Annotated in this window: 49 protein-coding genes and 1 pseudogene (2 of these 50 only partly in view); 20 read left to right on the top strand and 30 right to left on the bottom strand. The window is 72.8% G+C overall.

What is annotated here, in order from left to right; all coding sequences use genetic code 11:
- The 3 genes in view from ACZ6TV_RS34440 to ACZ6TV_RS34430 are tightly spaced (each overlapping or abutting the next) and all read left to right on the top strand, a layout consistent with a single transcriptional unit that may run on beyond the window.
- Positions 1-1,014 carry the 3' portion of an alpha-hydroxy acid oxidase gene (locus ACZ6TV_RS34440; protein WP_465301869.1) on the top strand. Its footprint begins 114 nt before the window's first position, so the window shows 1,014 of its 1,128 coding nt (coding positions 115-1,128); its start codon lies off the left edge, out of view; the stop codon is at positions 1,012-1,014.
- Positions 1,014-2,288 carry an aminotransferase-like domain-containing protein gene (locus ACZ6TV_RS34435; protein WP_465301867.1) on the top strand — a complete coding sequence of 425 codons (1,275 nt, stop codon included), beginning with the start codon at positions 1,014-1,016 and terminating at the stop codon, positions 2,286-2,288. Before ACZ6TV_RS34440 ends, ACZ6TV_RS34435 begins: the two co-directional genes overlap by 1 nt.
- A complete protein-coding gene (locus tag ACZ6TV_RS34430) occupies positions 2,285-2,941 on the top strand; it encodes a 4'-phosphopantetheinyl transferase family protein (RefSeq protein ID WP_465301865.1) in 657 nt (218 codons plus the stop codon). Before ACZ6TV_RS34435 ends, ACZ6TV_RS34430 begins: the two co-directional genes overlap by 4 nt.
- Positions 2,942-2,948: 7 nt before the next feature.
- Here ACZ6TV_RS34430 and ACZ6TV_RS34425 read toward each other — a convergent pair whose 3' ends face one another.
- The 16 genes and pseudogenes from ACZ6TV_RS34425 to ACZ6TV_RS34350 all read right to left on the bottom strand — a co-directional run bounded on the left by ACZ6TV_RS34425 (position 2,949) and on the right by ACZ6TV_RS34350 (position 18,019).
- Entirely contained in the window at positions 2,949-3,731 is a 783-nt protein-coding gene (locus ACZ6TV_RS34425; RefSeq protein ID WP_465301863.1) for a 2-hydroxy-acid oxidase, read from the bottom strand.
- 2 nt (positions 3,732-3,733) lie between these two features.
- The gene (locus ACZ6TV_RS34420) at positions 3,734-4,018 is read right to left on the bottom strand and encodes an acyl carrier protein (protein ID WP_344502406.1); all 285 of its coding nucleotides are present in this window, start codon (positions 4,016-4,018) and stop codon (positions 3,734-3,736) included.
- A gap of 26 nt (positions 4,019-4,044) precedes the next feature.
- On the bottom strand, positions 4,045-4,971 hold the full coding sequence (locus ACZ6TV_RS34415) for a 3-oxoacyl-[acyl-carrier-protein] synthase III C-terminal domain-containing protein (protein ID WP_465301861.1): 927 nt from the start codon (positions 4,969-4,971) through the stop codon (positions 4,045-4,047).
- Positions 4,968-6,359 carry a condensation domain-containing protein gene (locus ACZ6TV_RS34410; protein ID WP_465301859.1) on the bottom strand — a complete coding sequence of 464 codons (1,392 nt, stop codon included), beginning with the start codon at positions 6,357-6,359 and terminating at the stop codon, positions 4,968-4,970. Before ACZ6TV_RS34410 ends, ACZ6TV_RS34415 begins: the two co-directional genes overlap by 4 nt.
- Positions 6,352-7,992 carry a class I adenylate-forming enzyme family protein gene (locus ACZ6TV_RS34405; RefSeq protein ID WP_465301857.1) on the bottom strand — a complete coding sequence of 547 codons (1,641 nt, stop codon included), beginning with the start codon at positions 7,990-7,992 and terminating at the stop codon, positions 6,352-6,354. Before ACZ6TV_RS34405 ends, ACZ6TV_RS34410 begins: the two co-directional genes overlap by 8 nt.
- A 76-nt stretch (positions 7,993-8,068) precedes the next feature.
- Positions 8,069-9,031: pseudogene (locus ACZ6TV_RS34400) on the bottom strand (alpha-ketoacid dehydrogenase subunit beta); the annotation flags it as partial.
- Positions 9,031-9,996 (bottom strand): thiamine pyrophosphate-dependent dehydrogenase E1 component subunit alpha, encoded by a 966-nt coding sequence (locus ACZ6TV_RS34395; RefSeq protein ID WP_465301855.1) that lies wholly within the window; start codon positions 9,994-9,996, stop codon positions 9,031-9,033. The pseudogene ACZ6TV_RS34400 and the gene ACZ6TV_RS34395, both read right to left, overlap by 1 nt.
- Positions 9,997-10,025: 29 nt before the next feature.
- Positions 10,026-10,826: a DUF3050 domain-containing protein gene (locus tag ACZ6TV_RS34390; RefSeq protein WP_465301853.1), complete on the bottom strand. Its 801-nt coding sequence runs from the start codon at positions 10,824-10,826 to the stop codon at positions 10,026-10,028.
- Positions 10,827-10,848: 22 nt separating this feature from the next.
- Entirely contained in the window at positions 10,849-11,760 is a 912-nt protein-coding gene (locus ACZ6TV_RS34385; protein WP_465302049.1) for a phytanoyl-CoA dioxygenase family protein, read from the bottom strand.
- Between the two features lie 40 nt (positions 11,761-11,800).
- Entirely contained in the window at positions 11,801-12,895 is a 1,095-nt protein-coding gene (gene hppD, locus ACZ6TV_RS34380) for a 4-hydroxyphenylpyruvate dioxygenase (RefSeq protein ID WP_465301851.1), read from the bottom strand.
- 59 nt (positions 12,896-12,954) lie between these two features.
- Complete coding sequence (locus ACZ6TV_RS34375) at positions 12,955-14,205, bottom strand: beta-ketoacyl-[acyl-carrier-protein] synthase family protein (protein ID WP_465301849.1); 1,251 nt, start codon at positions 14,203-14,205, stop codon at positions 12,955-12,957.
- On the bottom strand, positions 14,202-14,816 hold the full coding sequence (locus ACZ6TV_RS34370; RefSeq protein ID WP_465301847.1) for a beta-ketoacyl synthase chain length factor: 615 nt from the start codon (positions 14,814-14,816) through the stop codon (positions 14,202-14,204). Before ACZ6TV_RS34370 ends, ACZ6TV_RS34375 begins: the two co-directional genes overlap by 4 nt.
- Positions 14,813-15,985 (bottom strand): beta-ketoacyl-[acyl-carrier-protein] synthase family protein, encoded by a 1,173-nt coding sequence (locus ACZ6TV_RS34365; protein ID WP_465301845.1) that lies wholly within the window; start codon positions 15,983-15,985, stop codon positions 14,813-14,815. Before ACZ6TV_RS34365 ends, ACZ6TV_RS34370 begins: the two co-directional genes overlap by 4 nt.
- A complete protein-coding gene (locus tag ACZ6TV_RS34360; RefSeq protein WP_465302047.1) occupies positions 15,982-16,185 on the bottom strand; it encodes a phosphopantetheine-binding protein in 204 nt (67 codons plus the stop codon). The genes ACZ6TV_RS34365 and ACZ6TV_RS34360 overlap by 4 nt, the downstream gene beginning before the upstream one ends.
- Positions 16,186-16,223: 38 nt before the next feature.
- Positions 16,224-16,502, bottom strand: coding sequence for an acyl carrier protein (locus tag ACZ6TV_RS34355; RefSeq protein WP_465301843.1), 279 nt, complete (start codon positions 16,500-16,502; stop codon positions 16,224-16,226).
- On the bottom strand, positions 16,499-18,019 hold the full coding sequence (locus tag ACZ6TV_RS34350; RefSeq protein WP_465301841.1) for a class I adenylate-forming enzyme family protein: 1,521 nt from the start codon (positions 18,017-18,019) through the stop codon (positions 16,499-16,501). Before ACZ6TV_RS34350 ends, ACZ6TV_RS34355 begins: the two co-directional genes overlap by 4 nt.
- A 701-nt stretch (positions 18,020-18,720) precedes the next feature.
- Between ACZ6TV_RS34350 and ACZ6TV_RS34345 the strand changes: the two genes are divergently transcribed.
- From ACZ6TV_RS34345 to ACZ6TV_RS34325, 5 genes are all read left to right on the top strand, one after another.
- Complete coding sequence (locus ACZ6TV_RS34345) at positions 18,721-19,629, top strand: methyltransferase domain-containing protein (RefSeq protein ID WP_465301839.1); 909 nt, start codon at positions 18,721-18,723, stop codon at positions 19,627-19,629.
- Between the two features lie 5 nt (positions 19,630-19,634).
- On the top strand, positions 19,635-19,883 hold the full coding sequence (locus tag ACZ6TV_RS34340) for an acyl carrier protein (RefSeq protein WP_465301837.1): 249 nt from the start codon (positions 19,635-19,637) through the stop codon (positions 19,881-19,883).
- A gap of 82 nt (positions 19,884-19,965) precedes the next feature.
- Positions 19,966-21,162, top strand: a complete 1,197-nt coding sequence (locus ACZ6TV_RS34335) for a glycosyltransferase (RefSeq protein WP_465301835.1) — start codon at positions 19,966-19,968, stop codon at positions 21,160-21,162.
- Complete coding sequence (locus ACZ6TV_RS34330) at positions 21,146-21,910, top strand: ABC transporter permease (RefSeq protein ID WP_465301833.1); 765 nt, start codon at positions 21,146-21,148, stop codon at positions 21,908-21,910. The genes ACZ6TV_RS34335 and ACZ6TV_RS34330 overlap by 17 nt, the downstream gene beginning before the upstream one ends.
- Before the next feature lie 12 nt (positions 21,911-21,922).
- Positions 21,923-22,876, top strand: a complete 954-nt coding sequence (locus ACZ6TV_RS34325; RefSeq protein ID WP_465301831.1) for an ATP-binding cassette domain-containing protein — start codon at positions 21,923-21,925, stop codon at positions 22,874-22,876.
- Positions 22,877-22,933: 57 nt separating this feature from the next.
- On the opposite strand, the gene ACZ6TV_RS34320 is transcribed toward ACZ6TV_RS34325, so the two are convergent.
- Both ACZ6TV_RS34320 and ACZ6TV_RS34315 read right to left on the bottom strand, forming a co-directional pair.
- Positions 22,934-24,190: a condensation domain-containing protein gene (locus ACZ6TV_RS34320; RefSeq protein WP_465301829.1), complete on the bottom strand. Its 1,257-nt coding sequence runs from the start codon at positions 24,188-24,190 to the stop codon at positions 22,934-22,936.
- Between the two features lie 156 nt (positions 24,191-24,346).
- Positions 24,347-24,493 carry a hypothetical protein gene (locus tag ACZ6TV_RS34315; protein WP_203844346.1) on the bottom strand — a complete coding sequence of 49 codons (147 nt, stop codon included), beginning with the start codon at positions 24,491-24,493 and terminating at the stop codon, positions 24,347-24,349.
- 654 nt (positions 24,494-25,147) lie between these two features.
- On the opposite strand from ACZ6TV_RS34315, the gene ACZ6TV_RS34310 reads away from it, so the two are divergent.
- Both ACZ6TV_RS34310 and ACZ6TV_RS34305 read left to right on the top strand, forming a co-directional pair.
- Positions 25,148-26,494 carry a condensation domain-containing protein gene (locus tag ACZ6TV_RS34310; protein ID WP_465301827.1) on the top strand — a complete coding sequence of 449 codons (1,347 nt, stop codon included), beginning with the start codon at positions 25,148-25,150 and terminating at the stop codon, positions 26,492-26,494.
- A gap of 18 nt (positions 26,495-26,512) precedes the next feature.
- Positions 26,513-27,832: a condensation domain-containing protein gene (locus ACZ6TV_RS34305; RefSeq protein WP_465301825.1), complete on the top strand. Its 1,320-nt coding sequence runs from the start codon at positions 26,513-26,515 to the stop codon at positions 27,830-27,832.
- A gap of 13 nt (positions 27,833-27,845) precedes the next feature.
- On the opposite strand, the gene ACZ6TV_RS34300 is transcribed toward ACZ6TV_RS34305, so the two are convergent.
- The 3 genes from ACZ6TV_RS34300 to ACZ6TV_RS34290 all read right to left on the bottom strand — a co-directional run bounded on the left by ACZ6TV_RS34300 (position 27,846) and on the right by ACZ6TV_RS34290 (position 31,920).
- Positions 27,846-29,246: an FAD-binding oxidoreductase gene (locus ACZ6TV_RS34300; RefSeq protein ID WP_465301823.1), complete on the bottom strand. Its 1,401-nt coding sequence runs from the start codon at positions 29,244-29,246 to the stop codon at positions 27,846-27,848.
- 12 nt (positions 29,247-29,258) lie between these two features.
- Positions 29,259-30,236 carry a DNA topoisomerase IB gene (locus ACZ6TV_RS34295; RefSeq protein WP_465301821.1) on the bottom strand — a complete coding sequence of 326 codons (978 nt, stop codon included), beginning with the start codon at positions 30,234-30,236 and terminating at the stop codon, positions 29,259-29,261.
- Between the two features lie 175 nt (positions 30,237-30,411).
- Positions 30,412-31,920, bottom strand: coding sequence for a CYTH and CHAD domain-containing protein (locus ACZ6TV_RS34290; protein WP_465301819.1), 1,509 nt, complete (start codon positions 31,918-31,920; stop codon positions 30,412-30,414).
- Positions 31,921-32,303: 383 nt separating this feature from the next.
- Between ACZ6TV_RS34290 and ACZ6TV_RS34285 the strand changes: the two genes are divergently transcribed.
- Positions 32,304-34,418, top strand: coding sequence for an alkaline phosphatase family protein (locus ACZ6TV_RS34285; RefSeq protein WP_465301817.1), 2,115 nt, complete (start codon positions 32,304-32,306; stop codon positions 34,416-34,418).
- 47 nt (positions 34,419-34,465) lie between these two features.
- On the opposite strand, the gene ACZ6TV_RS34280 is transcribed toward ACZ6TV_RS34285, so the two are convergent.
- Positions 34,466-35,059: a DedA family protein gene (locus ACZ6TV_RS34280; RefSeq protein ID WP_465301815.1), complete on the bottom strand. Its 594-nt coding sequence runs from the start codon at positions 35,057-35,059 to the stop codon at positions 34,466-34,468.
- Positions 35,056-35,808, bottom strand: a complete 753-nt coding sequence (locus tag ACZ6TV_RS34275) for an MBL fold metallo-hydrolase (RefSeq protein ID WP_465301813.1) — start codon at positions 35,806-35,808, stop codon at positions 35,056-35,058. The genes ACZ6TV_RS34280 and ACZ6TV_RS34275 overlap by 4 nt, the downstream gene beginning before the upstream one ends.
- Before the next feature lie 101 nt (positions 35,809-35,909).
- On the opposite strand from ACZ6TV_RS34275, the gene ACZ6TV_RS34270 reads away from it, so the two are divergent.
- Positions 35,910-36,689, top strand: coding sequence for a methyltransferase domain-containing protein (locus ACZ6TV_RS34270; RefSeq protein WP_465301811.1), 780 nt, complete (start codon positions 35,910-35,912; stop codon positions 36,687-36,689).
- Here the strand turns inward: ACZ6TV_RS34270 and ACZ6TV_RS34265 are convergent.
- Together ACZ6TV_RS34265 and ACZ6TV_RS34260 are read right to left on the bottom strand one after the other, a co-directional pair.
- Positions 36,668-38,011, bottom strand: coding sequence for a condensation domain-containing protein (locus ACZ6TV_RS34265; RefSeq protein ID WP_465301809.1), 1,344 nt, complete (start codon positions 38,009-38,011; stop codon positions 36,668-36,670). The genes ACZ6TV_RS34270 and ACZ6TV_RS34265 overlap by 22 nt on opposite strands.
- 32 nt (positions 38,012-38,043) lie before the next feature.
- Complete coding sequence (locus ACZ6TV_RS34260; protein ID WP_465301807.1) at positions 38,044-40,341, bottom strand: putative bifunctional diguanylate cyclase/phosphodiesterase; 2,298 nt, start codon at positions 40,339-40,341, stop codon at positions 38,044-38,046.
- 87 nt (positions 40,342-40,428) lie between these two features.
- Here ACZ6TV_RS34260 and ileS point away from each other — a divergent pair, with 87 nt between their 5' ends.
- From ileS to ACZ6TV_RS34225, 7 genes are all read left to right on the top strand, one after another.
- Positions 40,429-43,557 carry an isoleucine--tRNA ligase gene (gene ileS, locus ACZ6TV_RS34255; RefSeq protein WP_465301805.1) on the top strand — a complete coding sequence of 1,043 codons (3,129 nt, stop codon included), beginning with the start codon at positions 40,429-40,431 and terminating at the stop codon, positions 43,555-43,557.
- Positions 43,558-43,596: 39 nt separating this feature from the next.
- Positions 43,597-44,253: a response regulator transcription factor gene (locus ACZ6TV_RS34250; protein WP_465301803.1), complete on the top strand. Its 657-nt coding sequence runs from the start codon at positions 43,597-43,599 to the stop codon at positions 44,251-44,253.
- A complete protein-coding gene (locus tag ACZ6TV_RS34245; RefSeq protein WP_465301801.1) occupies positions 44,253-45,587 on the top strand; it encodes a sensor histidine kinase in 1,335 nt (444 codons plus the stop codon). The genes ACZ6TV_RS34250 and ACZ6TV_RS34245 overlap by 1 nt, the downstream gene beginning before the upstream one ends.
- A 45-nt stretch (positions 45,588-45,632) precedes the next feature.
- Complete coding sequence (locus tag ACZ6TV_RS34240) at positions 45,633-45,977, top strand: hypothetical protein (protein ID WP_465301799.1); 345 nt, start codon at positions 45,633-45,635, stop codon at positions 45,975-45,977.
- A gap of 23 nt (positions 45,978-46,000) precedes the next feature.
- Positions 46,001-47,011: a hypothetical protein gene (locus ACZ6TV_RS34235; RefSeq protein ID WP_465301797.1), complete on the top strand. Its 1,011-nt coding sequence runs from the start codon at positions 46,001-46,003 to the stop codon at positions 47,009-47,011.
- A gap of 32 nt (positions 47,012-47,043) precedes the next feature.
- Positions 47,044-47,382, top strand: a complete 339-nt coding sequence (locus ACZ6TV_RS34230) for a hypothetical protein (RefSeq protein ID WP_465301795.1) — start codon at positions 47,044-47,046, stop codon at positions 47,380-47,382.
- 416 nt (positions 47,383-47,798) lie between these two features.
- The gene (locus tag ACZ6TV_RS34225; RefSeq protein ID WP_465301793.1) at positions 47,799-47,921 is read left to right on the top strand and encodes a hypothetical protein; all 123 of its coding nucleotides are present in this window, start codon (positions 47,799-47,801) and stop codon (positions 47,919-47,921) included.
- 442 nt (positions 47,922-48,363) lie between these two features.
- Here ACZ6TV_RS34225 and ACZ6TV_RS34220 read toward each other — a convergent pair whose 3' ends face one another.
- On the bottom strand, positions 48,364-49,773 hold the full coding sequence (locus ACZ6TV_RS34220; RefSeq protein ID WP_465301791.1) for an MFS transporter: 1,410 nt from the start codon (positions 49,771-49,773) through the stop codon (positions 48,364-48,366).
- A 113-nt stretch (positions 49,774-49,886) separates the two neighbouring features.
- Between ACZ6TV_RS34220 and ACZ6TV_RS34215 the strand changes: the two genes are divergently transcribed.
- Positions 49,887-50,834 carry an Lrp/AsnC family transcriptional regulator gene (locus ACZ6TV_RS34215; RefSeq protein WP_465301789.1) on the top strand — a complete coding sequence of 316 codons (948 nt, stop codon included), beginning with the start codon at positions 49,887-49,889 and terminating at the stop codon, positions 50,832-50,834.
- On the opposite strand, the gene ACZ6TV_RS34210 is transcribed toward ACZ6TV_RS34215, so the two are convergent.
- The 4 genes from ACZ6TV_RS34210 to ACZ6TV_RS34195 all read right to left on the bottom strand — a co-directional run.
- Positions 50,835-53,264, bottom strand: a complete 2,430-nt coding sequence (locus ACZ6TV_RS34210; RefSeq protein WP_465301787.1) for an Hsp70 family protein — start codon at positions 53,262-53,264, stop codon at positions 50,835-50,837. It abuts the gene before it with no gap.
- Entirely contained in the window at positions 53,261-54,373 is a 1,113-nt protein-coding gene (locus tag ACZ6TV_RS34205; RefSeq protein ID WP_465301785.1) for a glycoside hydrolase family 26 protein, read from the bottom strand. Before ACZ6TV_RS34205 ends, ACZ6TV_RS34210 begins: the two co-directional genes overlap by 4 nt.
- A complete protein-coding gene (locus ACZ6TV_RS34200; RefSeq protein ID WP_465301783.1) occupies positions 54,370-56,322 on the bottom strand; it encodes a glycosyltransferase family 2 protein in 1,953 nt (650 codons plus the stop codon). Before ACZ6TV_RS34200 ends, ACZ6TV_RS34205 begins: the two co-directional genes overlap by 4 nt.
- Positions 56,323-56,539: 217 nt before the next feature.
- Positions 56,540-57,506: the 3' portion of an MFS transporter gene (locus tag ACZ6TV_RS34195; protein WP_465301781.1), read on the bottom strand. 260 nt of this gene lie beyond the right edge of the window; the window shows 967 of its 1,227 coding nt (coding positions 261-1,227); the start codon falls outside the window, past its right edge; it ends in the stop codon at positions 56,540-56,542.

The following is a 57,506-nucleotide window of genomic DNA, read 5'->3' as shown; positions in this document are numbered from 1 at the left end:
CGCACCCTGCGGGCCAATGTCGAGGCGTTCGACCGGTTCTGGTTCCGGCCGCGCGTGCTGACCGGGGTGTCCACAGTCGACACCGCGGTGTCCGTGTTCGGCACGACGTTCGCCACGCCGGTCGGGGTCGGGCCCACGGCGTACCATCGCCTCGTCGACGACCAGGGTGAGGTCGCGACCGCGCGTGGTGCGGCGTCCGCGGGCGCGTTGTTCGTGGTGAGCGTGTTCGCCAGCCGGACCCTCGAGGACATCGCCGCCGCCGCGCCGGGCAGCCGTCCCTGGCTGCACCTCTACTGGTTCCGCCACCGCGAGGTGATGACCAGCCTGATCCGGCGGGCCGAGGACGCCGGCTACGGCGCGCTCGTGCTGACCGTCGACGCGCCGCGGATCGGCCGGCGCTGGCGCGACATGCGCAACGGGTTCGCGATCGGCGGTGACGTCGCCGCCGTCAACATCGACGCGGCCGTCATGGCGCTGACGCACCACAGCGACGTCGGCCACTCCGCGATCGCCGAGCACGCCGCCCAGTCCTTCGACGCCGGCATCACCTGGGCCGACCTGGCCTGGCTGCGGTCGCGCACGCGCCTGCCGATCGTGCTCAAGGGCATCCTGACCGGCGAGGACGCGACCCTCGCGGTCGAGCACGGCGCCGACGCGATCGTGGTGTCCAACCACGGCGGCCGCCAGCTCGACGGCGCCGTCGCCAGCCTCGACGCGCTGCCCGAGGTCGCCGCCGCGACCGCCGGCGCGGTGCCGGTGCTGTTCGACGGCGGGGTCCGCCGCGGCACCGACGCGCTCATCGCCCTCGCCCTCGGCGCCCGCATGGTGCTCCTGGGCCGGCCGGCGCTGTGGGGGCTCGCGGCCGGCGGCGCCGACGGGGTCGAAGGGGTGCTGCGCACGACGACCGACGAGCTGGCGCACGCGATGGCGCTCGCCGGCCGCCCGGGCGTCGCGAGCCTCGACGGGTCGGTGCTGCGAGCCAGGCCATGGGCGCGAGCAGAAGGCGAGCTGTGATGGTGGAGCTGTCCCGCGAGGCGTTGCACGTGTCGGTCTCCGACCCGGTGTCCGCCTCGATGAACTTCCTCAACGAGGTCGCCAGCCGCTTCCCGGACGCGATCGCGCTGGCCGCGGGCCGTCCGTTCGACGAGTTCCACTCCGCCGCCGACGTCGACAAGCACCTGCAGGCGTATCTCGCGCACCTGCAGGAGCGGGGCGTCACGGCTGCGCAGAGCCGGGTGATGCTGACCCAGTACGGGCGGACCAACGGCCACATCGGCGGGCTCATCGCCCGGATGCTCGACGTCGACGAGGACATCCGGGTCCCGGACGAGGCGGTCATGGTGACCGCCGGCTGCCAGGAGGCGATGATCATCGCCCTGCGCGGCCTGTGCGCCGGTCCCGGCGACGTCGTCCTGGCCGCCGAGCCCTGCTACGTCGGGTTCACCGGTGCCGCCCGGATCCTGGGCATCGACGTCGTGCCGGTGCCCGAGTCGCCGGACGGGCTGCGCCCCTCGACGGTGCGGGAGGTCGCCGCGGCGGTCCGGGCCGGCGGGCGTACCCCGAAAGCCCTCTACCTGGTGCCGAACTTCGCGAACCCGTCGGGCGTGTCGCTGCCGGTGGCGACCCGCCGCGAGCTGCTGGACGTCGCCGACGAGGCGGACCTGCTGATCCTGGAGGACGACCCGTACGGGCTGTTCGGCCTCGACGACGAGCCCCGCCCGACGCTGAAGTCCCTGGACACCCGGCACCGGGTCATCTACCTGGGTTCGTTCGCCAAGTCGTACTTCCCGGGGGTGCGGGTCGGGTTCCTCGTCGCGGACCAGCCGGTCGTCGACGCCGCCGGCCGGCGCACGCTGCTGGCCGAGGAGCTGTCGACGGTGAAGAGCATGCTCACCGTCAACACGTCCGCGCTGTCCCAGGCCGTGGTCGGCGGGATGCTGCTGGACAGCGGCTTCAGCCTGCGCACCGCGAACGCCTCGAAGATCAGCTTCTACCGGCGCAACCTGCGCACGCTGCTCGGCGCGCTCGAGACGCATCTCGGCGGTGGGCAGGTGCGGTGGAACAGCCCCAGCGGCGGGTTCTTCGTCGTGGTGGACGTGCCGGTCGACGCGTCCGAGGAGCTGCTCGAGGTCTCCGCGCGGGAGCACGGTGTCCTGTGGACGCCGATGCGGTTCTTCTACTTCGGTGGCGGCGGCAGCCACCAGATCCGCCTGTCGTGCAGTGCCCTGGAGCCGGCGCAGATCGAGGAGGGCGTCCGCCGGTTCGCCGGTCTTCTGGCCGCGGCATGAGCCTCGACGCCGTCGACGTGTGGCTGGCCGACGCCCGGGTGCCGGACCCGGCGCTGCCCGACATGCTGGCGCTGCTGGACGACGACGAGCGGCACCGGCACGCGTCGATCGTGCACGCCATCGACCGGCGCCGGTTCGTCGTGGCGCACGCGGTCACCCGGCGGATCGTCGGTGCGGTCCTCGACGCGCCGCCGAGCGGGCTGCGCTGGGCGCACAACCCCAACGGCAAGCCGGCGCTGTGTGGGCGGTACACCGGCGTCGAGGTCAACCTGTCGCACTCCGGCGACCTGGTGATGGTGGCCGTGTCGGCGCGCCGGCCCGTCGGGGTCGATCTGCAGCGGGTCGTGCCGACGCTGGACTGCGCCGCGATGGCCCGCCGCTTCTACCCGCCCGCCGAGGCCGCGGACGTCGCCGGCGGCGGCGGGCACGAGCTGTTCGCCGAGCTGTGGGCGCGCAAGGAGTCCCTGGTGAAGGCCGCCGGGGCGCGGCTCACGCGGGGGCTGGCCACGCCGGTCGCCGGCCCGGCGCCGGTGGTGGCCGAGCACGACGGACCGTTCCGGATCGAGGACCTCGAGGCCCCGGAGGGCTTCCGGGCCGCGGTCGCCCTCGCGGGCGAGAGACCCTTCACCGTCAACCAGCACGCCTACGCGTAGCGGCGGTTCAGCCGAACGCGGCCACGCACAGGTAGCCCAGGCCGGGGTCGTGGTCGGCGACCGCGACCCGCCCCGACGCGGCCAGGTCGAGGCCGGCGAGGGACTCCCACACGCCGGTCATCGGCTGGGCCGGGTCGGCGAGGACGACCCGGTCGGCCTTCACGTCCTCGGCGTACTGCGCCAGCCCGCCGCCCAGGATCACGGTCGTGGCGTCCAGCCCGTCGAGCGCGTCCAGCGACGCGGACGCGCCGGGCAGCACGGTCACCGACGTCAGGGCAGCGGCGGCGGCCGCGTCGAGGTGCAGCGCGACCGCCGCGTGCTCGGCGGGCAGGGCGACCGGCACGCCCGGGTCGTAGGGCAGGTCGGCCTGTTCGACGGTGATGAGCAGCGCCCGCGGATGGGTCGCGGCGTACGTGCGGATCAGCGACAGCGCCGTGAACGCCGCGGCGCGGCCCTGGTCGGACACCGCGAACGACATCGGCAGGCCGGGGCAGACGTGCGTCAGGTACGTGCTGACCGCCCGCCCCGGTGAGATGTCCGGCACGTCGTAGGCGAGCACCAGCAGGTCGACCGGCGAGGACGGCAGGAGCTCCGCGGCCATCTCGCCGTAGGACTGGCCGCGGACCGGGTCGAGCGCGCCGGGGGTCAGCGTGAGGTCGTGCGGGGACAGCAGGTCCGTCAGGTACGCCGACAGGCGCGCGGCGTGCCCGGTGTCCGCGGCGAGCGCGGCCGGGGACGGGAACCGGCGCGACTCGGCGCGCCGGAGGCCCCAGCGGTCATCGTCGGGCATGCTCACTCTTCCGGGAGCAGGTTTCCGGCGACGTAGTCGGCGAGGCTGCCGACCGTCTCGAAGTTGTCGCGGCCCATGTCCTCGACGCTGATCTCCCGCTCCAGCTTGTCCTCCAGCTCCAGGACGAGCTCGAGACCGGTGGTGGAGCTCATGCCGAGGTCGTCCATGAGCGTGGTGGTCTCCGACGCGCCGGTGACCTCCCGCTTCAGCACCCGGGGCAGCAGCTCGCAGATCGTGTCGACGACCTGCTGGCGCAGGTCCGGGTCGATGGTGGTGGTGTCGCTCATCGGAAATCCCTTTCGGACGGAGAATGTCAGTGTTCGAAGACCATGGCGGAGAAGGTCGCGCCGCGGCCCGCGCCGGCGGCGGCGATGACGTAGCGGTCGCCGGGCCGCAGCAGCCCGCGTTGCACGGCGGTGCGGTGGTTGAGGAACGCGTCGGCGCAGAAGACGTGACCGTAGTCGGCGACGTGATCGAGCAGGACCTGGTCGAGGGGGTAGCCGATCCGCTTGCAGACGCGCTGCCAGGCGACCACGTTCACGTTGTGCGGCAGGATCAGCGCGATGTCGCCCAGGGTGAGCCCGGCGCGTGCGACGGCGCCGGTGACGGCCGCGCCGAGCGCGTCGTGGTAGATGCGCTGGAACTCCCCGGCGACCTCCTCCAGCTCGCCGTCGAACTCGCCGCGCAGGTCCGCGACGTAGGACAGCTGACGGTCCCGCGGGCCGTCGGTGGCCACCAGACACGCGGCGGCGCCCTCGCCGAACATCGAGGTCTCCGGCACGAAACGGGCCTCGCCGGTGAACGCCTTCTCCCCGGTGAGGATCAGGGCGAGCGAACCCTCCGGCGCGGTGGCGAGGAGCCGTCCGGCGAGGTCGACGGCGAGCAGCCCGGACGCGCACGCGTGGTGCCCCACGGCGAAGACCGAGGCGTGCGACAGCCCGAACGACCGGCACACCTCGTGCGCCGGGTTCAGCGGGTAGGGGACCACGCCGGGGAACGTCCGGGCGTAGAGCACGAACCGGACCCGGGCGGTCTGCTCCGTGGTGAGCCGCAGGTCGGCGACCGCCAGGCGCAGCAGGTCGGTGAGGGACGTGTCCGGCGCCTGCGCGGCGGAGCCGAGCTTGTGGTAGCGCCGGAACACCCGCAGCTGCATCGGCGTCAGCTCGAACTCCTCGGCGAGCGACTCGATCGGGACACGGCCCGCCGGCACGTGGGTGCCGACGGCGACGAGAGCGGTCACGCGGTCTCCTTTTCCAGTGCCGTCAGCGCCTGCTGTACCGCGAGCGCCTCGATCGACCGGGCGAGGGCCTCGACCCGGGCCGGTGGTGTGCGCCACGTGTCGGTGAACCAGGTCAGCCGGAAGATGCCGGGTTCGTCGTCGACGTCGATGTTCAGCGGGTCGTAGGGGTCGTCCTGCGCGACGGTCCAGCGGAACTCGCCGGGCGCGGCCGCGCGGACCTGCCCGGCGGTCGGCTTGTCGCCGGGGAACATCTGCCGGCTGACGGTCCGCCGGTCGTTGAACCAGATCCCCGCGTCCAGGTCGAGGCCCAGGTCGGCCTCGAGCGTCCCGGCCAGCGCGGCCACCGCGGCGGGGTCGTGGTAGGCCCACTTGTAGGCGAGCATCGCCGCGATCCCGGTCCGGCGCATCGCCTCGTCGAAGTCCAGGCCGGCGACGTCGGCGACGCAGATGCCGTGCTGGGCCACCATCGCGACGACGTCGCCGAGGCCGCGGCGGAAGCGGTTGTCCACCATCGGCCGGATGATCGCCGGCCGGTCCCGCTCGGCGACGGCCAGCGCCAGGCACGTCATCAGCACCTGCGACGTGTCGATGTCGGCGACCACGGAGACGGCGTGGGTCGCGGTGTACAGCGCCGCCGACGTGAACTCGCCCCGGTGCCACCGCGGCCCCTCGCGCGGGACCGGCGGCGCGGCGGGCGGCAGCTGCCGCAGCATCCTGTCCCAGTGCCGCAGCGCCTTGTCCGCCTGTTTGCGCCCGTCCGGCGACGCCTGCCAGCGCGCCTGCTCCAGCGGCTGCATCCCGGTGGTCGGACCGGGTTCGGCCGAGTCGGATCCGGCTCTGCCGGCGGCGCCGCGGGCGGCCACCTCGCGGAGCATGAGCAGCCCGCCGAAGCCGTCCGTGACCAGGTGGCAGGTGACGGTGGACAGGTAGGCGGGTGAGCCGCCGACCCGCACGACCCCCATCCGCACCGGCCACTCCTCGGCGAAGTCGTACGGCACGGCCCGGTAGTGCGCGTCGACCGCCGCGGTGAAGCCGGCCGGGTCGGCGCCGTCGGGCACGTCGAACACGTCGAGCCCGATCGTGCCCCACGCGGCCACCGACTGCACCGGCGTCCCGCCGGCGTCGAAGCGGAGCCTGGTGCGGAACGTGGGGTACCGCCGCATCGCCCAGCGCAAATCGTCGGCGACGTCGTCGAGGGTGGTGCCGGGCTCCAGGGGCGCCCAGCCGCCGATGGGCAGCCAGGAGCGCTGGCGGACGATGTCCTGCCAGATCGACAGCTGTCCCCAGGACAGCGGCCCGAGCCCGGCCCCGTCGCCGTCGAACCGCACCGGAATCCGTTCCGTGGCGGCGATCGCGGCGGCGGGGGCCGGAAGGTACGTGTCAGGCATTCGCCATCTCGGCCAGGTGCCGCTGCCGCATCAGGAACTTGCGGACCTTGCCGGTGGGGCCGGTCACGATGTTCTCGTCGGGGAACACGACGACCTTGCGCAGGGTCGCCGCGACGGCCGGGCTGAGCGCGGCGGTGACCGCGTCGGTGTGGTCGGCGGCCGGGTCGGCGCTCTCGTGCAGCGACAGCAGCACGTCGGACACGACGCCGGCGTCGGTCTGGAACGACACGATCGTGCAGTCCCGTACGTCCGGCACGGCCCGCAGGATCTGCTCCTCCGACATCGCGGTGTAGAGCCAGTTGCCGTCGCCGAGGTCGACCGAGTCGACGGCCCGGTCGACGTGGTAGTAGTAGCCCTCCTCGTCGCGGAACATCAGGTCGCCGGTGAGGTAGTAGCCGCCCAGGCGGTTCCGGTACGTGTTGACGTGGTCGTTCCAGTAGCCGGGCGCCAGCGTGGGGGACTTGAGGCCGAAGTGCCCGACCCGCCCGACGGGGACCTCCTCGCCGGTGGCGGTGTCCAGCAGCGCCACGTCGGCGAAGATGTGCGGCACGCCGACGCACCGGCCGTAGCGCTCGGTGTCGGGGCCGTGCGTGATGTGGAAGGCGGAGTGCCCCATCTCGGTCGAGCCGAGCCCGTCGACGAAGCTCGACCCCTTGACCCGCTGCACGACGGCGCGGCCCTCGGCGGAGCGCACGACCGTGTTGCGGCTGCCGACGTTGACGAGGTTGCGGATGTGCGGCTCGTGCGCGCAGTCGCCGGTGTTGAACCACAGCGCGACCGAGTCCATGTCGTGCTGCTCCAGGTCGAAGCGGGCCAGCTCCGACCAGGTGACCGCGAAGCCGAAGACGCCGGTCGGCTTCCACTGCTCGATCGCGTCCAGGACCGCGCCGCCGTCGCTCTGCTGCGACAGGAACAGCAGCTCGGAGCGGTTGCTCAGGGCGTGGTTGATGGTCATGATGCCCGCCGCGTGCGGGGCCGGCAGGGCACTGAGGATCCGCTCGGTGCCCTGGGCCCTGGGTCCGCTCAGCCGGATCTTGCGGGTGGCGTGGAACAGGCTGGCGTGCGAGTGCACGACGGCGGTCGGCATGCGGGTGGTGCCGGACGAGTGGGTGATGGCGATCGGGTCGTCGGCGTGCAGCTTGAACGGCGCGGGCGCCGCCGCCGGGTCGCCGGTGCCGGTGTCGGCCGCGTCGATGACGGGGATGCCGACGTCGTGGCCGGTGAGCCGCTCGATGTGGGCGGCGTCGGTGATGAGCGCGGTCGCCCGCAGCTTGGCGATGTATGCCGCGGCGATGTCCCCGGCGATGTTCGGGTTCATCAGCGCGGGGATCGCGCCGAGCCAGACCAGGCCCATCCAGTTGAGGAAGCAGTCGGCGCTGCTGGTCACGTAGATCGCGACCGGGTCGCGGCGGCCGATGCCGTTGGCCTTGAGCCACGCGGCCCGGGCCGCGGCGCGGTCGCGCAGCTCGCCGAGGGTGAGTCCCTTCCAGGCGGGGAAGCCGTCGACCTCGACGTCGAACGCGATGCCGGGCCCGGACAGGTCGGCGCCGTGCTCGATGAGCTTGTGCAGCACGTTGCCGGCACCGACGTCGGGGTCGGCGGCGAGCGCCGCCCGGATGCTCGTGGACGCCATGGGTCTACTCCTCGGTATCGGTGACGGTCGAATGCCCGGTCGCGGTCGAAAACTCGGTCGCGGGCGGAAAGGACAGCTTGAAGACCTGCTCGACCGCGGTGCGGATCTGCGCGCGGGTGGGCTGCAGCGCCAGGTCCAGCTCGCGGGCGAAGGGCAGCACGGCCCCGTCGGGGCGGGTGATGCGCTTCGGCGGTGCGATGAGACGCATCTGCTCCGCGGCGGTCGCCAGGATCTCCCCGCCGATGCCGCAGGAGCGGTTGGAGTCGTCGACGACGACGAGCCGGCCGGTGCGTTCCAGCGACGCGGCGAGCCCGTTCCAGTCGAAGGGGTGCAGGGTCCGCGGGTCGAACACCTCCACCGAGATCGTGCCGGCGAGCTCCTCGGCGACGGCGAGGGCGTCGTGGACGAGGTGGCCGACCGCGACGACCGTCACGTCGTCGCCGGGCCGGTGGACGCGCCCGACACCCAGCGGCACCGGCGCGAGGGTGGCGAAGTCGACGTCGTCGCGGACGCCGATGGCGCCGGCCGGGGCGAAGACGATGACCGGGTCGTCGTCGCGGATCGCGGTCAGCAGCAGCCCGTAGGCGTCGGCGGGGGTCGCCGGGACGACCGTCTTCACGCCGACGTGGGCGAAGAGGCTGTAGGGGTGGTCGGAGTGCTGCCCGGCCCAGCCGCCGCGGGAGCCGGAGCTCGGCAGCAGGTAGGTGACGGGGACGTTGACCTGCCCGCCGGTCATGAGCGAGAACTTGTGGGCCTGGTTGGCGATCTGCTCGAACGCGAGGAACAGCAGCGCCGGGATCTGGAACTCGATCACGGGGCGCTGGCCGGCCATCGCGGCGCCGGTCGCGAAGCTGGTGAACGCCTGCTCCGAGATCGGCATGTCGACGACCCGTTCGGGACCGAACTTCTTGAGCAGGCCGGTGGTGACGTTGCTGACCGCGACGCCGACGTCCTCGCCGAACACGCACACGCTCGGGTCGGCGGCCATCTCGGTCGTCAGGGCCCGGTTGAGTGCCTTGAGGTATGACAGGTTCGGCATCAGGAGACCCCCGCCCTGGCCCGCAGGCCGTCCGCGTACAAGTGGTCCAGCGCGCCCGCCGGATCCGGCGCCGGGCTGTCGACGGCGAACCGGACGGCCTCGTCGAGCAACGCCTCGATCTCCGCGTCGATGCGCTCCCGCTCGGCGTCCGGGATGCGGGACCCCTGCAGGGCCACCGGGTCCGCGCGCATGCCGAGGGCGACCTCGTCGTCGGTGCGGTACCGCGGCCGCGCCGCGTGCTCCCACGTGTGGTGGGCGTCGAAGCGGTAGGCGACGCACTCGATGAGCGACGGCCCGCCGCCGGAGCGGGCCCGCTCGACGGCCTCCCGGGCGGCGGCGAGCACCGCCTCGGGGTCGCTGCCGTCCACTGTGGACGCCGGGATGCCGAACGCCTCGGCCCGTCCGGTGATCGTGCCGGCCACCGCCTGCTCGACGCGGGTGGTGGTGGCGAAGCCGTTGTTCTCGCAGACGAGGACGACGGGGACCTTCCACAGCGACGCGAGGTTCATGGTCTCCAGCACGACGCCCTGGCTGACGGCGCCGTCGCCGAAGTAGGTGACGGCGACGAGGTCCTTGCCGGCCCGCCGGGCCGCCCACGCGGCGCCGGTGGCGATCGGCACGGCGGCGCCGACGATCGCGTTCGCGCCGAGGATGCCGAGGCTGAAGTCGGCGGCGTGCATCGAGCCGCCACGGCCGCGGTTGAGACCGGTGGCCCGGCCCGTCAGCTCGGCGAGCATCCGGGCCGGGTCGGCGCCTTTGGCCAGGACGTGCCCGTGGCCGCGGTGGGTGCTGGTGATGACGTCGCCGGGGCGCAGCGCGGCGCAGGTGCCCGCCGCGATCGCCTCCTGCCCCAGGTACGGGTGGATCCCGCCGACGATCGTGCCGTCCCTGACGAGTTCGATGGCACGCTCTTCGAACCGTCTGATCAGGCGGACCGTCCGGTACAGCCCGGCGGCGTCAGTCACGTGGTGCTCCCTATTCGTGAAACGGCGGATCAGGCCGCGAGGACCTTCTCGTCGATCTTGGCGAGGATCCCGCTCCAGAGCTTGGCGCGGGCGGCGAGCGCGAGGTTGATGGTCTCCACGCACTCGTTCCACTTGTTCTCGTCGTCGCCGCACAGGTCGGTGACCATCTGCATGGCCATCGGCGTGTGGAACTCGCCGTCGACCTCGATGTGCCGCTCCAGGTAGTCGACGAACGTGCCGAGCTGCCCGCCCTGCTCGTTGACCTTCACGACCTGCTGGAACATGTCCGGGATCAGGTCCTCGCGGCCGAAGGCGAACGCGGCGGCCTGGCAGTGGATCGGCGCCGTGTCGATGAGGTGCCAGGTGAGCCCGACGAACTCCGCCGACGCCTCCGGCACGCCCGCGGCGGCCATCGCGGCCGGCACCGGCGTCTTGTCCCGCAGCAGCGAGATGAAGGTGTCGATGACGGTCGTGTCGGCGCCTGCCTCGCGCATGCCCATCAGGTACAGCTCGAAGTGGCTGATGAAGCCGCCGCGCAGCTCGTCGCTCTCCTCGACCAGCACGATGTCGTTGATGAGCCGCCGGCTGCCGGTCGGCCCCGTCGGGATCCACGGCACCTCGACGCAGGTGAGGTTGCGCTGCAACGACTTCAGCAGCGACATGAAGTCCCACACGGCGAAGACGTGGTGCTCCAGGAACGTCTGGATCGCCGGCAGGCCGTCCAGGCGGGCGTACATGGGGTGCGAGACGACCTCGGTGCGGGCGTCGGCGATCAGCGCCTCCAGCCGGTCGATGCCGGGGTGTCGCTGGCCCCAGTCGTAACGGGACATGTGATTCCTCCTGAAGGGTCGGTCAGGGCGTACGCCACAACACGGGGCAGTACTCGGGGTCTGAGTAGTCGGGTCGGCCGTCCTCGGTGCGCCGCACCAGCACGTCGTGGTTGTAGGCGACGACGTCTCCCGTGCTGAGCTCGAACCGGCGGTACTCGTTGGCACCGTCCTGGAGATGGAACGAGACCGCGCGGCGGGGCCGGTCGCTGCGGTTCGGGCCGCTGCCGTGGTAGGTGCGGCAGTGGTGGAAGCTCATGTGCCCCTTGGGGATGATCATCGGGACCTTGACGACCTCGACGTTGTTGTACGCCGCGTTCTCGGCGAGCATCACCTCGAGGTCCGCGCGGTCGCGCTCGGCGAAGTGCCGCGTGGTCGTGTCGTCGGCGAGGATCTCCTCCCACCGGTGCGAGCCGTCGACCATCGTGATCGTGCCCATCTCCTCGTCACAGTCGTGGAAGGGGATGAACGCGGTCAGCATGCTCTCCGACGTGCACGTCGACCAGTAGTGCCGGTCGAAGTGCCACGGCACGACGTTGCTGGGCTCGCCGGCGATCGGCGGCTTGTAGATGAGCGTCGACTGGAAGACCCGGATCTCGTCGGCCTTCGCCAGCCGCGCCGCGACCGCGCCGATGAGCGGCTTGCGCAGGATCCGCGCGATCTCGTCGCTCTCGTAGTGCACGTAGTCGTTGTGCCGCTGCACGTCGCCCTTGGACGGCTCCCAGTAGGCCAGCTTCGGCGGGCGTAACGGCAGCGTGCGGGAGCGCTCGCCGGCGTAGAACCGTTCGCTCGCCTCGACGAGCTGGTCCACCTCGTCATCGGTGAACAGCTTCGGCGTCAGGTACCAGCCGTGCTGCGCGAAGTGCTCGACGTCGTCGTCCGACGGCAGCAGCGCCAGCTCGTCGTCCGACAGCGAAGACGCCTCGGTCACTGAAATGGTCAAGGCTCCAGGTCCTTTCCGAATATGCGTAACGGGGTCAGCTGCGCAGGCCGTCTGTGGTGTCGCGCACCGCGGCGAGCTCGCGTTCCTTCGCCGCGTACAGCGCGGGAATGTTGCTCGTGCCGAAGGTCCGGGCACCGTGCCGGTCGATGAGCTCGGCGAAATACGTCCGGCGGATGTGCGTCGACTTGGCGAAGATCTGGTACATCTGGCCCCAGTGGTCCCGGTCGACGAGGATGCCGAGCGGCCGCAGCTGGTCCACCGGCACGTCGACCGCGCCGAGCCGCGACTCCAGCACGTCGTAGTAGCTCGCCGGCGTCTGCGCGAACTCGACGCCCTTGGCGCTGAAGGCACGCACGGCGGTCACGATGTCGTGGGTGCTGTAGGCGATGTGCTGCACGCCGGCGCCCTCGTGCCAGGACAGGAAGTCGTCGATCTGCCCGGCGCGGCGGCTCAGGTCCGGCTGGATGAGGGTGAACGTGACGCCGCCCGTCGGGCTCTGCACCACCTTCGACTGCATGCCCTGCTCGCCGACCTCGATGTACTCCTGGAAGATCATGACGAAGCCGAAGACCTTCTCGTAGTACTGCACGGTCGGGTCGAGCTCGCCGGCCTGCAGGCAGATCGCGGCGTGGTCGATGATGTGCAGCAGGTCGTCGTCGGTCGGCGCGGGCAGGTCGGCGGGCATGTCGATGAGCCCGGGCAGGAAGTTGCCGTCGCCCTCGGTGCGCTGCACCAGCCGGTGGGTGACGTCGCCGAAGCCGGAGACCTCCGCGGTGACGACGATCGAGCCGTCCTGCTCCAGCCGCTGCGGGGGCTGGATCGCGGTGGCGCCGTTCGCGACCGCCTCGGCGAACGCGGCGGCGACGTCGGTGCAGCTGAAGGAGATGACCGCCACGCCGTCGCCGTGCTTGGCGACGTACTGGCTGGCGCGGTGGTCGCCGCTGAGGCCCGAGGTGAGCAGGATCCGGATGTCGCGCTGCCCCAGCAGCACGCTGCGCTGACCCGTGAGGCCGGTCTCCGGCCCGCCGTGGCCGTAGACGTGGAAGCCGTACGTGGCGCACAGCTGGTGCGCCGCCTGGCGCGCGTCGCCGACGAACATTTCGATGTGGTCGGTGTCGAGGATCTGCATTGCCTGCTTCCCTTTCGGGTTCTGATCGGTCGTTCCCAGGGGGCTGTGACGAGCGGGCGTCACGCCGTGCGCGTCCACGCTGACTCCGGCCGGCCGAAGATCAGGCTCACGTTGTGGCCACCGAAGCCGAAGGAGTTGGACAGGACGTGGGTCACCTCGGCAGGACGGGGTTTGATGAGGTGGTCCACGTCGCAGGCGGGATCGGGTTCGTCCAGGTTGTGCGTCGGCGGGAGCAGCCCGCGGAGCATGGCGTGGACCGACACCGCGGCCTCCACCACCCCGGAGGCGCCGAGCATGTGGCCGGTCACGCCCTTCGTCGAGCTGACCGGCGGGGTCTGGGCACCGAACACCGCGCGGATCGCGGTCGACTCGGCCACGTCGCCGAGCTTGGTGCTGGTGCCGTGCGCGTTGACGTACCCGACGTCCCCGGGCTCGATCCCGGCGTCGGTGATGGCCCGGCTCATGCAGGCGGCGGCGGCCGACCCGTCGGGGCGCGGGGTGGTGGGGTGGTGGGCGTCGTTGGTGGCGCCCCAGCCGACGATGTCGGCGTACCGGCGGGCCCGGCGCGCCTCGGCGTGCTCGGCGCGCTCGACCACGAACACCCCGGCGCCCTCACCGAGGACGAGGCCGTTGCGCCGGCGGTCGAACGGGCGGCTCGCGGCGGTCGGGTCGGCCCAGCCGCGGGCGAGCGCCCGGGCGTTGCCGAACGTGTCGGCGAGGGTGGGGAAGAGCGGCGCCTCGCTGCACCCGGCGACGACGATGTCGGCCTCGCCGGCGCGCAGCAGCCGCACGGCCTCGCCGATCGACTGGGCGCCGGCCGCGCAGGCCGTGCCGATGGACGAGCTGTAGCCCTGGATCCCGTGCCGCATCGCGACCCGGGCGGCGCCCATGTTGGGCAGCATGCCGGGCAGCAGGTAGGGGCTGACGCCGAGGCGGCCCTTCTGCGAGCGCAGCACCGCCTGCGCGTCGAGGGTCGCGAGGCCGCCGGTGCCGGAGAGGATGATGGCGATCCGGAACGGGTCGACGTCACGGCCGACCTCGATGCCGGCGTCGGCGAGGGCCCGCTCGGCGGCGGCCATCGCCATGATGATGTACCGGTCGACGACCCGCGTCTCCGGCGCCGGCAGCACCGACGTCGGGTCGATCGGCGGCGAGAACGCGGCCACGTCGGCGGACCCGGCGAGGGGGTGGTCGGCGGGCGGCTTGACGAGCCCGGACCGGCCGTCGCACATGGCGTCGAAGACCTCGGCCCCGGTGCTGCCGACCGGCGTGACGAGCCCGATCCCGGTCACCGCAACAGATCTGGTCATGATGGGCCTCTTTCGACGTTTCCTTCGCCGACGAGCACCGCGGAGGCGGTGTCGTGGCTGGTTCCGGTGATTGCCTCGGGCGCGGCGGCCTGCTCGAGGAGGACGACGAGGACCTCGCCGGCGTCGCCGTCGGCGAGCAGCAGCCGGGCCACGGTCAGCCCGGCGTCGGTGCTGTCGACGCAGACGACCGGGCCGGTGAGGCCCCACTTCGCGGCGACGTGCCCGGCGACGGCGTTGGGCACCGACTGGAAGAAGAACAGCGGCCCGACCCGCCCGCCGCTGTCGACGGCCTCGGCGACGTGCGCGGCGCTGGCCGCGTCGCCCGTCGACGTGACGAGCACGATCGCGGTCACGGCCGGTGGAGCGCTCTCCGGGCGGCGCTGGAGGCAGCGGCCGGCGGTGGCGGCGACCAGCGGGTTGAACGACGAGTGCACGAAACCGGCGAGTTTCGGCAGCCCCTCATCGCCCGGCTCCGGCCAGTCGGCGGCGGCGAGCACGCCGAGCCCGGCCCGCACGGCGAGCGCGGTCAGCGGCGGGATCTCCTCGACGAACAGCTCTGCCGTGCCGAGGCCCTGCTCCTGCCCCTGCGGGTCGACGATTAATCCGCTCATGCTGATCCCACCAGCAGGGCGGTGTTGGCGCCGCCGAACGCGGCGTTGAGGCTCAGGGCGTACGACGGGGTGGCCGCGGCGAACCCGTCCAGGACGAGGTTCAGGGCGCAGTGCTCGTCGGCGGCGAGGAAACCCGCGTTGACCGGCAGCCGGCCGGTGCGCAGCGCGTGCAGCGTGACGATGAGCTCCAGCACGCCCGAGGCCTCCAGGGCCTGGCCGTGCAACGACTTCGTGGAGGAGACCGGCACCGTCGCGGCGTGCTCGCCGAGCGCGGTGCGCAGCGCGGCGGCCTCCGCGACATCGCTCTGCGCGGTGCCGGAGCCGTGCGCGTTGACGTAGCCGACGTCCGAGGGACCGATCCCGCCCCGCTGCAGGGCGGCGGTCATCGCCCGGGCCAGGCCGTGCCCTTCCGGGTGCGGCTGGCAGGGGTGGTACGCGTCGCCGGAGCGACCCCAGCCGGCCAGCCGGGCGAGGGCCGGGACGCCCCGGTCGGCGGCCGCGGCGGCGGACTCGAGCACGACCGCGCCGATCCCGTCGCCGAGCAGCAGCCCGCGCCGCCCGTCGCTGAACGGCCGGACCTGTCCGTCAGTGGACAGCGCCCGGCCCGCGTCGAAGAGGGAGAACTGATCGGCGTCCACGAGATACCCACCGGCCACGACGACCCGGTCGAGCTCGCCCCGGGCGATCGCGGCCGCCGCGTCGGCCACCGCGGTGCTCGCCGCGACGCACGCCGAGGTGTACGCCCGGATCCCCGCACCCAGCGGCAGGTCCCCGGCGAGGGCGGTGGCCCCGGCGACCGCGGCGGTGAAGGCGGTGCTGCTGTGCCGGCGGCGGTCGGCCTCGGGCACCCGGGCGATCGCCGGATCGCCGTGCAGGGCGAGGAAGAGCGGCGCGCCGGCCCGTTCGGCGGTGCTGAGCTTGGCCTCGTCACAGGCCTCGTCCACCGCGCGCACGAGCTCTTCGGCGAGGGCGGGGGAGCCGGGCATGGCCGCGGCCACCCCGACCCGCCGCCCCGTCACGTCGAAGCGGTCCACCGGCCGGAAGGCCGCGACGCCGGCGTCCAGGCCGTCGGCCAGGGCGGTCATGCCCCGGCCGAACGCGCTCAGCACCGCCGCGCCGGTCAGCACCACTGCACCCGGACCGCGCCGAACGGTCGTGGTGGTGGTCATCGCGAACCCGTCTCGACCTTCAGTTCCTGGAGGACCTCGAGGGTCCCGCTCACCGTCGCCATGCGCGCGAGGGCGTCGTCGTCGAGGTCGAGCGGCACACCGTAGTGCTGTTCGAGCTGATGGACGAGCCAGGCGAGCTCAAGGGAGTCGATCCCCTCGGCGACGTCGGCGGGCGCGCGGTCGCCGTAGGTGGCGAGCATGGCCACGACGTCGTCGCGGGTTGGTGCAGTTGCCACGCTCAGCTGCCCGCCGTGGCCGCGGCGGACCGGCGCTCGGCGACGGCGGCGATGAACTCGCCGACGGTCATCCCGGCCAGCTTCTCCGCCTCGTCGTCGTCGAAGCGGACGCCGAAGCGGTCCTCGACACGGACGGCGAGCTCGGCGAGCGACAGCGACTCGAGGTCGGCGCCGGCCGGGCCGAGCGCGGTGTCGTCGTCGATGTCGTCGGTGCTGTAGTTCATCTCGGTCAACGAGTCCAGCAGGAACTGGCGAATTTCCTGATCAGTCGTCTCGCTCATCGTGCGTGGTTCCCTTCCTTGACAGGTGCCGGTGCGACCGGGTCGGTCGCGCCATCGGTCACGTCTGTTCCCACCCGCTGCGCCGGGATGGCGCCCGCGGTCGAGCCCGGGGCGGCGGCCGCCGCCGGGGCCGGTGCGGCCAGCAGCGCGGCGCGGTCGCGGACGAGCTTGCCGGTGGCGGTCCTCGGCAGCTGCTCCACGACCTTCAGCACGCGCGGCCGTTTGAAGCCGGCGAGGCGCTCCGCGAGCCGCTCCTGGACCTGCGCCGCGGTGGTGCCGTCGTGCAGCATCACGTAGGCCTCGATGGCCTTGTCGTGGGTCACGACGGCGCTGGCGACGCCGGGCAGCGCGGCGAGTGTGTGCTCGACCTCGGTCAGGTCGACCTTGAGGCCGCCGACGGAGACCTGCGAGTCGCGCCGGCCGTGGATGCGCACGCGGCCGGTGGCGTCGTCGACGCTGCCGGCGTCCTTGGTGTGCAGCCAGCCGCCGGCCCAGCGGGCGGGGTCGACGAGGCCGAGGTACGGCGACGCGGGCAGCGACACGAGCAGCTCGCCGGCTTCCTCGCGGACGGTGAGGCCGGGTGCGGGGGTGAGGGAAGGGCGGTGTTCGCCGAACAGGTCGGTGGCGATGACCCCGACCTCGGTCATCCCGTACATGTTGCCGAGGCGGATGCCGTACCGGTCGACGAAGCCGCCGTAGACCTCGGCACGGACGAGCTCGCCACCGGTGGTCATTCCGGTGAGCTGGGGCAGGCGGGGCGGCGTCTGCACCGACGAGAGCAGTTCGATGTGGAAGGGGACGCCGAGCAGCGTGGTCGGCTCGGGCCCGGCGGCGACGGCGGACAGGATGCCGTCGGCGGTCATCCGCGCCGGCACCACGAGCTGGACGCCGGCGTGCAGGCCGTACAGCAGGCCGCCGACCAGACCGAGCACGTGCACCATGGACGCGAGCGACACGATCCGCTCGCCGCCCTGCGGCACCCCGGCGCCGATCTTCACGTAGCGCTCGATCTCCTCGACGAGGTTCGCCGCGGTGCGGGCGATGACCTTCGACGGGCCGGTCGAGCCGGAGCTGAGCTGGATGAGCGCGTGCGCGGTGTCGGCGGGCCGCCCCGGGTAGGTGGCGACGCGCTCCTCGATGTCGACGAAGCCGCGCAGCGGACCGCCGGTGACGTGCTTGGCGGAGACGACGACCTGCGGCGCCAGCCGCTGCAGGGCGTTGTCGGTCTCGAACGCGGTGAGGCGGTGGTCCAGCAGCGCGGCACGGGCGCCGAGCCGCCAGGCGGCGAGCAGGTTCGTGACGAACGTGAGCGACGGGGCGAGGCACAGCGCGACGGAACCGCCGCGGCCGAGCCCGGCGGCGGCGAGGACGGACTGCTTGGCGGCGACCAGCGCACGCAGCTCGGCGCGGGTGACGGGGGCGTCGAAGACCAGGGCGACCTGGTCGTCCGGGCCGGACAGCAGCACCTCGTCGACCCACGACGGGTCGATCGCCTGGGTCACCTGGGCGTCGGTCACCCGGAACCCCTTTCTGCGCGCGGCCGCCCGCCGACCGGTCGGCCCACGATGGCCGGCGATCAGCGTGTGCAGCCCCCGATTGAACACACTGGCGAACGTCGGGCACGGTCCTGCGACCACCGGTGCGAATCACGCCCGGACACAATGCGCAGGAAATAGTCACCTCGACTAGCCATAGACCTTACGCAATCGACCCCGTTTTACAAGAGTGCGCAACCCGACGGTGCTGCCGTTTGTCCGTTCTGCCATGCCTACGTCCGCTAAAAATCGTTTGCATCGATACGGACTGCATTCGCTGAGGCCTACGTCGCGTTTTACAGAACTCCCTGCTCAGTACCGGTTCGGGGGACACCTCAGTACCGCCAAATCGGGCAATATTGGCTGCTAACCGGCGCACCGGATACAACTGGTATCTTCCCAGAGAACACTCGCCACCCGCCCATTGAGGGGTCCTAGGGTGCGCAACCGTCACGATTGACCCCGGTCGACGTCGGATCGGGCTGATATACCGTTTCCCCATGTATGGCGGCATGATGAGCGTCCGGCCGGTCGATCTGAGACACCGCAGGCCACGGCCTGTCCCGGACGATGTGACGCGCATTGACAAGCGTTGGCGCGCCGCCCATACAATGGCCGGGCTCCGTGCGTCCCTATCCGGGAACGCGCCCAAAGCTGGTGATCCCATTCGGAGATTTGCGACTGTGAAAGCAAATGCCAGTTCCGCATACCCGTCCGCACCGGCCGGGCCCGGGCTGAACGCCGCCGTCGAGCGGTATTACGACACCACCCTGGACCTCTACGAGGACCTCTGGGGCCAGCACGTGCACCACGGCTTCTGGGACATCGGCGAGCGCCCCGGCAACGACGACGAGCGGCACGTGGCGACCGACCGGCTGGTGCGCGAGCTGGTCGACTTCGCCGGCGTCCCGGCCGGCGCCCGGGTCCTCGACGTCGGCTGCGGCATCGGCGGTCCGGCGATGCACCTGGCGGGGCCGCTCGGCTGCACCGTCGAGGGGGTCACCCTCAGCGCCGCCCAGGCCGCCCGTGCCAACGAGAAGGCCGCGGAGCTGGGTCTCGGCGAGCGCACCAATTTCCGGCAGTGCGACTTCATGGCCAACGACTACCCGGACGCCTCGTTCGACGTGGTCTGGGCCGTCGAGAGCCTCATGCACATCGCGGACCGGGAGGCGTTCTTCGCCGAGGTCCGGCGGGTGCTCAAGCCGGGCGGCATCGTCGCGATCGCCACCTGGTCGGTCCGCGACGGTGAGCTGAACGCCGACGAGACCCGGGTCGTCGACCAGATCCTGCGCCACCAGGTGATGCCCAGCTTCTCCTCGCTGGAGGAGCACGAGCGGCTCGCCGCCGCGGCCGGCTTCGCCGACATCGCGATCGTCGACTGGAGCGCCAACGTCGCGAACTCCTGGGAGCCCGGGTTCGCCCAGGTCAAGGAGCTGGACAACGGCCGGTCGATGATGCGTGACCTGGCCCGTGACCGCGGCGTGGACGTGCTCGGCTTCTTCTACGCGGGCCCGCTGATGCTCAAGGGCTTCGAGACCGGCGCGGTGACCTACGGCGCCGTGCGTGCCACGAAGCCGGCGGCAGGGGACTGATCGCCATGGCCGCCCACGCCGACGTCGTGGAGCTGCTGCGCCAGGTCACCGGCGAGGACGAGGACTGGGCGGCCACCGTCACGCCGTCCACAAGAATCGACACAGATCTATTTATAGACAGTCTTGAGATCGTCGACCTGAGTGCCCGGATGCGGGAGGCGTACGGCGTCGACCTCGCCGCGTACATCGGCGGCCTGGACCTGCAGGAGCTCATCGACCTCACCGTCGGCGACCTGACGGAGCTGGCGGCATGAGCGGCCAGCGGAGCGTCTCGGGCCGCTCATCGTGTGACGGTTCTGGCTCAGGCCGACGCCGGAGCGCAGCGGAGGTGGCGGCGTGAGCAGGTTTCTGTTTCTGAGTCTGCCGCTGACCGGGCACGTGAACCCGATGGTCGCGGTGGCGAAGGTGCTGCTCGCGCAGGGGCACGAGGTGCTGTGGGCCGGGTCGGAGTCATTCCTCCGGCCCCTCGCCGGGCCCGAGGCGAACATCCACCCGATCCCGCTGCGCGCCCACCGCGGCCAGGCCGAACGCGGCCTCGACGCGACCCGCTCGCGGTGGGAGGGCTACATCCTGCCGCACACCAAGTACACCCGCAAAGGCGTCGAGGCGGCCGTCGAGGCGTTCCGGCCCGACCTGCTCGTCGTCGACCAGCACGCGATCGCCGGACCGATCGTCGCGCACCGCTTCGGCCTGCCCTGGGCCACCGTCGCGTCCAGCGCGATGGAGCTGACCAGGCCCTTCGCCCGTGGGCTGCCCCGGGTCGAGGAGTGGATCCAGCAGCGGATGCGCGACGCGTGGACCACCGCCGGGCATGAGGGCGAGCCGCCCTGGGACCTGCGGTTCTCCCCGGACCTGGTGATCAGCTTCCTCGGCGAGGACCTGCTGGACGACCCGTCGCGGCTGCCGCCGAACACGGTCGTCGTCGGCCCGTCGCTCGCCGAGCGGGCGCCCGACCCGGACTTCCCGTTCGACTGGCTCGACCCCGGCCGGCAGCACGTGCTGGTCACCATGGGGACGCTCAACATGGACCAGGCCGCGCACTTCTACCCGCGGATCCTGGCGGCGCTGGAACCCCTCGGCGACCGGCTGCAGGCCGTCGTCGTCGCGCCGCAGGGCACCATCACCGGCGAGCCGGACCACGTGCTGGTCAAGCGGCCGGTGCCGGTGCTGGACCTGCTGCCGCGGATGCACGCGGTCGTCGGCCACGGCGGTGCCAACACCGTCAACGAGGCCCTCGCGCACGGCGTGCCGCTGCTCGTCGCCCCGATCAAGGGCGACCAGGCGCTCATGGCCTCGGCGGTGGCGCGGGCCGGCGCCGGGCTGCGGGTCTCCATCGACCATGCCCGGCCCGAGGCGCTGCGCGCCGCGCTGCTCGATCTGCTCGACGACCCCCGTTACGCGGAGGCGGCGCGCGCGACCGGCAAGCGACTGCTCGCGGGCGGCGGCGCCGAGGCCGCCGCGACGGCCCTGATCCAGTTCACCACCCGACGCACCACATCCGAAAGCGAGCAAGCGCGTGAAACTCCTGCGTGACACCTGGTTGATCTTCCAGCGGCACATGCTGCTGATGCTCCGGTCGCCGTTGTGGGTCGTCCTCGGCGTCGCCCAGCCGGCCGTCTACCTGATCCTCTTCGCGCCGCTGCTCAAGCCGGCGCTCGCGTCGGTCGGCGCGAACTCGATGAGCGACGCGTACAAGATCTACGTGCCCGGCATGCTCATCGCCCTGGCCCTCGCCGGCGGCCTGTACGTCGGCTTCGGCCTGCTCGGCGACCTCGCCAACGGCGTCATCGAGCGGTCCCGGGTGACCACGGTCAGCCGGGTCGCGCTGCTGCTGGGCCGCTCGCTGCGCGACGTCGTCACGGTCATCGTCCAGTCGATGATCATCACCGTCCTGTCGCTGCCGTTCGGCGTGTTCGTCAACATCGGCAGCCTGCTGCTCGGCTACGCGATCCTCGCCCTGTGCGCGCTGTCCTCGGCGTCGATCTCCTACGGCATCGCGATCCGGGTCGCCAACCCCAGCGTCCTCGGCCAGGTCGTCAACAACATCGCCCAGCCGCTGATGCTGCTGTCCGGCACCCTGCTGCCCCTGGCGCTCGCGCCGCTGTGGCTGCGCACGGTCGCCGACTTCAACCCGTTCAACTGGGCCGCCAAGGGCCTGCGTGCGCTGTTCATCGGCAACACCGCCGACCCGGCCATCTGGCAGAGCATCGCCATCACCGCGGGCCTCATGGTCGTCGCGGTGATCTGGTCGGCCCGCACCTTCTCGCGTTCGGTCCGGTAAGGGAGCACTCTCATGATCAAGATCAAAGGACTGAAGAAGGTCTACAAGTCCGGCCGCGGCAAGAAGGCGACCAGCGTCGAGGCCGTCAAGGGCATCGACCTGGACGTCGCGCAGGGCGAGATCTTCGGCTTCCTCGGGCCCAACGGCGCCGGCAAGACCACCACGCTGCGGATGCTCGCGACGCTGATCTCCCCCGACGACGGTGAGGCGACGATCGCCGGCGCGAACCTGCGCACCGAGCCGGGGGCGGTGCGGCGCCTCATCGGCTTCGTCGCCCAGGGCGGCGGCACCACCGACGACGTCAGCGGGCGCGAGGAGATCGTGCTGCAGGCCCGCATGTACGGCATCTCCAAGGCCGAGGCGGAGAAGCGCGCCGAGGCCGCCCTCGCCGCGTTCGACCTGACCGAGTACGCCGACCGCAAGTGCAAGACCTACTCCGGTGGCCAGCGCCGCCGGGTCGACATCGCGATGGGCGTCATCCACCAGCCGCAGGTGCTGTTCCTGGACGAGCCCACGTCGGGCCTCGACCCGCAGTCCCGCGCGCACATGTGGGACGAGATCCGCCGGCTGCGCGGCGAGGGCATGACGGTCTTCATCACCACGCACTACCTCGACGAGGCCGACGCGCTGTGCGACCGGATCGCCATCATCGACCACGGCGAGATCGTCGCCGAGGGTACCCCGGAGGACCTCAAGCGCGAGATCTCCGGCGACGTGGTGACGGTCGTCGTCGCCGACGAGGCGGAACGCGCCGGTGAGGTGCTCGGCAAGGAGGCCTTCGCCAAGAGCGTCGAGGTCCGCGAGGACAACGAGGTGCGGCTCAACGTCGAGGCGGGTGACTCGGCGATCCCGCAGATCATGCGGACCCTGGAGGGCGCCGGGATCAAGCTGGAGACGATCGGCCTGCACCGCCCGACCCTGGACGACGTCTTCCTGACCAAGACCGGGCGCTCGCTGCGGGATTGATCGCCCAGGTACGACCGGAGGGCGCGACCCACGCGGGGTCGCGCCCTCTCGGCGTGCTCAGAGCCGCTCGCCGCCGATCGTGCCGGCGAGATGGTCCTGGATCGTGTGCAGCATCGTCGTCATCGCGGCGTCGTCGAAGCCGTGCCGCCTGGTCCGGAGGACCAGGTCCAGCGACGTCAGGCCGCGCACGATCAGGTAGAAGCCGGGACCGGTCGCGCGGGCCGGCTCGAAGCGCTCGATCCGCGGCGCGACCAGGCGGTCCTCGGACGGGAAGCCGGGCGGCGCGAGCATCGGGTTGTAGGAGAACCCGGGGTCGACGGGCGGGTCGAGGCGCTCGTGCTCGTCGCGGATCACCCACATCGCGTCCGGCGAGCAGACGCCGTTCTTGAGCGCGTTGAACGCCTTCCAGTGCACCTTGGGCAGGAGCTCCTCGAACGGCTCGTCCGGCTCGAACTGCAGCAGCAGCGGCGTCCACTGGTTGAGGCTGGTCACGACCCGCGCGTGGGTCTCGTCGAAGCGGTTGGACGACATGAGCATCAGCAGGACCGCGTCCTGCCCGGTGGCCGCCTGGATGCCGCGGTAGTAGGCGGCGAGGATCAGGCTGGCCAGGGTCACCTCGAACTTGCCGATGGCCTCGTTGGCCAGCGGCATCGGGATGCCGGTGTGCAGCACCGCGCCCAGCGGCTCGGCGTCGCCGCCCGTGGGCCGGTGGGGTGCGGCGCTGAAGGTCCGCCGCCAGTACCGCTCGGCGTTGCGCAGCCGGCCGCTGCCCTCGCCCTGCTGGTCGAGGGCGAGCTCGATCGGCCCGGGCGCCGGCGGCAGCTCGGTGCCGCCGAGGATGGTCTCGAAGTCCTCGCGCAGGACGAGCCCGCCGACCCCGTCCGCGGCCATGTGGTTGAACACGACGAGGACCTGCTTCGGGGTCCCGCCGTCGAGCAGGATCCAGGCGCGCCAGGGCAGCTCCGCGGTGGTGTCGATCGCCCGCTGCAGCTCGGCGGTGTCCTTGGCCTCGCGCTCGGCGACGTCGGCGGTGCCCTGCCTGACCTGGGCGAGGACCTCCTGCACGGAGTGCGCGGCGACGCGCTGCCGGGGCAAGCCGCCCTCGTCGAGCACGTAGGTGGTGCGCATCGAGGCGTGCCGCATGGCGGCGGCGCCGAGCGCCGACCAGATCCGCTCCTCGCTCCAGTCGCCCTCGGGCAGGTCCCAGACGGAGGAGAGGTTCGCCTCCCACAGCCGGTCGGGTGGCAGTCGCTCGATCTCGCGCCAGACGGACAGCTGTCCGACGGTCGCCGGATACGTCTCATCGCCGGACACGCTGTGCCTCCAGGGTGCTGCTCGGTGCGGTGGTCGCGCGGAGGAGGGGAGCCCGGCCGAACCCTGGTGGCGCCCCTTCGGGCGCCGTCCGTGGGTGCCGGTGCGGGCTCCCCACCTGTGCGGTGGTGCTCGGTGCGGTTGGGTTGCGGGTTCAGGTCAGCCCGAGATGGCGCGGCGGCCCGAGATGGCGCGACCCGAAATGGCCCGGCCGGAGATCGCCCGACCCGAGATGGCGCGGCCGGAGATGGCCCGCCCCGAGATGGCGCGGCCCGAGATGGCCCGGCCCGAGATGGCGTTCGACATGTTCACCTCCTCATATCGTTTGGCACATCACAGTGCGATATGGAATGGCAGGGCACACCTCATCCGTCGCCTTCGCGACGAATCACTTGGCCGCCCTGCGGTCATTTTGAACGACCGAAGTCTATGACCGCCAGAAGCATCACCCCCGTTGTGGATCGTGTCAACCGTTCAGGTCCGCCTTCCGGTTTTTTTCAATGCGTTTCGCATTTCACCGGCGCTTCACCGAAAATCGGACATAACGATCGTTAAAATTCGGACACTCGGGTATTGATTGGAAGAGATAAATGTCGACCTCTTTCGTCGGGTAGAAGACAGCCGATAGGATTCGGCGCAGTGCTTGCAGGGTGGGCCCGTGCGGTCGTCAGGGTCCGAACAGGTCCGGATCCGGACAACTCGCAGACGGTCCCTTTCAAGCGCTTTCCAGTGACCAGGTGAGGGAGGTGCGAAATGAAGGCTGCTCAGCTGCGTGGGGTCAACGCCCAGCTCCGTGGTACCAACGCCCAGCTCCGGGGCGACAACGTTCAGCTCCGGAACGCCCGGCTCTGATTTCGAACGTGGTGGCCGGCCGGTCCGGCGCCCGGCGCTCCCGGCCGGCCATCACGCGATCGCGGTCGCGGTACCGCGGACACGTCCACGATCACGAGGCGAGAGGTCATGGCGGAGACTGCAACGGCGCAGCGGGTCCCGGTCCACTTCAAGGGTGAGGGATCGGGTGTCGAGGAATTGACCTGGGGCCAATGGGCCGCCTGGAGATCCATGGAACTGGGCGGCGGCCGGGTCGACTGGGCCGGCGGCACGATGCCGTTGCTCGACGGGCAGACGATCGAACAGATCGTCATGGAACTCGCGTTCCTCATCGGCCGGCACCAATCACTGCGGACCCGCTACCGGCTCGGTGAGGACGGCCTGCCCCGGCAGGTACTGGCGGACTCCGGGCAGATCCACATCGACATCGTCGAGGCGGGCGAGGAGGACCCGGCCGAGGTCGCCGCGGCCCTCGACACGGCCCTGCAGGAGGCGCCGTTCGACAACGCCGAGGACTGGCCGGTGCGCGCCGCGGTCGTGTGCCGCGACGGGAAGCCGGCGTGGTTCGTCGTGCTGTACTCCCACATGGCCGTCGACGCGTACGGCATCGAGGCCATCATCAACGACCTGGCGAACCTGGACCGGGCCACCGGCGAGCACCTCGCCCCGGTCGTCGGCGTCCAGCCCGCCGAGCTTGCCCGCCGGCAGCGCGCCGGTGCGGCGCGGCGGCAGCACACCGCGTCGCTGCGGCACTGGGAGAAGCAGCTGCGCGAGATCGCGCCGGAGCGCTTCCCGCCCGTGCCGGACCCGCCGTCGCCGAGGTACTGGGAGGCGAGCTACGAGTCCCCGGCCGCCCACCTCGCCCTCGGCGTGATCGCCGAGCGGACCAAGGCGCACAGCAGCACGATCCTGCTCGCCGCGTACGTGCTCATGCTGGCGCGGATCGCCGGCGATCCCACCCCCGTGGTGCGGATGCTGGTGAGCAACCGCTTCCGGCCCGGCTTCAAGGAGTCGGTGTCCGGTCTGGCGCAGAGCGCCCTGTGCGTCGTGGACACCGCGGATGTAAGTTTCGACGAGGTCGTCGCCCGCGTGTGGAAGACGCAGCTGACCGCCGGCATGCACGCCTACTACGACCCCCGCGAGCTGTGGGACATGATCGCCCGGGTGGGCGAGGAGCGCGGCGCGACGCTCGACCTGCAGTCCTATTTCAACGATCGGCGCAGGACGATGGCATCGGCGGAGGTCCTGCCACGGGCGAGCGCGGCCGAGATCAACGCGGCGCTGCCGAGCAGCCGGCTGCGCTGGGGGACGCACTCCGACGACCCCTACGCCACGGTCTTCTTCCTCGTGAACCCGGTGCCCGACACGGTCGACATCACCCTGCGCGTTGACACCCGCCGGGTGGCACCGGACGATCTGGTGGCGATCCTGCGGGGGATCGAGGAACTGGTGGTCGCCGCCGCGCTCTCGGGGTAGCCGATCAGGGAGTAGCCGATGCACGTCGCCACGTCCTGCCTCGCCGTGCCGTTCGTGGGCGACGGCGCCGGCTCCGGCCCCCTGACCTGGGGGCAGCAGGAGATCTGGCACACGATGCGGCGGACCGGCCGGACGCTGAACATCGGCGGGACCGTCGCGCTCGGCCCGGACGCCACCGTCGCGGATCTCGCCGCCACGCTGGGCCGCCTGGTGAGCCGCCACGAGGGCCTGCGGACCCGGTTCAGCCTCGCCGGCGACGAGCCGCGGCAGACCGTGGCCGCGTCCGGCACCGTCGATCTGGAGATCGTCGCGTCGCCCCCCGAGGACGCGGAGGCCACCGCCGAGGCGCTGCGCAGCCGGTACGAGTTCACGCCGTTCGACCTGGAGCACGAGTTCCCGGTCCGGTGGGGCGTGGTGACCGCCGGCGACGTGCCCAGCCACCTCGTCGTGCAGTACTCCCACCTCGCCGTCGACGGGTTCGGCATCGAGGCCCTCGTGCGCGACCTGCCGCACGCCGCCGCCGGCACCGCCCCGGCCGCCGGGGTCCGCGCGCTCGAGCTCGCCCACCGGCAGGCGCAGCCGGCCGAACGCCGGCACAGCGCGAAGTCGCTGCGGCACTGGGAGGCGGCGCTGCGGGACCTCCCGCCGGAGCGCTTCGGCACCTCCGGCGACCCGCGGACGCCGCGCTTCTGGGAGCTCGTCTGCCACTCGCCGGCGCTGCACCTCGCGCTGCAGGTCGTCGCCGCGCGGACCGGCGTGGAGACCGGCCACGTGCTGCTCGCCGCCTACGGTGTCGCCCTGTCCCGGGTCACCGGCCGGACGCCGAGCGTCGCGCAGGTCCTCGTCAGCAACCGCTTCCGGCCCGGCTTCGCCGACGCGGTGTGCCACCTGACCCAGCCCGGCATCTGCGTCATCGACCCGGCCGGGGACCTGGACGAGGTGGCGCGGCGGGTGTGGCGGTCCGCGACGAGCGCCTACCTGCACGGCTACTTCGCCCCCGCCGACCACCGGGCGATGCTGGACCGGCTCGCCGCCGACCGGGGTGGTCCCGTCGACATCTCGTGCTTCGTCAACGACCGCCGGGGTCCCGCCGCCGCCGTGCCCGCGGTGCTGCCGTCCGCCGCGCGGATCCGGGCCGCGCTGCCGAGCACCACGGTCCGCTGGGACCGCATGCTGCCGGCGTACGACGGCACGTTCTACCTGCAGGTCGACGCCCTGGACGACGCGGTCGGCCTGGCGATCTGGGCCGACACGCACCGCCTGTCGCCGGCGCAGGTGGAGGCGTGCGCCCGCGGCATCGAGTCGGCCGCCGTCGACGCCGCGCTGGCGTGCCGCTGACGGCTGCCGGCTCTTACGGCAGGCGGATCGACTGCGGGGTGGAGAACACGTTCTCCGGGTCGTAGCGCAGCTTCACCTGCTGCAGGCGGGGATAGTTCGCGCCGTAGTACGCGCCGGCCCAGTCGGTCAGGTCGCGGCTGGCGTAGTTCTGGTACACCTCGCCGGTCAGGTGCGGGGCGAGCTCCTCGACGAACCCGTCGATCCACGACACGTTGGTGTCGGTCTCCTCGTCGCCCTGCCACTGCGCGATGACCGAGATGTAGTGCAGCGGCGCCCGGTGCACGAACGCGGTCGCCTCCGGCGCGACCCGGCCGATGGCGCCACCGCCGAGCAGGTCGAAGCGGACCATCGAGTAGCCCGACGGCGAGCGCCGGAAGTGCTCCAGGATCGTGGCGAACGCCGCCTCGTCGAATCCTTCGGGTCCGAAGTATCCGCCGAGCCACTTCGACTGCAGCCCGTACATGATCTCCTCGCCCATGCCCTGCATGAGGTCGAAGTACGAGCACTCGCCGATCGAGCTGAACAGCGGCTCGCCGAGCGCCTCGATCGGCTCGAGCGCCGCCGCGGCCTCCCCGGGCGGGCCGACGTACAGGCCGTACATGACGACCACCGGCTCACCCTCCGGATAGGGCTCGGTGGTCAGCAGCAGGCAGAAGGCGAGCCGGTCGTCGCCGCGGTCGTGGTACAGGTCGCGATAGGCGCGGAACACGTCCTCGGCCCGCGACAGGGGCCACGCGACGACGCCGCCGACGACGGTCTTGGGCAGCGGGTTCAGCCGGTACGTCAGCGAGGTGACGACCCCGAAGCCCGCACCGCCGGCGCCCCGCAGCGCCCAGAACAGCTCCGGGTGCTCGTCCTCGCCGACCCGCAGGACGGCGCCGGACGCGTCGACGACCTCCGCGGCGACGATGTGGTCCGCACCCAGCCCGAACGTGCGGCCGAGCGGGCCGTAGCCGCCGCCGAGGCTGTAACCGGCGTTGCTCACGGTCGGGCACTCGCCGCCCGGGCCGGCCAGGCCGTACTCGAGGCCGTCGTCGCCGGTGAACGAGTGCTCGACGTAGGTGACCTTGTCGATGTCGCGCCAGCCGGCGCCGGGACCGACCGTCACGGTGCGCGCGTCCGCGTCGAAATCGATGGACCGCATCCCGCCCACGTCGATGACGACACCGCCCTCGACCAGCGACAACCCGGCCGCGTGGTGCCCGCCGCCGCGGACGCTCATCGGCAGCCCGTGCTCACGGGCGAACCCGATCGCCGCGGCGACGTCGGCGCTGGTGGCGCACTGCGCGATCAGCGCCGGCCGGGTCCGCACCCGGGTGTTGAACAGGACCCGCGCGGCCTCGTAGCCGGGGTCGTAGGGGGTCACCAGGGTGCCGTGGAAGCTGTCGCGAAGTCGCGCAAGATCGAGCCGCACCCGCAGATCTTGTCATCGACCCGGATCGGCGGCAAGCAGACGAAGGACGGCCACCTCGCCGCGCGCCTGGTCGCCCGCCGCCCGCCGGGAGATCGTGACGCCGTCGCCGTACAGGTCGACGACCCGCGGATCCACATAGGACGCGCGGGCGACGGCGGGCGTGTTGCCGAGGAACTCCGACACCTCCCGCATGATCCGCGGCACGGCCCGCATGCTGACCTTCGGCTCCCGCGCGAGCAGCCGCGCCGCGAGCACCGTGCCGTGCCAGGTGCGGAAGTCCTTCGCCGAGATCTCGATCCTGCCGGCGTCACGCAGGTAGTCGTTGATGTCGCCGCTGCGCACGTCGACCCAGCGCCGGCCGTCGCGGTACGCGAGCAGCTCCTCGTCGCCGGTGTCCCGGTCGAGCAGCCGCTTGACGACGGCCCGCACCTCCGGGTCGCTGACATCGACGGACCGCTCGACGCCGCCCTTCGCCGGGTACCGGAACCGGACCGCCCCCCTCGGTAGCGCGACGTGCTCGCGCAGCAGCGTGGCCAGCCCGAACGTGCCCTCCTCACCGGCCGCGTACGCCTCGCCGCCGACCCGGAAACACCCCACGTCCAGCAACCGGACCGCGGCCGCGAGCACCCTGTCCCGGCCCAGCCCCCGCGCGCCCAGGTCCCGCCCGACCCGCTCCCGGATCGCCGGCAGCCGGGCACCGACCTCCAGCACATGATCGAACTTGGCGGCGTCCCGCTTTGCCCGCCACACGTCGTGGTACCGGTACTGCCGCCGCCCGGCCGCATCGGTGCCGACCGCCTGGATGTGCCCGCGCGGGTCGTCGCTGACCCACACGTCCTGCCAGGCGGGCGGGATCGCGAGGGCCTTGATCCTGTCGAGCTCGGCACGGTCGGTCAGGGCGCCGCCGCCGGCACTGTGGTAGGTGAAGCCCCGGCCCCGGCCTTTGCGCCGGTACCCGCCCTTACCCGGAGTGCTCCGCCGCAACCGCATGCCTCACCCTTTGCCCACCCCCGCCCCCCGCAATCGCGCCACCTCACCCTTCAGCCCACCCCCGCGCGGCGCGGGCCCTTCCCTCCGGAGCCGACGGCGCCGCGGGGTGACGGTGGTGCTCCCGCGCGGGGACGGTGGTGCTCCCGCGCGGGGTGCTCCTTGGGGCGGTGCGGGGTCACGACATCCAGTCGCGGACCTTCCGGCGGGTGGCGCGGCGGCGGGCGCGGGGGAGTGAGGCCAGCGCGGCCCGCCCGTGCTCGGCCTGGCGGGCGTGCAGCAGGCCGTAGGTGAAGGCGTTCTCGCCCTCGGTGAACGCCCGCAGGCCGTAGTCGCGCAGGAGGTCGGCGGTGACGTTGGCGTCCTGGTGTGCGCCGAGCACGTCCTGCAGGTCGGTGATCCGGTCGGCGAGCTTCGCCGCGGGCCTGCCGGCGATCGGGGTGGCGAGCTCGGCGGCGTACCGCGCGCGCTTGTAGGCCTTCCGGGCCTCGTGCAGGCGCTCGTCGCGGTCAGGTCCGGACCCGGGTGTGCTGACGGCGGTGGCGAGGCGGCGGTCGGCGCGGCGGACCGCCCGGTGCGCGAGGCGCCGCAGCTCCCGCTTCGCGACCCGGCTCGAGCCGCCGACGGCCGTGACCAGCGCGTCGAGGTCGTTGAGGAGGGTGATGTACCGCTGGCTGTCCAGCCCCGCGATCAGCCGGCGCCGGGCGTCTTCGGCGCGGGCCGCGAGCAGGGACGCGATCCGGGCGGGGACGGGGCCGATCACGAGCTCGGGCGGCTCGGCGGCGAGCAGGTCCGACAGCCGGGACGCCATGACGTCGCCGTCGCGGACCTCGCCGAGCAGGCCGGTCAGCCACTTGATCTCGTCGTGCAGCCGGTCCAGGTCGCCCTCCGAGGCGTCGAGCAGTGGTGCGAAGCTGCGCAGCGTCGAGCGCAGCCGCCGGGTCGCGACCCGGGCCCTGTGCACGGCCTCGGCGTCGCCGGCGCGGACGTGCGGGTCGTGCTCGACGATCGCATCGCGCTGGGTCCGCACGTAGTCGGCGACGGCGCGGCGGGCGGCGGAGCGCGGCGCCCGGTCGGTGGCGGGTGCCGGGTGGTCGGGGCCGAGCGCGAGGGACAGCTTCGACGGCGACGCGGACGGCCGGGCGCCGGCGGCCCGCAGTGCCTTGTCGATGCGGGCCAGGTCGGCGGGTGCGCCGTCGACCAGTTCCACCTCCAGCTCCCGCCACCGCTGCACGACGCCCTGGCCGATGAGGGACTCGGTGTCGACCGTGTCGTCGGCGACGAGCGCGACCACGGTGCCGTCCGCGGTCTGCAGGCCGCGCTCGATGCGATGGGTGCGGATGCGGGCGATCGGCCGCAACGGCTCGCCTCGGGTGAGGGCCCGGACCTGCGTCGTGATCTGCGCCGGGGGCGTGCGCTGCCGTGCCGTCGCGGGCACCTGGAGCTCGCTGCGCTCCCCGCCGGACGGGCGCTTGAGATGCCAGCCGGCGTCGTTGCCGCCGGTGCGGCGGCGCAGCGTCACCCTGCCGGATGTGAGGCGCAGCCCCGAGGTGTCGTAGTAGGTCGCGTCCAGATGTTGGTCATCGGGCGCTGTAACCCTGGCCACATCAGCGATTCCGATCATCGAGGGCATCACGAAGTCGTCGGGCAGCTCGTATTTCCGTTCCACCTCAAGCTTTTCGGCCATGTTGACACCCTACCGAGAGAACGTGGAGTCGCGAAAAGGTAAACAGGAGACCAAGAAAAGGTGGCTTCTCCCCTGTCCGTTCGACGCTTCTGCCGCTACGGTGTTGTCAGCGCACCGATTCCGGGCCGTTGACGGTCCCGGACGGGGCGCCTTCCCTGCGGAGAGGAGTGCACCATGGCGAAGAAGTCCAAGAAGTCGAAGAAGGACAAGAAGGACAAGAAGGGCAAGAAGAAGTAGGTTGCCCGCCCTGTGTCGCCCCCGCGCCGTCTCCGGTGTGGGGGCGACAGTGCGTCCGGGGGTCTTCACCCTCTTGGATGATCTTACTGACCACGTGGTGTTTCGTTGGGAATTCTGTGGGAACGACGGGACGTACCCTGGGTCGGGTGAGCTGGCTGGTGCGTGCCCTGGCGTCGTCCGTGATCGGGCAACGGGTCCGTTTCGCCGGCCGCATGCTGCGTGACTGGCGGCTCACCATCGCGTGGGGCAAGTCGTTGCTGCGCAGCGGTGTCACCTCGGTCGTCGTCCTCGCCGTCACCTTCTGGCTGCTGCCCGGCGTCACCGCGACCGGCGGCCCGGCCGCGCTCGTCGAGCTCGCGGTCCTGCTCGCGCTCATCGGCACGCTGATGCGGCTGCTGCTGTTCGCCGTGGCCGTGGTCGTCGGCGGCCTCGGTGTCCTGCTCGTCGGGGTGCTGTTGCAGACGGGGGTGATGTTCACCGCGCTGCGCGTCGCCGAGGGCGTCGCGGTCGGCAGCGTGCTCGACGCGTGGGTCGCCAGCTGGACCGCCGCCGTCCTCACCGCGCTGGTCAACTGGCTCGCCGACGCCGGCAGCGACGACGTGTTCCTCGGCCAGACGCTGCGGCAGATGGTGCGGCGCAACCACGACCGTCCCGCGACCGAGCCCGGGGTGCTGTTCGTGCAGCTCGACGGGCTGTCCGCGCCGCTGCTGTCGTGGGCGGTGAAGGCCGGCAACCTGCCCAACCTCGGCAAGTGGCTGCGCACCGGCACACACGCCCTCGTCCCGTGGCACACCGGCATGCCCGCGACGACGCCCGCCAGCCAGGCCGGGATCCTGCACGGCAGCGAGTCGGAGGTGCCGGCGTTCCGCTGGTACGAGAAGGCGACCGGCCGGCTCGTCGTCACCAACCGGCCCAAGGACGCCGCCGACGTCGAGGCCCGCATCTCGACCGGTCGCGGGCTGCTCGCCGACGGCGGCGCCAGCATCAGCAACGTCTTCTCCGGCGACGCGACGACCAGCCTGCTCACCTTCAGCAACGCCGGCCTGCCCGGCCGGACCGCACGCGGCTACCTGGCCTTCGTCGCGAGCCCCTACGGCTTCGCCCGCGCGATCGTCCTGTCGGTCGGCGAGATGCTCAAGGAGATCCAGCAGGCCCGCCGGCAGCGCTTCCGCAACGTCTACCCCCGGGTGCCGCGCACGGGTTCCTACGTGGCGCTCAGGGCCGTCACCAACGTCCTGCTCCGCGACCTCAACGTGTCGCTCATCGCCGAGCAGATGACCCGCGGCGCGCCGGCCATCTTCTGCGACTTCGTCGACTACGACGAGGTGGCCCACCATGCGGGCCCGTTGCGCCCGGAGGCCCTGCAGACCCTGGAGGGCCTCGACCGTGTCCTCGGCACGCTGCACCGCCTCGCCCAGGTCGCCGGGCGCCGCTACGAGATCGTGGTCCTCTCCGACCACGGCCAGAGCCAGGGCGCGACGTTCTCCCAGCGGTACGGGCAGAGCCTGGAGCAGGTCGTCGCCATGATGGCCGGTCAGATGGCGGCCTCGACCCCGGACCCGAACGACGACGAGCGCGCCCGGGCGCGCAACCTGATCGTCGCCGTGGCGGGCCGCCCCACCCGCGTGACCCCGGCGGCCCCGCCGGCGCCCGTCGTCACCGTGGCGTCGGGCAACCTCGCGATGCTCTACCTCACCGAGCACCCCGGCCGTGCCACCGTCGAGGAGATCGGCGCGGCCCGCCCCGCGCTCGTCCAGGGCCTCGCCGAGCACCCCGGCATCGGCCTCGTCGTCGGGCTCTCCGAGGTCGACGGCCCGGTCGCCTTCGGCCCGGGCGGCCGCCACCGCCTCCGCGACGGCCACGTCGACGGCGTCGACCCGCTGCTGCCCTACGGCCCGCGTGCCGCCCGCGACCTCCTGGCGCACCAGGCCATGTCCAACGTCGGCGACCTGGTCCTGGTCAGCCGGGTCGACCCCGGCACCGACGAGGTCGCCGCCTTCGAGGAGCTGGTCGGCTCGCACGGCGGCATCGGCGGCTGGCAGACCGAGGCCGTCCTGGTCTACCCGTCGGGCTGGTCGTGCCTGGACCGTGCCCCGGTCGGCCCGGCCGCCGTGCACCGTCAGCTGGTCCAGTGGCTCGACGACCTGGGCCTGCGCGCCGAGACCCCGCCGCCGCTGCCCGAGCCGCGCGCGAAGGCCGGGTCCGGCCCCGGGAGCGGCGACCCGGACCGCCCGCTGCAGTCCGCCGACAGCCCCCGCTGAGACCACCCGCGGCCCGCCGGCAGGCCGCCGCTGAGACGACCGCGTGGCTAGGCGTTCTGCGGGGGGCTGGAGCGGCGGTCGCGGCGGTGCCGCAGCCAGCCGGCCAGCTGGGTGGCGCCCAGGGCGATGACCAGCGCCGCCACCACGCCCTGCCAGGGCTGCGGGAAGACGCTGCGGCCGAGGAGGCCGATCGCGGCGTACGTCGCGGACCACAGCGCGCACGCGGCCACGTTCGCGGCGGCGAAGCGGCGCCACGACAGGCCGACGATCGCCGCGGTCAGCAGCACCGGGATCCGGCCGCCGGGGACCAGCCGGGACACGAGCAGGGCGCTCACCGGGCGCTCGCTCAGCCGCTGCTTCACCGCCTCGGCCAGGTGCAGGGGCTGGCGCAGGATCCGCAGCCGGCGGGTGAGCGCCTCACCGCCGGCGCGGCAGATGGCGTAGGTCGCGGCGTCGCCGCAGTACGCGCCCGCCGCCCCGATCGCGACGACGGCGATCAGCGCGAACGGGCTGCGGTGCGCGGCGACGACGGCGGTCGCGCTCACGGCGGCGCCGGTCGGCAGGATCGGCACCGTGGACCCGGCGGCGACGATCGCGAAGAGACCGGCGAGCGCGGCGAGGAGACCTCCGAAGGTGGTCACGCGGCGACCGTGAGGGAGTCGCCGGGGGCCAGGACCCGCACGTCGGTCCTGGGGGCCGCGGCGGCGGCCAGGGCCGCGAACTCGTCGCCGGGCCGGTGGAAGCGGTCGGGCCGCACCCGGCCGCAGCCGACGGGCCAGAGGGTGCCCCAATGGATCGGCACCGCCTGCGCCGGGTCGGTGATGCGGACCGCCTCCGCCGCGCCGGCGGGGTCCAGGTGGCCGGCGCCGAGCGTCCAGCCCCAGCCCCACACCGGTACCAGCGCCAGATCCAGCGGACCGAGGGAGCGCATCCCGTCGAAGAGCCCGGTGTCGCCGCCGAACCACGCGGAGCGGCTCCCCTCGAACACGTAGCCGAGGGCGGCGGCGCGGATGCGCGACTTCGGGTTGCGGCGCCCGTCGTGGTTCGCCGGCACCGCGCGGACCAGCAGCGAGCCGACCTCCACGGACTCGCCGGCGGCGATCTCGGTGATGTCCCGGCCGGCGCCGAGGCGGGAGCGCAGGAACGGGCCGCCGCCGCGCGGCACCAGCAGCCGGGTCGAGGGCGGCAGGGCCCGCAGCGACGGCAGGTCGCAGTGGTCACCGTGCAGGTGGGAGATGACGACCGCGTCCGGCGCCGTGTCCAGGACGGGCCGCGGGCCGCGCCGGCGGTGCAGGTGCGCGAGCCGGTTGCGCAGCACCGGGTCGGTCAGGATCGTGGTGCCGCGGTCGGCGACCGCCACCGTGGCGTGGCCCCACCAGGTGATGTTCATGGAGCCAATCTTGCCCGACGAGGTGTCACGCTCCGCTGCTTGTAGGCCACAGCACGACATGTTTAGATCAATCAACTTTTCGGTGGAGGGACCCCAAAACGATGTCAACCGATACGCCGGCCTTAGCCTGGGACTGGGAAGACCCACAGGGGATCGAGGCGGTGGTCGACTCGTTCACCGCCGACCTCGGCAAGTGCGAGAAGCTCGAACTGCTGCTCAGCACCGACCTCATCACCCACGAGCAGCTCGACGGGCTGGGCATCACCGGCATCGAGTTCGCCGCGTTCAAGACCGACCACCCGCAGGCGCTCGGCACCGACCTGGTGGCCGTCAGCAGCCCGGAGCTCACCTCCGAGCGGGGCCACATCTACAAGGTCGACGGGACGGCGTTCTTCGCCGAGATGGACATCTCGCAGCGGCTGCCGGTCGTCGACGACGCCGTGGACTGGGTCTACGCGGAGCACCTGATCGAGCACGTGTCGATGAAGGTCGGCATCGCGTGGCTCACGGAGGTCAAGCGGGTCCTGAAGCCCGGCGGGTTCGTGCGGATCACCACTCCGGACCTGAAGATCTACGCGCAGTCCTACGTCAACGGCGACGGCTTCTTCGGCAAGCACCGCCGCCGGGTCGACCGGGCGCTGACGGGGGTGGCGCCGAAGATGCCGCCGCGCACCGCGTTCATGTTCAACCAGCTCTTCTACGTGTACGGGCATCGCTGGATCTACGACCTGGAGGAGCTGCAGCACGTGCTCACCGCCGCCGGGTTCGACCCCGAGGGGATCGCGGTGCGCTCCTACCGCGACGGCGCCCGCCAGGACGTCGCCGACCTGGACAAGGTCATGCGTAACGACGAGAGCATCTACATCGAGGCAACGGCCTGATCCGAAGCGGCGGCGGACACGGCGAAGGACTCCATCGCCGACAGCAGGCGGTGCAGGTCGCCGATCGCGAGGTGGTGCGTGTCGACCTCGACGGTGAGCTGCACCGTGTCCACGACGTCGTCGATGTGGATCATCAGTTTCTCGTTGAAGAAGGCCATCGGCCGCTCCGACACCAGCTCGGTCAGTGGCAGCGCCGCCTCGACGTCGGCGACGGCCGGCACCGTGCCCCGGGCCGCCTGCGCCTCGATCACGCCGACCCGCCGGTCGTTGTAGAGCACCGCGAGGTCGACCGGGCCGACCCGGTCGAAGAGCGCCAGGCGGGCGGCCGGGTCGTAGTAGGCGTGCTTCGAGGCGTTCATCGCGGCGCGGCGGGCCCGGTCGACCGCCTCCGCCGGGGCGGTCCCGTCGACGTCGAGGACCACCAGGCCGTTCTGCGCCAGGGGGCTGACCACGTCGGCGAGGCCGGGCCGGAAGCGGTTGCTGACGATGACCTGGGTGGCGAACGGCGCGGTCTGCCCCGTCACCGCGTTGAACGCGACGGCGTACGCGGCCAGCAGCACCGACCCGGTGTCGGTGCCGAGCGTGGCGGCGGCCCGCTCGACGGCCAGCAGCATCGCGGGGGAGCGCCACACGACCTGCCGCCAGCGCGGCTCGCCCCGGTCGGCAGCGTCCGGCAGCCGCCGCGGCGTGAGGGACCGCAGCGCGGTCTCCCAGTAGCGCATCGCGATGTCGGTCTGCCTGGTCGCGGCGCGCTGCGCGGCCACCAGCGCGAGCGGCGACATCGGCGGCGGGGCCTGCGGGTCCCGCGCCGCCAGCTCACGGATCATCGTGCCGAGCGCGCTGCCGTCGGCGACGAGGTGGCTGACCTGCACGACCACGTGGGTGATCGCGCCGTCCTGCCGCACGACGGCCTCGCGGATCGGCCACTCGTGCTCGTAGTCGAAGTTGCGGGCCCGCCACTGTGCGTACAGCGTGGCGGCGACGGCGGCCGGGTCCTCGCCGGGGCCGGCGTCGTGCACCTCCAGCGCCGTCTCGCCGCTGGCGACGACCTCCTGCCGGACCAGGTGGCAGGCGTCGACGGAGGTCGCGTGCCAGGGCTCGGTGAAGACGAGGCGGGAGCGCAGCGCGGCGAAGCGGCTCATCAGGAAGCGCAGCTCCTCGGCGAAGTCCGCCGCGACGCGGCCGTCGGCGACCGGCACGACCCCGCCCATGCTCATCGAGGTGCCGACCTCGACCACCGTCCGCCACACCTGCTGCTGGCCCCAGGCGAGCCCGCCGACGCCCGCGCCGTCACCCTCGAAGAACACTGTGATCTGCTGCACACCCGTGATCGTCGCACGCCGATCGACAGAGATCATATCGACGAACGGTGGCTGATCGGTGCCGGAGCGGCCAGTGCCGCGACGTCGTCCGCGGCGAGGGGCCGTGCGTACAGGTAGCCCTGGCCGAAGCGGTACCCGAGATGCCGCAGCATCCGCGCCTGGTCCTCCGTCTCGATGCCCTCGGCGACGGTGGCCAGGTCGAGCGCCTGCGCCATGCGGATCACGGCGGTGGCGACGGCCTCCTGCCGGGCGACGGTCGTGATCCCGTCGACGAACGTGCGGTCCAGCTTCAGCGACGTCACCGGGCAGGTCAGCAGCAGCCCCAGCGACGACGCGGCGGTGCCGAAGTCGTCGAGGGCCAGCTTGACGCGCAGGTCGCGCAGCGCCTCGAGGGCCGCGATCGCCTCGGCGCTGTCCAGCACCGCCGTCTCCGTCACCTCCAGGGTCAGGTGCCGGGCGTCGAGCCCCGCGTCGCCGAGCGCGGCGACGACGTCGGCGACGAACTGCGGGTCGGTCAGCTGCCGCCCGGCGACGTTGACGCTCACCGTCTGCGGTGCCTCGGCGCCGAGGTCGGTGAGCCACCGGGCCTGCTGCCGGCAGGCCTCGCGCAGCACCCAGCGGCCCAGCGCCACGATCAGGCCGGTCTGCTCCGCGGCCGGGATGAACTCCGCCGGCGGCACCACGCCGCGCTCCGGGTGCCGCCACCGCACGAGGGCCTCCGTGCCGACGGCCCGCCCGTCGTCGAGGCGCACGATCGGCTGGTACAGCAGGAACAGCTGCCCGGCGTCGATCGCGTCGCGCAGCTGGGCGCCGAGCTCGGCGTGGGCGACGATCCGGGTGGTCATCCCCGGCACGTAGATGAAATGCCCGCCCTTGCCGCGTTCCTTCGCCGCGTACATGGCGAGGTCGGCGTTGCGCAGCAGCGTCTCCAGGCGGTCGCCGGGGCGGGACGTGGCCACCCCGACGGAGGCGTGCACGAGCAGGTCGTGCCCGGCCGTCTGGATCGGCGTGGCGAGGGCGTCCCGGATGCGGTCGGCGACGTCGACGGCGTGCTCGTCGTCGATGTCGGGCAGCAGCATCGCGAACTCGTCGCCGCCGAGCCTGGCGACGACGTCGTCGTGGCGGACCGCCCGCCGCAGCCGCTCGGCGACGGTGACCAGGACCTCGTCGCCGACGTCGTGGCCGAGCGTGTCGTTGATGAGCTTGAAGTCGTCCAGATCGATGAGCAGCACCGCAAGGGGGCGCGGCGCCGGCCCGTCCAGCAGCGCCCCGGACAGCAGCTCGTTGAAGTGCGCCCGATTCACCAGGCCCGTCAGCGCGTCGTGGCTGGCCTGGTAACGCATCCGCTGCTCGTGCCGGCGGACCGAGTCGAGCAGCTGCGCGTTGTCCCGCAGCGCGACCAGCTGCCGCAGCCCGACGACGGCGCTGACCGCGATCGCGCCGGTCGCGACCGGCCCGACGTCGGTGTGGTCGCCGTACGCGACGGCGGCGAGCAGCAGCGACATGGCGGCGACCGCGAAGTACGGCACCTTGCTGTAGGTCCTGGTCCGTGCCGCGGCGACCGGGCCCCCGGCGGGCGTCAGGGACTGCGCGTGCGCGGCGAACGCCACCAGCAGCGCCTCGACCAGGGTGATGTTCGGCTGGAGGCCGACCCAGCGGGGCTCGGCGATCAGCGGCGACGCGGCCGAGCCGAGCCCGCCGGCGAGGACCGTCGCGGCGAGCAGCCGCATCGACCGGGGGCTGACCGGGCCGCTGCCGAGCAGGACGACCTTCATCACCGCGACCAGCGCGACCAGGCAGGTCGTGGACAGCGCCAGCAGGCCCAGCGCGAGCCGTACGTCGGTGTGCCGCTCCAGCATCGGCCGGAGGGCGAAGTGCCACAGGACGACGACGGTGGTGATGAGCACCGTGAGCCCGTCCAGCCCCAGGCGGATCCATTCACCCCGGGACATGGCCCGGGTCGGCAGCCGCAGCAGCGCGTACAGGGCGAGCAGGACGCCCGCGCCCAGCGGCGGCCCGGACGCCTGGATGAACCGCAGCGCCTCCGGCGCGTCCGGGTTGAGCCTGGCGTGGCCCATGACGGTCGCGCCGATCCCGATGAGCACGACCGAGGCGGTCAGGATCCGCCAGAAGCGCCGGCCGGCGGCGGGCAGTCCCGGCGTACGGGCGGCGACGTGGGCGACCAGCGCGGCCAGCCCGAGCGCCACCGGTACCGGCAGCAACGCCAGCACCTTGGGCAACGGCACCCCCGCGGCGTGCACCCCCGTCCACACGACGCCGGTGAGCAGGCACCCCGCGACCGCACCGACGAGCCGCCGCGACAATGCCACCGTGTCTCCCTCTCGGTCCCCTTCCCTCAGACATATCGGCACTGCCCGCCCGAAGGTGAGCGGACGTGCCGGGTAGCATGCCCTGACATGTACCGTCCCGTGCCCGCCCAGGTCGACCTGCCCGCCCTGGACCACGACGTCCTGCGTTTCTGGCGCGAGAGCGATGTCTTCGCCCGCAGCCTCGAGCAGTCCCGCGGCCGCCCCGAATGGGTGTTCTACGAGGGCCCGCCGACCGCCAACGGCATGCCGGGCGCCCACCACATCGAGGCGCGCGTCTTCAAGGACGTCTTCCCGCGGTACCGGACGATGAAGGGCTTCCACGTCGAGCGCAAGGCCGGCTGGGACTGCCACGGGCTGCCGGTCGAGCTCGCGGTGGAGAAGGAGCTCGGCTTCACCGGCAAGCAGGACATCGAGGACTACGGCATCGCCGCGTTCAACGCCAGGTGCCGCGAGTCGGTGACCCGGCACACGGACGCGTTCGCCGAGCTCACCCACCGGATGGGCTACTGGGTCGACATGGACGACGCGTACCGGACGATGGACGCGCCCTACATCGAGTCCGTCTGGTGGTCGCTCAAGCAGATCTTCGACAAGGGCCTGCTGGTCGAGGACTTCCGGGTCGCGCCGTGGTGCCCGCGGGACCAGACGGCCCTGTCGGACCACGAGCTCGCGCAGGGCTACGAGACCGACGTCGACCCGTCGGTGTTCGTCAGGTTCCCGCTCACCTCCGGCCCCCTCGCGGGACGGGTGTCGCTGCTGGTGTGGACGACGACACCGTGGACGCTGGTGTCCAACACGGCCGTCGCGGTCAACCCGGCCGTCACCTACGTGGTGGCCACCGACGGCACCGAGCAGCTCCTGCTGGCCGAGCCCCTCGTCGGCGCGGTCCTGGGCGAGGGCTGGACGCTCACCGGCGAGTCGTTCACCGGCACGGACCTGGAGCGGTGGACCTACCGGCCGCCGTTCGACCTCGTCGAGGTCCCCGACGCGCACATCGTGATCCTCGCGTCCTACGTGACCACCGACAGCGGCACCGGCCTGGTCCACCAGTCACCGGCGTTCGGCGCCGACGACCTCGCGTCCTGCCGCGCGTACGGCCTCCCGATGATCAACCCGGTGCGCCGCGACGGCACGTTCGAGGCCGGCCTGGACCTCGTCGGCGGGATGTTCTTCCGCGACGCGAACGCGCCCCTCGTCGACGACCTGCGCGAGCGGGGCCTGCTGTTCCGGCACGTGCCCTACGAGCACAGCTACCCGCACTGCTGGCGCTGCCACACCGCGCTCATCTACTACGCGCAGCCGTCGTGGTACGTGCGGACCACCGCCGTCCGCGACGACCTGCTCCGGGAGAACGAGCGCACGAACTGGCAGCCCGAGAGCGTCAAGCACGGCCGCTACGGCGACTGGCTCGTCAACAACGTCGACTGGGCGCTGTCCCGGCAGCGGTACTGGGGCACCCCACTGCCCATCTGGCGCTGCCCGTCGGACCACCTGACCTGCGTCGGCTCCCTCGCCTCGCTGGGCGAGCTGGCCGGCCGCGACCTGACGGACCTGGACCCGCACCGGCCCTTCATCGACGAGGTCACCTTCGCCTGCCACTGCGGCGAGACCGCGACCCGCGTGCCCGACGTCATCGACGCCTGGTACGACTCGGGCGCCATGCCGTTCGCGCAGTTCGGGTACCCGTACCGCGGCAAGGACGAGTTCGAGCGGCGCTTCCCGGCGCAGTTCATCTCCGAGGCGATCGACCAGACCCGCGGCTGGTTCTACACCCTCATGGCCGTCAGCACCTTGGTTTTCGGCCGCAACTCCTACGAGAACGTCGTCTGCCTCGGCCACATCCTCGCCGAGGACGGCCGCAAGATGTCCAAGCACCTCGGCAACATCCTCGAGCCGATCCCGCTGCTCGACCAGCACGGCGCCGACGCCGTCCGCTGGTTCATGGCCGCCGTCGGCTCCCCGTGGTCCGCGCGCCGGGTCGGGCACACCACGCTGCAGGAGGTCGTGCGCAAGACGCTGCTGACCTACTGGAACACGGTCGCGTTCCAGGCGCTGTACGGCCGCACCGCCGGCTGGGCCCCGTCGCCGTCGGACCCGGCGCCCGCCGACCGGCCGGTCATGGACCGCTGGGTGCTGTCCGAGCTGCACACCCTCGTCGGTCGCGTCGACGCCGCGATGGACGCCTTCGACACCCACGAGACCGGCAAGCTCCTGGCCGCGTTCGTCGACGACCTCTCCAACTGGTACGTGCGCCGCAGCCGCCGCCGCTTCTGGCGCGGCGACCCGGCGGCCCTCGCGACCCTGCACGAGGTCCTGTCGACGGTGACGCTGCTGCTCGCCCCGATCGTCCCGTTCATCACCGAACGGGTCTGGCAGGACCTGGTCGTCCCGTTCGGCGGGCCGGCCCCGGCGTCGGTGCACCTCGCCGCGTACCCCACCGTCGACCCCGCGCTCGTCGACCCGGCGCTGTCGGTGCAGATGGCGACCGCCCGGCGGCTCGTCGAGCTCGGCCGGGCCGCCCGCGCCGACTCCGGCATCCGCGTGCGCCAGCCGCTGTCCCGGGCGCTCGCCGCCGCGGCCGGCTTCGACAAGCTGCCCGCGTCGCTGCTGGAGGAGATCGCGTCGGAGCTCAACGTCGGCTCCGTCGTCCCCGTCGACGCGGCCGGCTCGTCCCTCGTCGACGCCACCGCCAAGGCCAACTTCCGGGCCCTCGGCAAGCGCTTCGGCAAGGGCGTCCAGGACGTCGCCAAGGCGGTCGCCGCCGCCGACGCGCTCGCCCTGCGCGACGCGCTGCGCGACACCGGCACCGCCACCGTCGACGTGGCCGGCGAGCCGGTCACGCTCACCCCCGACGAGGTCTTCATCACCGAGACCCCGCGCGAGGGCTGGACGGTGGCCGCCGACTCCGGCGCGACCCTCGCCCTGGACCTGCGGCTCACCCCGGAGCTGGAGCGGGCGGGCCTGGCCCGCGACGCCGTCCGGCAGATCCAGGAGGCCCGCAAGACCAGCGGCCTGGACGTCGTCGACCGCATCGAGCTGCACTACACCACCAACCGCGACGACACCGCCCTCGCCCTCACCGAGCACCGCGACCTCGTCACCGACGACGTGCTCGCCACCGCCTACACCGCGGCCGAGCCGGACTGGTCCGACGCCAAACCCTTCACCGACGAGTCCCTCGGCCTCACCTTCTGGCTGCGGAAGGCGGTCGCCTGAGACTGCCCGGGGTGGCCCCCCGGACTTAGGATGCGTGCCGTGGTGCACGTACTGGTGGTCGACGACGACCCGCCGCTCGCGGACTCGCTGCGCCGCGCGCTCGTCTACGGCGGCTACCAGGTCACCGTCGCGGGCAGCGGACCCGCGGCGCTTGCGGCCATCGCGGCGCGGCGGCCCGACGTCGTGGTGCTCGACCGGATGCTGCCCGGGCTCGACGGCGTCGGCGTCTGCCGGCGGCTGCGGGCCACCGACCGGGACCTGCCGGTGCTCATGCTCACCGCCCGCGACGCCACCGCCGACCGGGTCGAGGGCCTCGACGCCGGAGCCGACGACTACCTGGTCAAACCGTTCGACTACGACGAGCTCCTCGCGCGGGTCCGGGCGCTGCTGCGGCGGGCCCGGCCCGAGCGCCTCGAGTTCCAGGACCTGACCCTCGACCCCGGCGCCCACGAGTGCCACCGCGGCGGGGTGCCGCTCGACCTGACGGCCCTGGAGTTCCGGCTGCTGGAACACTTCCTCACCCACCCCCGGCAGGTGCTGAGCCGGGCCCAGCTGCTCGACGCCGTGTGGGGCATGGACGCGGCCACCGCCAGCAACGTCGTCGACGTCTACGTCGGGTACCTGCGGACCAAGCTCGGCGAGCCCCGGCTGCTGCACACGATCCGCGGCGTCGGCTACGTCCTGCGGGCGCAGTGATGTCGATCCGGCTGCGCATCACCCTGTTCGGGCTCGGCATCGCCGGCGCCGCCCTCGCCCTGTTCTGCGCCGCCGTGTTCCTGCTGCTCGCCGCCGGCACCGCCACCGGCCAGGACACCGCCCTCGCCGGCCGCGCCGACACGGTCGCCAGGTCCACGACCACGTGGCCGGCGGCCGCGGCCGGCCCGGCACCCGCCGCCGTCGACATCCGCACCAGCCCCGACATCTTCGTCATGCTGGTCGACACGCAGGGACGGGTGGTGTTCAGCACCGGCGCCCTCGACGGCCGGTTCCCCGCCGCGCCGGCCGTCGGCGCGCCCAGGTCCACCGCGGACGTCGGCGTGCCGGTGCGGATCGCGGTCCGCGCGGTGCCCGGCGGGCACGTCGTCGCGGCGCAGACCGCCAGGAAGGTCCGCGACGACCGGCGCGGACTGTTCGTCCTCGTGCTCGTCTACGCCGTCCTCGCGCTCGCCGCCACGGCCGGCGCGACCTGGCTCGTCGCCGGCCGTGCGCTGCGCCCCCTACGGCAGCTGACCGGCCACGTCGAGCAGATCGGCCGGGAGCAGGACTTCACCAGGCGACTGCCGCCGGTGCCGGCCCGCGACGACGTCGGCAGGCTCACCGCCGCGTTCAACACCATGATGGAGCGCCTGCAGGGCAGCTACGCCGCGCAGCGCCGGTTCGTCGCCGACGCCTCGCACGAGCTGCGCACGCCACTCACCACGATCCGCAACAACGCGGGGTTCCTGCAACGGCACCCCGACGCGGCACCCGACGACGTCGCCGCGGCGGTGCGGGACATCGCGGGGGAGAGCGCCCGGATGAGCCGGCTCGTCGAGCACCTGCTGACCCTCGCCCGCTCCGACGCGTCCGGCCTCGACCTCGCCCCCGTCGACCTCGGCGCGCTCGTCGCCGACGTGTGCCGGCAGGCGGAGGCGCAGCACCCCGACCGGACGTTCCACCGCGCGGTCACCCCCACGCCGCCCGTGCACGGCTCGGCCGACGCGCTCACCCAGCTCGTCTGGATCCTGCTCGACAACGCCGTCAAGTACTCCACCGGCGGCGGCAACGTGTGGGTCACCGTCACCCAGCGCGGCGACCGGGCACAGCTCAACGTCACCGACGACGGCACCGGCATCCCACCCGGCACCGAACGCCAGATCTTCGAACGGTTCCACCGCGGCGACGAGGCCCGCACCGGCCCCGGCGCCGGCCTCGGCCTCGCCATCGCACTGTCCATCGTGGACGCGCACGGCGGCACGATCGTCGCGGCCAACAACGCCCGCGGCGGCGCGTCGTTCGTCGCCGACCTGCCACTCTCACCGTCCTCTTAACCTCCGCTCATCCCCGGCTCATCGACCGGCCCGATCCTCGATCGCATGGCTGTCGTGCGGGGACTGCTCCTGCTGCAGGGCGCGCTCGGGCTCACCGGCACCCTCGGCATGCTCGTCCTCATGGGGTTCAACCCGGTCTACGCGGTCGCGCCGGTCGCGCACGCCGCGCTGCTCATCACCCTCGGCGCGCTCCTGGAACGCCGCCGCTGGGCGCTCGTCGCCACGATCGTCGCGGAGGTCTGCGCCGTCGCGGGCTGGCAGCTGCAGGCGCTGCTCGGGGTGCTGCCGCAGCTCGACTTCACCGTCAACCTCACCGGCCTGCTCACCACCCTCGCCCTGCCGGTCACCGTGCTGGTCCTGTGCGCGCGGCGGGTGACCGCCCGTGCGTGACCTGTCGCGGCGGGTGGCCGCCCGTGCGTGACTTCTGGCTCGGCATCGCTCCGGAGCACCGCGCGGCGCTGCTGCTGATGCTCGCCGCGCCGCTGGTGCTCGTCCAGCTGCGGGCCTGGCGGGCCACCGACGCCGAGACCCGGTGGTGCTCCGGCCTGCTCGCCACGATCGCCGTCGTCCACATCGGACTGTCACCGTGGTTCGGCTCGGTGGTGTCGGCGACGCTGTTCGGGTGGCTCGCCGTGCGCTGCGCCGCCGGGAAACCGTGGCGGGTCGAGGCCGGCTTCCTCGTGCCGGCGCAGCTGCTCCTGTTCGTCGCCGCGGCAGGTGTACGGTCCGCGCCCGCCGACCAGGTCGCCCTGACGGCAGCGGTCCTGCAGCTCGCGCTGCTCGCCGTCGCCTCCCGGCGGGTCCTGGCGCGGATCGGCACCGTCGCCCTCGTGTTCACGTTCGGCGCCGCGATGTGGGTCGTCTCGATCGCCGGCCACGACCACGGCGGCGCCGACCGCATCCAGGCCGGCACGGTCCAGCGCCCGGCCGGCCCGCCGGCGACCGCCGTCGAGCGCGCCGCCGCCCGGGACCTCGCCGCGCGGGTGCGGACGTCGACCGCCCGGTACGCCGCGCTGCCCGTGGCCGAGGCGGACGGGTACCACGCCACCGGCCCGCGCACCGGGCGGCAGGTCCACTTCGAGCACAAGGGACACCAGCAGGACGGCCGGGTGCTCGACCCCGCCGCGCCGGAGCAGCTCGTCTACGCCCTCCGCGGCGACCGCGCGATCCTGCTCGGCGTCGTGTTCCAGGTCCCCGTCGCCGGCGCCGCCGGACCGGCCATCGGCGACGCCCGCTGGCACGCGCACGACGTGTGCGTCGGCCTGCTGCCGCCGGGCTTCGGCGTCGTGACACCGTTCGGGTCCTGCCCCGGCCTCACGGTCGCCACCACCTTGCCGGAGATGATCCACGTGTGGGTCGTGGACCCGCCGGGCGGCCCATACGCCGAACACCTCGACGACGCGTGGGTCGACGCCCTGCCCTGACCGCCGTTTTTGAGCTGCAACGTGCCACGCACGTGACCCTGCAGGTGCTGCCGGCGCGCCTCGTCGACCTGGACCTGAGACCCTCGGAGCTCAACGCGCTGGGAAGCCTCGCCGACGCCGCCGGCCGGACCGTCTCCGAGCACGACGCCGTGGTCGGCACCCGGCCCACGACCCGGCCCGCGACCCTGACCAGCGTCGCCGCCAGCGCGGGGCGGGCGAGCGCGGGGCGGACGGGCGCGGGGCGGACGGGCGCGGGGCGGACGGGCGCGGGGCGGACGGGCGCGGGGCGGGCGAGCGCGGGGCGGGCGAGCACGGGCAGGCCCGCACGGCGTCGATCGGCCGGGAGCCGTCCTGGAGGCCGTGACCGTTGAGACCTCCGATGACCTGCGTCCTCGACCGGATCGAGCGGCGCGGCCTGACCACCCGCGCCGCCCACCCCGGCGGCCGCCGGGCCGTCCTCGTCTCGCTCACCGGCGCCGGCACCGCTAACGCCGCTGTAACCGCCGCCGCCATCGTCACTGCGGCCGCCGCCGATCTCGAGCGGGGGACCTGCCCTCGGCGGTCGAGGCCGCCCTCATGGTCCTGCGGGCGCTGACAGACCACCTTCGACGACCCGCCTGCGGGGCGTTTCGAGGGTCTGCAGGCCGCGCCGCTCGAACCGGTTCGCGCGGGGTTACGTCGTCTACCCCTGGCTGGGTCGTCGCCGAGGTGTCCGCCGGTCGCTTCGGGCACCGTGAGCATCGCCTTCGGCGGTCGAGGCAGCTGTCACGGTCCTGCGGGCGCTGACATGACCACCTTCGACGACCCGCCCGCGGGGCGTTTCGAGGGCCTGGTCGCCGAGGTGTCCGCCGGCCGCTTCGGGCACCATGAGCACCTGCACACCTTGAGCACCTGCACGTCCACACCTTGAGCACCTGCACGTCGCCTGGCTCGCCGTGCGCAGGCTCGGCGCCGTTGCGGCGGTCGAGGTGATCAGCGACGGGATCCGGCGCGCGGCGGCGGAGAAGTTCCCCGCCACCGCGGCGCGGCCCGCCCGACGCCTGCGCCCTCCGCCGTGACGGCCGCAAGACGACCGCCGTCCGCCGTGGCGAGCCGCCGTCCGCCGTGGCGAGCCGCCGTCCGCCGTGGCGAGCCGCCGTCCGCCGTGGCGAGCCGCCGTCCGCCGTGGCGAGCCGCAAGACGACGCCGGGCACTCCAAGGCCTGCGCCGCGACGCTGAGTGCCTGACACGAGTAGGCGACGTCCGAAACCCGTCCGTCCGACCGCTCAACCAAACGGTACACCAACCGACCAAATTTCTTGTCGGAGCCGCCAACCACTATAGATGAAGGGTTGGCGGCGTCGACCCTGGACTCAGTGGCTGCCCGACGGGGCCGGGTCGAGCCGGACCTGCGCCGCGTCCCGGCCCGGTGAGCCGGCGGCCGGACCGGCGGGGCGGCGGACGAACAGCAGGACCAGCACCCCGGCGAACAGGGCGAGGCCACCGGCGACGACCAGCGTGCGGTCGAGCGCGTCGGCGACGCCCGCCAGGGGGTCGCGGTGCCCGGCCAGGCGGTGGCTGAACACGGCACCGAACACGGCCACGCCGAGCGCGAAGCCGAGCTGCCGGAACGTGTTCACCGCGCCGCTGGCCATGCCGGAGCGTTCGTGCGGTGCCGCTGCGAGGGCCGCCGACGCGAGGGTCGGCAGGACCGCGGCGACGCCGACGCCGGCCACGATCAGGCCCGGGATGAGCGCCGTCGCCGGGCTCGTCGCGGTCAGTCGCGCCTGCAGGAGGTCCCCGGCGCCGATCAGCAGCAGGCCCACCCCGATCGCCCACCGGGGCGCGATCCGCTGCAGGAGGCGCCCGCCGGCCGCGGCGACCACGAACGACGCGACGCTCATCGGCAGCGCGCCGAGGATGCCGGCGTCGACCGGGCCCTTGCCGAGGAACTGCTGCAGCCACACCGTGACGAACGGCAGGTAGGCGAAGGCGGCGGCCTGGGCCAGTACCGCGGCGATCATCAATGTGCTGAACGACGTGCTGCGGAACAGTTTGAGGTCGAGCATCGGGTGGTCGGTGGCGCGCTCGACGAACACGAACACCACCAGCGCGACCGCGGAGACCCCGAACGCCGTCAGGGTCGACGCGGCGGTCCAGCCGGCCTCGCCGCCGCGGATCAGTCCGTACGTGACGGCGGCCGCGCTGAGCGTGAACGCGACGGTGCCCGGCAGGTCGAACCGGGCTCCGGTGCGGCCCTTCGACTCGGTGACGCCGCGGACCGTGAACCACAGCGCGAGGAGGCTGACGGGCAGGTTCACCAGGAAGATCCAGCGCCAGCCGAGGTGCTCGGTGAGCAGCCCGCCGACGATCGGGCCGGCGGCCGCGGCGGCGCCGTTGACCGCGCCCCAGATGCCGAACGCGATGCCTCGGTCCTTGCCGCTGTACGTGACGCCGAGCAGCGCGACGGTCGTGGCGAACATCGCGGCGCCGCCGATTCCCTGCAGGAACCGTGCCGCGATCAGCAGCCAGCCGGTGTCCGCGACGGCGCACAGCAGGGACGCGGCGGCGAAGACGATCGTGCCGCCGAGGTACATGCGGCGCCGGCCGTGCCGGTCCGCGAGCGCGCCGGCGCCGAGCAGCAGCGCGGCGAGGGCGAGCGCGTAGCCGTCGAGGACCCACTGCAGCCCGTCGAGCGAGGCGTGCAGGTCGCCGGCGATGGCCGGCAGCGCGACCGTCACGATCGTGACGTCGACGAGGAGCATGAAGGTGCCGATGGACACGGCAAGCAGAGTGGACCACTTTCGCATGCCGACGACTCTGCGGCATCCCTGACCGTCAGGCGAAGCTTTGCTCGTACATTCGGCAGATTCCGACTTTCGGGTAGCCTCGGATGATGGAAGTCGACACTCTGGACCGGCAGATCGTGGACGCGTTGCGGGTCGACGGGCGGGCCGGCTTCAGCCGCATCGCCGAGGTCCTCGGCGTGTCCGACCAGACGGTCGCCCGCCGCTTCCGCCGGCTGCGCGCCGAGGCCGGGGTCAGGGTCGTCGGCCTGCCCAACGGCGTCCGGCTCGGCTATGACAAGTGGATGATCCGGGTGCAGGCGGCGCCGGGCGGCGCGTCGGGGATCGCGGAGGCCCTCGCCCGCCGCCCGGACACGACCTGGGTGACCATCGCGTCCGGCGGCACCGAGGTCACCTGCATCGTGCAGAATCCGGGCACCGCCGACCGGCAGGCGCTGCTGCTGCAGAAGCTCCCGCAGACCCCGCGGATCCAGTCGGTGAAGGCGCACTGCCTGATCCACAACTTCGCCGGGGGTGCGGTCGACGCCGCCGGCCCCAACGCGCTCACCCCGTCGCAGGCGGCCGCGGTGCAGCCGCCGCCCGCCGAGGGGGAGGCCGTCCTGCTCGACGCCGACCAGCCGCTCGTCGCCGCCCTCGCCCGCGACGGCCGCACGGGCCTGCCCGAGCTCGCGACGGCGACGGGCTGGTCCGAGTCGACGGTGCGCCGGCGGCTCGAGCACCTCCTGCGCACCGGTGCCCTGTTCTTCGACGTGGAGGTCAACCCGGCGCTGTTCGGCTTCAACGCCCGCATCCTGCTCTGGATGTCCGTCGCCCCGGCCCACCTGGAAACCGTCGGCCGCGCGCTCGCCACCCATCCCGAGATCGTGTTCGCCGCCGCCACCACCGGCACGACCAACCTCGTCGCCACCGTCATCTGCCCTGACATGGCGGGCCTGTACGACTACCTGACCCGCCGCATCGGCCCGCTGCCCGGCGTGGAGCGCGTCGAGACGGCCCCGGCGCTGCGCCACGTCAAACAGGTCGGCGCCGTGCTGTAGCTACTCGTGCGCGGTGAACCGCTCGGCGTCGGTGGTCCCGTTGGACTCCTCGGCGGTGCTGTAGCCACCGACGGCGTACACGGTGTTGCCCGTGGTGGCGACGGCCATGCCCGCGCGGGGGACGGCGCGCCCCGGCAACCGGTCGGCGACGCCGTCCTTCAGGCACCACCAGCCGTAGACCTTCTTGCCGTTGTTGCCGCCGAGCACGCACAGGCCGTAGCCCTCCAGCCGCACGGCGGAGGCGCCCTCCCGGGCCTGGGGCAGTTTCACGCCGGCGGGCTGCAGCTGACGCTCGACGAAGACGTCGATGTCGGTGGTCGTGCCGCTGGTGCCGTTGCCGCCGATGAACCAGGCGGTGCCGGCGCCGTCGCCGGCGGCGGTGAGCTTCTCCCTCGGCTGGCGCAGCGGCGTCATCGGGTCCCAGCCGGCGTTACCGTCCTTCTGCGCCCAGACATCCTTTCGCGGCTTGCCGTCCGGGCCCTTGCCGCCGGCGAAGACGATGCCGCGACCGTCGAACGCGGCGGCGCCGGCCTGGCGGGGCTCCGGCAGAGAGGTCATCTCGATCCAGGACAGGCGGTCGGGGCTCAGCCTGAAGACGTTCTCGGTGGCGCCGTCGGACGCCCAGCCGCCCATGATGAACAGGTCGCCACCGGGGGTCACGATCGCGGCGGTCTGGCTCACCGCCTGCTGGAGCTTCGGGCCCGCCGACCACGCGTCGCTCTTCGGGTCGTAGACCCAGACTGTGTCGAGCTGGACGCGCGGGTCGAACTCGGTGAAGCCGCCGATGACGTACAGCTTGTCGTCGAGGACCGCGGCGGCGGCGCCCTCGATGCCGAGCGGGTCGCCGTTGCTCCGCACGCTCGGCAGCTTCGGCATCGCCTCCCACGAGCCGAGCGGGTCCGGCCTGGTCAGCCACCACCCGGCGGCGCCGGCGAGCAGCACCAGCGCCAGGCCGGCCGCAGCGGCGACGACGACGAGCCGGCGGCGCGACCGGGCGGGTGCGGGAGCATCGGGCAGCGGGACGCCGGCCGGTCCGGCGCCGGGCAGGGCGGCACCGGACGGAGGCCCGGCGGACACCGGGTCGCCGGAGACGGGGGCGCCGGAGACAGGGACACCGGAGACGGGCGCCCCTGATGACGGGACCCCTGACGAAGGGGCGCCGGACATGGGCGCGGCGGAGATCGGGACGCCCGACACCGGAATCCCGGAGACGGGCGACACCGGGCCGGCCGTGGCCGTCGGCGTGCCGTAGACGCCGGTGTTGCCGGAGACCTGCTGCACCGGGTGGCCCTGCGTCTGGTAGGCGGGCTGCTGCCGGGGCACGCCGGTGACGGAGGCGGTGCCGGTCGCGGGGGCGGTGCCGAGCTCGGCCGGGTGCACGACCGCGCCCTCGGCGACCGGCAGCTCCGGCTGTTCCAGGACGGTCGGCGCGACGCCGAGCGAGCGGTGCAGCATCCGCGCCACCAGCGGCACCCGCGAGGACCCGCCGACGAGCATGACGCCCGCGAGCTGGTTCGGCGCCAGCCGGCACGCCGCCACGACCCGCGCGGTCTCCGCGACCGTCTGGCGCAGCATCGGCTCGACGAGCGCCTCCAGCTCGTCGCGGGTGAGGTGCAGCGCGACCTCCACGCCCGGCACGGAGACGGGGGCGGTGGCGGTGCGCGACAGCATCTCCTTCGCGCCGCGGACGTCCTCCCAGAACAGCCGCCGGTCGCGCCGGTCCTGCGCGGTCCGGGGCTGCTGCAGGCGCTGCCACACGGCCGGTTCGGTGTGCCGCAGGGTCGCGCCGACGTGTTCGACGAGGGCGGCGTCGATGTCGAGGCCGCCGATGTCGTGCAGGCCGCCGGCGCCGATGACGGTGAAGCCGGTCTCGTCGTGGCGGACGACGGCGATGTCGACGGTGCCGCCGCCGAAGTCGTAGACGGCCATGGCGGCGCCGCGGGGCAGCGGATGGTTGAGGGTGCTGATGAAGTACCGGGCGGCGGCGACCGGCTCCGGCACCAGGGTCACCCGCGGCCAGCCGGCCAGGGTCGCGGCCTCCTGCAGCAGCGACCGGCGGGTGTGCGCCCACGACGCCGGATACGTGAGCACCAGCGGCGGCGGGGTGCGGGTGATCTCGGCGACGCCGGCCGCGGCGGCGCGCAGCACGGAGGCGAGCATCTCCCGGGTGGGGACGTCCGTGTTGCCGAGCAGGACCGTCGGCTCGTCGATGCGGCGCTTCGGGTTGGGCTCGTAGCGGGCGGGGTCGAGCTGGGCGAGGCGCTGCGCGTCCCGGCCGACGGCGAGCTGCCCGTTGTCCTGCAGGAAGACGGCGGACGGCATCAGCGGCGCGCCGTCGAAGAGGACCGGGCGGCGGCGGCCGTCGGCGGAGCGGATCACCGCGACCGTGTTGGACGTGCCGAGGTCGATGCCGACGATGTATCCCGTCACGGTGTGCTCCCGGAGCGACGAACGACAGATGGCACCATGTCAGGGGAGTACGACGCGGTGAAGTACGGCTGCGAGATCCCGGCGGCGAACGCCTCCGACGCCGCCGGTGTCGCGGCGATGCGCCAGTCGGTCTCCTTGACCGCCTCGTACCAGAGGAACCCGATGATCTCCGGGTGCTTCGGCAGCGACCTGAGCAGGTCGGTGATCCATTCCGCCTTGCGCCCGGCGGCGTCGGTCGCGGCGATCTCGGTGACGACGACCGGGCGCCTGCTCAGCGACCGGACCTCGCCCAGGGTCCTGCGGTAGATCTGGTCGAAGGTCTGGTACTGCTCGAGCCCGCCGGTGCCGTAGTAGCCGGACAGGCCGACCCAGTCGACGTAGTCGTCGCCGGGGTACAGCTGCTGCAGCGGCGTCGAGCCGTCGTAGGAGACGTTGGGGCTCCACACCCAGATGACGTTGCCGGCGCCCGCCGCCTCGAACAGGTCGTGGACGTGCCGCCACGCGGCGACGTAGTCGCCGTTGCGGTTGCCGTTGGCGGACTCGCACCACGGGTACCAGTAGCCGTTCATCTCGTGGGCGAAGCGGATCGCGACCGGGTAGCCGAGGCTCTTCACGCCCGCCGCCCACGCCTTGATGTAGTCGTCGTAGGCGCCGCCGGTGATCCGGGACAGCCGGTAGTCGGGCTGGTTGCCGCGGTTGGCGTCCTGTTTGGACTCCGACCGGAAGTTCCACGGCTCCCAGGCGAGCATCGGCAGCATGCCGCGGTTCACGACGCGGTCGAACGGTTGCCGGTCGAACGTCTTCGCCACCGCCCAGCCCTGCGCGAACATCATCACCTGCGGCCGTTTCCCGGCGGCGGCGACGAACCCGTCGTACTCGGTGAGGTCGGCGGGGCCGCGGGAGGTGAACACGCCGAAGAAGGCCTTCCCCGGCTGCGGGAAGGCCACCGTTTTCCCGGGGGAGGTGGTGTACGTGGGGCGAGGCTCCGACCGTTTCGTCTCCCAGCGCACCGCCGGGCCGGACGACGCGACGACGGCCGGTGCGACGACGAACGTGTAGCCGCCGACGAGCAGCAGCACGGCGAGCATGATCCGGGGCAGCGTGATCACACCGGGCCCCTGACCGGAGCGGCGGGCTCGGCGGGGGCCGGCCGGGGGCCGGGGACGATCAGGTCCAGGCCCGGCACGTGCGGCAGGTCGGCCAGCCGGATCGTCGACGTGCTGGTGAGCGACTCGCGGACCACGGCGGCCTTGCCGCGCACGGTCATGACCAGCGGCCCGGTCTGCGTGGTCAGGTCCGCCTCCTGCTCGACGATGCGGCGGTTGCGCAGCGACGTGACCCACGCGATCAGCGGCGGGCACAGCCCGGCGACGATGCTGAGCCCCGACCAGAAGCGCAGCGCGTCGGAGTGGTGACCGAGCCACACGCTGGCGCCGAGCAGCGCCGCCGACACCCCCGCCCACGCCAGGTGCAGCCGGAAGGAGGCGACCCCGTCCGCCGACGCGAGCCTGCCCTTCGCGGTCACCGCGTACGCGAGGGGGCGGCGCAGCAGGGCGGCCACGCCGGCGACGACGTACACCGGCACCGCGAACAACGCGAGCAGCATGCCGTGCACACCCAGCTCGCGGCGCTCGTGCCCGGCGAGGTTGAAGCGGCGCAGCCACAGCCACAGCAGGGCCCAGCTGCCCATGCTCGCCGACCACAGGGTCAGCCACAGCTGCCACTCGACGCGCATCGCGCCGATCCCGAAGCCCAGGTAGGCGGCGGTGGCGACCGTCCCGGACACCGCGGACAGCGCGACGCTCGGGTAGTAGGACTGCACGAGCCCGTAGCAGAGCCGCTGGGCGGCGCTCAGCCCCTTGAGGAAGGGCTTGCCGCGCAGCAGGATCTCCCACACCCCGTACGCCCAGCGTTTCTGCTGGTTGAAGTAGTCCGTCCAGGTCGTCGGGCCCTCCCCGACGGCGATGACGTCGGGGGTGTAGACGCCCTTCCAGCGCCGGTCGGTCAGCGGGTTCTTCGCGCCCATCACGACCATCGACGTGAGGTGGTCCTCGATGATGCTGTCCTGGTAGCCGTCGATCAGCGCCCACGCCAGGGGGCGGTAGAGGTGGTTGGTGCCGATGAGCAGCGGCGCGCCGAGCCCGTTGCCGCCGCGCTCGATCAGGCCGCTGAAGAGGTACTGCTGCACCGACGCGCCGTGCACGACCCAGCCGTCGTACATGTTGCCGTACACCTGAGGTGCGACGACGAACGCGACGTCGGGGTCGCGGAAGTAGCCGACGGTGCGCTCCAGGAAGCTGGGCAGCGGCACATGGTCGGGGTCCATCTGCGCGACCACGTCGTAGACGTGTTCGTGGGTGAAGCGCCACGCGTTGTGGTTGCCGGCCTTGGTCTTGGCCCGGAACGGCCCGCCGGGCTGGTTGAACTCGGGCCTGCCGCGGCGGCTGAAGTGCTTGACGCCGAGCTTCTTCGCCATCGCCTTGACGCGCGGGTCGTTGCCCTCGTCGAGGATCCAGATGTCGACGTGCCCGGGGTAGCGGACCCGCTGCATCGCCTTCAGGGACCGTTCGACGACGTCGAGGGGCTCCTTCGCCGGCACGATCGTGGTGAGCATCGCGATGCGCAGCCCCGGCTCCGGCACCATCGGCACCGGGTCGGCGGCCTTCCACGCGAACACCCACACGGCGAGGTTCTGCAGCAGCCGTACCAGCTCGACGAGGATCACGAAGCAGAACGCGACCCGGGCCACGACGACGGTGGCGGACAGGTCGCCGGACATCGCGCCGGGGACGTGCCGTGGCAGGACGAGCCAGCCGATGAAGACGATCGCGGTCAGGAAGTTCAGCGAGACGAGGACGCTGAGCATGAACCGTTGCGCCGGGCGGGCCGTGCTTCTGTACACGACCGGCGGATGGGGACCGGCCGGGGTGGTGAGGGGGCCGGTGAGGGTGTTGCAGGCGGCGTAGGCGCGGTGGGTCTCGGCGTCGCGGAGCCGGCGCGCCAGCGCTCGTTTCTCGGCGGGCGTGGTGCGGACGGTCGCGGCATGCTCGTCCGCCACGGTTCCTGCCCCTCTCACCGGATCGCCGGAAACTGCCTGAACCAGCCCGATCGTAGAAGAGACCGACCATCGCGCCGAGTACACTTCCGGCCGATCACGCATTTGTACTGGTGAATTCAACGATCAATGTTCGGCCTGCTGGAAACGGTTCAGCCGAGCGATTCTTCACGTGCCGTGTGGCAGATACACGGCGTGAATGTAGAAGATCCGACAGCGGTCAGACGTTCGGATTACCGGACTTTTCCGGACATGCGGCGGCGTTGATCGGTTCGTGGTCGCCGCCCGGCGGGTCGTCGCCGGCCCGCACCGGCAGCAGCGGGTCGATCAGCAGCGCGGCGAGGGCGGCGGCGATGAGGACGGCGGCGGCGAGGGCGACCGTCCGCACGCCGAGGTCCTCGATGATCACGCCGCCGACGAACGACCCGCCCGAGATGCCGATGTTGAACGAGGAGCTGCTGCCGGCCGACGCCATGTCGGTGGTGCCGGGCGCGACCTGGAGCACCCGGTTCTGCACCGCGGCCGCGAACGCCGCATACGCCGCGCCCGTCGTGGCCAGCGACGCGATCGCGAGGACACGGACGTCGCCGCCGGCGTAGAGGACCGCCGACGCCGCGCACAGCAGCGCCACGGGCACCGCGAGCGCCGGCCACGGGTGCCGGTCCAGGAAGCGGCCGACGACGAGCGTGCCGGCGACGCCGCCCGCGCCGGAGACCAGCAGCAGCGGCCCGAGCGACGACGCGTCGAAGTGCGTCACGTCCAGCAGGAACGGCGTCACGTAGGTCTGCGCCGTCATCGCGCCCGCCACGCCCAGCGCGGTGACCAGGAGCAGCAGCAGATACCGCCGCCGGTCCGGTGTGACGGCGCGCGCGGCGGCCGCGCCGGAGGGCAGCGACGGCGGCAGCAGCGCCACGACCGCCACGCAGGTCGCCGCGCCGATGACGGCCATCACGCCGAACGCGGCCCGCCAGCCCAGCTGCTGGCCGATCCAGGTGCCGAGCGGCACGCCGAGCACCGGGGCGAGCGACGCCCCGATCGACATGCGGGCCACCGTCCGCCCGCGCTGCGACGGCGGGAACATCGCGGTCGCGGTCGACGCCACGATCGACCAGAACAGCGCCTGGGTCAGCGCCACGACCAGCCGCGCCCCGAGCAGCATCGCGTAGCCCTGCGCGACCGCCGACACC

The sequence above is a fragment of the Dactylosporangium sp. NPDC051087 genome (genome assembly GCF_055586325.1).
This window is presented reverse-complemented; position numbering and strand designations above follow the sequence as displayed.

Excerpts from the sequence above, each read along its gene's own strand:
- ACZ6TV_RS34435 (WP_465301867.1), top strand. The coding sequence starts at position 1,014 with ATGGTGGAGCTGTCCCGCGAGGCGTTGCACGTGTCGGTCTCCGACCCG.
- ACZ6TV_RS34430 (WP_465301865.1), top strand. The coding sequence starts at position 2,285 with ATGAGCCTCGACGCCGTCGACGTGTGGCTGGCCGACGCCCGGGTGCCG.
- ACZ6TV_RS34425 (WP_465301863.1), bottom strand. The coding sequence starts at position 3,731 with ATGCCCGACGATGACCGCTGGGGCCTCCGGCGCGCCGAGTCGCGCCGG.
- ACZ6TV_RS34420 (WP_344502406.1), bottom strand. The coding sequence starts at position 4,018 with ATGAGCGACACCACCACCATCGACCCGGACCTGCGCCAGCAGGTCGTC.
- ACZ6TV_RS34410 (WP_465301859.1), bottom strand. The coding sequence starts at position 6,359 with ATGCCTGACACGTACCTTCCGGCCCCCGCCGCCGCGATCGCCGCCACG.
- ACZ6TV_RS34405 (WP_465301857.1), bottom strand. The coding sequence starts at position 7,992 with ATGGCGTCCACGAGCATCCGGGCGGCGCTCGCCGCCGACCCCGACGTC.
- ACZ6TV_RS34390 (WP_465301853.1), bottom strand. The coding sequence starts at position 10,826 with ATGTCCCGTTACGACTGGGGCCAGCGACACCCCGGCATCGACCGGCTG.
- hppD (WP_465301851.1), bottom strand. The coding sequence starts at position 12,895 with ATGCAGATCCTCGACACCGACCACATCGAAATGTTCGTCGGCGACGCG.
- ACZ6TV_RS34375 (WP_465301849.1), bottom strand. The coding sequence starts at position 14,205 with ATGACCAGATCTGTTGCGGTGACCGGGATCGGGCTCGTCACGCCGGTC.
- ACZ6TV_RS34370 (WP_465301847.1), bottom strand. The coding sequence starts at position 14,816 with ATGAGCGGATTAATCGTCGACCCGCAGGGGCAGGAGCAGGGCCTCGGC.
- ACZ6TV_RS34365 (WP_465301845.1), bottom strand. The coding sequence starts at position 15,985 with ATGACCACCACCACGACCGTTCGGCGCGGTCCGGGTGCAGTGGTGCTG.
- ACZ6TV_RS34360 (WP_465302047.1), bottom strand. The coding sequence starts at position 16,185 with ATGCTCGCCACCTACGGCGACCGCGCGCCCGCCGACGTCGCCGAGGGG.
- ACZ6TV_RS34355 (WP_465301843.1), bottom strand. The coding sequence starts at position 16,502 with ATGAGCGAGACGACTGATCAGGAAATTCGCCAGTTCCTGCTGGACTCG.
- ACZ6TV_RS34340 (WP_465301837.1), top strand. The coding sequence starts at position 19,635 with ATGGCCGCCCACGCCGACGTCGTGGAGCTGCTGCGCCAGGTCACCGGC.
- ACZ6TV_RS34325 (WP_465301831.1), top strand. The coding sequence starts at position 21,923 with ATGATCAAGATCAAAGGACTGAAGAAGGTCTACAAGTCCGGCCGCGGC.
- ACZ6TV_RS34315 (WP_203844346.1), bottom strand. The coding sequence starts at position 24,493 with ATGTCGAACGCCATCTCGGGCCGGGCCATCTCGGGCCGCGCCATCTCG.
- ACZ6TV_RS34310 (WP_465301827.1), top strand. The coding sequence starts at position 25,148 with ATGGCGGAGACTGCAACGGCGCAGCGGGTCCCGGTCCACTTCAAGGGT.
- ACZ6TV_RS34305 (WP_465301825.1), top strand. The coding sequence starts at position 26,513 with ATGCACGTCGCCACGTCCTGCCTCGCCGTGCCGTTCGTGGGCGACGGC.
- ACZ6TV_RS34295 (WP_465301821.1), bottom strand. The coding sequence starts at position 30,236 with ATGCGGTTGCGGCGGAGCACTCCGGGTAAGGGCGGGTACCGGCGCAAA.
- ACZ6TV_RS34290 (WP_465301819.1), bottom strand. The coding sequence starts at position 31,920 with ATGGCCGAAAAGCTTGAGGTGGAACGGAAATACGAGCTGCCCGACGAC.
- ACZ6TV_RS34275 (WP_465301813.1), bottom strand. The coding sequence starts at position 35,808 with ATGAACATCACCTGGTGGGGCCACGCCACGGTGGCGGTCGCCGACCGC.
- ACZ6TV_RS34270 (WP_465301811.1), top strand. The coding sequence starts at position 35,910 with ATGTCAACCGATACGCCGGCCTTAGCCTGGGACTGGGAAGACCCACAG.
- ileS (WP_465301805.1), top strand. The coding sequence starts at position 40,429 with ATGTACCGTCCCGTGCCCGCCCAGGTCGACCTGCCCGCCCTGGACCAC.
- ACZ6TV_RS34245 (WP_465301801.1), top strand. The coding sequence starts at position 44,253 with ATGTCGATCCGGCTGCGCATCACCCTGTTCGGGCTCGGCATCGCCGGC.
- ACZ6TV_RS34240 (WP_465301799.1), top strand. The coding sequence starts at position 45,633 with ATGGCTGTCGTGCGGGGACTGCTCCTGCTGCAGGGCGCGCTCGGGCTC.
- ACZ6TV_RS34225 (WP_465301793.1), top strand. The coding sequence starts at position 47,799 with ATGACCACCTTCGACGACCCGCCCGCGGGGCGTTTCGAGGGCCTGGTC.
- ACZ6TV_RS34215 (WP_465301789.1), top strand. The coding sequence starts at position 49,887 with ATGGAAGTCGACACTCTGGACCGGCAGATCGTGGACGCGTTGCGGGTC.